At 70.3% G+C, this 55919-nt stretch carries 58 protein-coding genes (2 of these 58 cut by a window edge); 26 read left to right on the forward strand and 32 right to left on the reverse strand.

What is annotated here, in order from left to right:
- Positions 1-15: the start of a hypothetical protein gene (locus ALI22I_RS31955; protein ID WP_077009213.1), read on the reverse strand. Its footprint begins 198 nt before the window's first position; only the first 15 of its 213 coding nucleotides appear in the window; its start codon is at positions 13-15; its stop codon lies off the left edge, out of view.
- Positions 16-345: 330 nt separating this feature from the next.
- On the opposite strand from ALI22I_RS31955, the gene ALI22I_RS31960 reads away from it, so the two are divergent.
- The 3 genes from ALI22I_RS31960 to ALI22I_RS31970 all read left to right on the forward strand — a co-directional run bounded on the left by ALI22I_RS31960 (position 346) and on the right by ALI22I_RS31970 (position 2804).
- On the forward strand, positions 346-1092 hold the full coding sequence (locus ALI22I_RS31960; protein ID WP_077009214.1) for an SAM-dependent methyltransferase: 747 nt from the start codon (positions 346-348) through the stop codon (positions 1090-1092).
- Positions 1093-1139: 47 nt separating this feature from the next.
- Entirely contained in the window at positions 1140-1937 is a 798-nt protein-coding gene (locus ALI22I_RS31965) for a GrpB family protein (protein WP_083752168.1), read from the forward strand.
- 84 nt (positions 1938-2021) lie between these two features.
- Positions 2022-2804, forward strand: a complete 783-nt coding sequence (locus tag ALI22I_RS31970) for an ion transporter (protein WP_077009365.1) — start codon at positions 2022-2024, stop codon at positions 2802-2804.
- 26 nt (positions 2805-2830) lie between these two features.
- Here the strand turns inward: ALI22I_RS31970 and ALI22I_RS31975 are convergent, their stop codons facing one another.
- The 4 genes from ALI22I_RS31975 to ALI22I_RS31990 all read right to left on the reverse strand — a co-directional run bounded on the left by ALI22I_RS31975 (position 2831) and on the right by ALI22I_RS31990 (position 7284).
- Positions 2831-4123: an NlpC/P60 family protein gene (locus tag ALI22I_RS31975; protein WP_077009215.1), complete on the reverse strand. Its 1293-nt coding sequence runs from the start codon at positions 4121-4123 to the stop codon at positions 2831-2833.
- Between the two features lie 162 nt (positions 4124-4285).
- Positions 4286-5818 (reverse strand): AMP-binding protein, encoded by a 1533-nt coding sequence (locus ALI22I_RS31980; protein ID WP_077009216.1) that lies wholly within the window; start codon positions 5816-5818, stop codon positions 4286-4288.
- Positions 5819-5907: 89 nt separating this feature from the next.
- Complete coding sequence (locus ALI22I_RS31985) at positions 5908-6471, reverse strand: carbonic anhydrase family protein (protein ID WP_077009217.1); 564 nt, start codon at positions 6469-6471, stop codon at positions 5908-5910.
- A gap of 78 nt (positions 6472-6549) precedes the next feature.
- On the reverse strand, positions 6550-7284 hold the full coding sequence (locus ALI22I_RS31990) for an SIR2 family NAD-dependent protein deacylase (RefSeq protein ID WP_077009218.1): 735 nt from the start codon (positions 7282-7284) through the stop codon (positions 6550-6552).
- A 36-nt stretch (positions 7285-7320) separates the two neighbouring features.
- On the opposite strand from ALI22I_RS31990, the gene ALI22I_RS31995 reads away from it, so the two are divergent.
- Together ALI22I_RS31995 and ALI22I_RS51390 are read left to right on the forward strand one after the other, a co-directional pair.
- Positions 7321-7776, forward strand: a complete 456-nt coding sequence (locus tag ALI22I_RS31995) for a hypothetical protein (protein ID WP_077009219.1) — start codon at positions 7321-7323, stop codon at positions 7774-7776.
- Positions 7773-9344, forward strand: a complete 1572-nt coding sequence (locus ALI22I_RS51390) for a proline-rich domain-containing protein (protein WP_083752170.1) — start codon at positions 7773-7775, stop codon at positions 9342-9344. The genes ALI22I_RS31995 and ALI22I_RS51390 overlap by 4 nt, the downstream gene beginning before the upstream one ends.
- Before the next feature lie 41 nt (positions 9345-9385).
- On the opposite strand, the gene ALI22I_RS32005 is transcribed toward ALI22I_RS51390, so the two are convergent.
- Entirely contained in the window at positions 9386-10033 is a 648-nt protein-coding gene (locus ALI22I_RS32005) for a hypothetical protein (protein ID WP_077009220.1), read from the reverse strand.
- Complete coding sequence (locus ALI22I_RS32010) at positions 10030-10776, reverse strand: ABC transporter ATP-binding protein (protein ID WP_238598682.1); 747 nt, start codon at positions 10774-10776, stop codon at positions 10030-10032. The genes ALI22I_RS32005 and ALI22I_RS32010 overlap by 4 nt, the downstream gene beginning before the upstream one ends.
- 142 nt (positions 10777-10918) lie before the next feature.
- Between ALI22I_RS32010 and ALI22I_RS32015 the strand changes: the two genes are divergently transcribed.
- Positions 10919-13747, forward strand: a complete 2829-nt coding sequence (locus ALI22I_RS32015) for an aconitate hydratase (protein WP_179118435.1) — start codon at positions 10919-10921, stop codon at positions 13745-13747.
- A 50-nt stretch (positions 13748-13797) separates the two neighbouring features.
- Here the strand turns inward: ALI22I_RS32015 and ALI22I_RS32020 are convergent, their stop codons facing one another.
- A complete protein-coding gene (locus ALI22I_RS32020; protein ID WP_077009222.1) occupies positions 13798-13998 on the reverse strand; it encodes a hypothetical protein in 201 nt (66 codons plus the stop codon).
- A gap of 181 nt (positions 13999-14179) precedes the next feature.
- Between ALI22I_RS32020 and ALI22I_RS32025 the strand changes: the two genes are divergently transcribed.
- Positions 14180-15136, forward strand: a complete 957-nt coding sequence (locus tag ALI22I_RS32025) for a hypothetical protein (RefSeq protein WP_143532537.1) — start codon at positions 14180-14182, stop codon at positions 15134-15136.
- Here the strand turns inward: ALI22I_RS32025 and ALI22I_RS32030 are convergent.
- The gene (locus ALI22I_RS32030; RefSeq protein ID WP_077009224.1) at positions 15084-16706 is read right to left on the reverse strand and encodes an alpha/beta hydrolase; all 1623 of its coding nucleotides are present in this window, start codon (positions 16704-16706) and stop codon (positions 15084-15086) included. The two genes, ALI22I_RS32025 and ALI22I_RS32030, sit on opposite strands and share 53 nt — an antisense overlap.
- A gap of 110 nt (positions 16707-16816) precedes the next feature.
- On the opposite strand from ALI22I_RS32030, the gene ALI22I_RS32035 reads away from it, so the two are divergent.
- Positions 16817-17884, forward strand: coding sequence for a DUF4037 domain-containing protein (locus ALI22I_RS32035; RefSeq protein ID WP_077009225.1), 1068 nt, complete (start codon positions 16817-16819; stop codon positions 17882-17884).
- 42 nt (positions 17885-17926) lie between these two features.
- Here ALI22I_RS32035 and ALI22I_RS32040 read toward each other — a convergent pair whose 3' ends face one another.
- The 8 genes from ALI22I_RS32040 to ALI22I_RS32075 all read right to left on the reverse strand — a co-directional run bounded on the left by ALI22I_RS32040 (position 17927) and on the right by ALI22I_RS32075 (position 25325).
- Complete coding sequence (locus tag ALI22I_RS32040) at positions 17927-18238, reverse strand: hypothetical protein (RefSeq protein ID WP_202971110.1); 312 nt, start codon at positions 18236-18238, stop codon at positions 17927-17929.
- 12 nt (positions 18239-18250) lie between these two features.
- Complete coding sequence (locus ALI22I_RS32045) at positions 18251-18685, reverse strand: VOC family protein (RefSeq protein ID WP_077009226.1); 435 nt, start codon at positions 18683-18685, stop codon at positions 18251-18253.
- A 103-nt stretch (positions 18686-18788) separates the two neighbouring features.
- Positions 18789-19763: an L-histidine N(alpha)-methyltransferase gene (gene egtD / locus ALI22I_RS32050; RefSeq protein ID WP_077009227.1), complete on the reverse strand. Its 975-nt coding sequence runs from the start codon at positions 19761-19763 to the stop codon at positions 18789-18791.
- On the reverse strand, positions 19760-20509 hold the full coding sequence (gene egtC / locus ALI22I_RS32055) for an ergothioneine biosynthesis protein EgtC (protein WP_077009228.1): 750 nt from the start codon (positions 20507-20509) through the stop codon (positions 19760-19762). The genes egtD and egtC overlap by 4 nt, the downstream gene beginning before the upstream one ends.
- A 2-nt stretch (positions 20510-20511) precedes the next feature.
- Positions 20512-21825: an ergothioneine biosynthesis protein EgtB gene (egtB, locus tag ALI22I_RS32060; RefSeq protein ID WP_077009229.1), complete on the reverse strand. Its 1314-nt coding sequence runs from the start codon at positions 21823-21825 to the stop codon at positions 20512-20514.
- Positions 21822-23015, reverse strand: coding sequence for a glutamate-cysteine ligase family protein (locus ALI22I_RS32065; RefSeq protein ID WP_238598683.1), 1194 nt, complete (start codon positions 23013-23015; stop codon positions 21822-21824). Before ALI22I_RS32065 ends, egtB begins: the two co-directional genes overlap by 4 nt.
- Positions 23016-23281: 266 nt before the next feature.
- The gene (locus tag ALI22I_RS32070) at positions 23282-24685 is read right to left on the reverse strand and encodes a PQQ-dependent sugar dehydrogenase (RefSeq protein WP_238598684.1); all 1404 of its coding nucleotides are present in this window, start codon (positions 24683-24685) and stop codon (positions 23282-23284) included.
- A gap of 94 nt (positions 24686-24779) precedes the next feature.
- Entirely contained in the window at positions 24780-25325 is a 546-nt protein-coding gene (locus tag ALI22I_RS32075; RefSeq protein ID WP_077009232.1) for a Scr1 family TA system antitoxin-like transcriptional regulator, read from the reverse strand.
- Positions 25326-25452: 127 nt separating this feature from the next.
- Between ALI22I_RS32075 and ALI22I_RS32080 the strand changes: the two genes are divergently transcribed.
- From ALI22I_RS32080 to ALI22I_RS32090, 3 genes are read left to right on the forward strand one after another with little or no spacing between them, the layout of a single operon-like run.
- Complete coding sequence (locus ALI22I_RS32080) at positions 25453-26046, forward strand: TetR/AcrR family transcriptional regulator (RefSeq protein ID WP_077009233.1); 594 nt, start codon at positions 25453-25455, stop codon at positions 26044-26046.
- Positions 26046-27200, forward strand: a complete 1155-nt coding sequence (locus ALI22I_RS32085) for an MFS transporter (RefSeq protein ID WP_077009234.1) — start codon at positions 26046-26048, stop codon at positions 27198-27200. The genes ALI22I_RS32080 and ALI22I_RS32085 overlap by 1 nt, the downstream gene beginning before the upstream one ends.
- Before the next feature lie 10 nt (positions 27201-27210).
- Complete coding sequence (locus ALI22I_RS32090; protein ID WP_077009235.1) at positions 27211-27669, forward strand: acyl-CoA thioesterase; 459 nt, start codon at positions 27211-27213, stop codon at positions 27667-27669.
- On the opposite strand, the gene ALI22I_RS32095 is transcribed toward ALI22I_RS32090, so the two are convergent.
- The gene (locus ALI22I_RS32095) at positions 27641-28696 is read right to left on the reverse strand and encodes a TetR/AcrR family transcriptional regulator (protein ID WP_077009236.1); all 1056 of its coding nucleotides are present in this window, start codon (positions 28694-28696) and stop codon (positions 27641-27643) included. The two genes, ALI22I_RS32090 and ALI22I_RS32095, sit on opposite strands and share 29 nt — an antisense overlap.
- Before the next feature lie 98 nt (positions 28697-28794).
- Here ALI22I_RS32095 and ALI22I_RS32100 point away from each other — a divergent pair, with 98 nt between their 5' ends.
- Positions 28795-29979: a cytochrome P450 family protein gene (locus ALI22I_RS32100; RefSeq protein ID WP_077009237.1), complete on the forward strand. Its 1185-nt coding sequence runs from the start codon at positions 28795-28797 to the stop codon at positions 29977-29979.
- 104 nt (positions 29980-30083) lie between these two features.
- A complete protein-coding gene (locus ALI22I_RS32105) occupies positions 30084-31382 on the forward strand; it encodes a cytochrome P450 (RefSeq protein WP_077009238.1) in 1299 nt (432 codons plus the stop codon).
- Positions 31383-31518: 136 nt separating this feature from the next.
- Here the strand turns inward: ALI22I_RS32105 and ALI22I_RS32110 are convergent, their stop codons facing one another.
- Complete coding sequence (locus ALI22I_RS32110; RefSeq protein ID WP_077009239.1) at positions 31519-32994, reverse strand: peptide MFS transporter; 1476 nt, start codon at positions 32992-32994, stop codon at positions 31519-31521.
- A gap of 179 nt (positions 32995-33173) precedes the next feature.
- On the opposite strand from ALI22I_RS32110, the gene ALI22I_RS32115 reads away from it, so the two are divergent.
- A complete protein-coding gene (locus ALI22I_RS32115; RefSeq protein WP_179118436.1) occupies positions 33174-33707 on the forward strand; it encodes a TIGR03086 family metal-binding protein in 534 nt (177 codons plus the stop codon).
- A 275-nt stretch (positions 33708-33982) separates the two neighbouring features.
- Here the strand turns inward: ALI22I_RS32115 and ALI22I_RS32120 are convergent, their stop codons facing one another.
- The 6 genes from ALI22I_RS32120 to ALI22I_RS32140 all read right to left on the reverse strand — a co-directional run bounded on the left by ALI22I_RS32120 (position 33983) and on the right by ALI22I_RS32140 (position 38303).
- On the reverse strand, positions 33983-34498 hold the full coding sequence (locus ALI22I_RS32120) for a DUF4262 domain-containing protein (RefSeq protein WP_238598685.1): 516 nt from the start codon (positions 34496-34498) through the stop codon (positions 33983-33985).
- Positions 34499-34619: 121 nt separating this feature from the next.
- Positions 34620-35369 (reverse strand): YebC/PmpR family DNA-binding transcriptional regulator, encoded by a 750-nt coding sequence (locus tag ALI22I_RS32125; RefSeq protein ID WP_077009242.1) that lies wholly within the window; start codon positions 35367-35369, stop codon positions 34620-34622.
- Between the two features lie 18 nt (positions 35370-35387).
- The gene (pdxT, locus tag ALI22I_RS32130; protein ID WP_077009243.1) at positions 35388-35993 is read right to left on the reverse strand and encodes a pyridoxal 5'-phosphate synthase glutaminase subunit PdxT; all 606 of its coding nucleotides are present in this window, start codon (positions 35991-35993) and stop codon (positions 35388-35390) included.
- Between the two features lie 127 nt (positions 35994-36120).
- Positions 36121-36294 (reverse strand): hypothetical protein, encoded by a 174-nt coding sequence (locus ALI22I_RS51395; protein WP_179118437.1) that lies wholly within the window; start codon positions 36292-36294, stop codon positions 36121-36123.
- A 124-nt stretch (positions 36295-36418) separates the two neighbouring features.
- Positions 36419-36649 (reverse strand): PLP-dependent transferase, encoded by a 231-nt coding sequence (locus tag ALI22I_RS48040; RefSeq protein ID WP_238598686.1) that lies wholly within the window; start codon positions 36647-36649, stop codon positions 36419-36421.
- Between the two features lie 61 nt (positions 36650-36710).
- Complete coding sequence (locus ALI22I_RS32140) at positions 36711-38303, reverse strand: M28 family metallopeptidase (RefSeq protein ID WP_077009244.1); 1593 nt, start codon at positions 38301-38303, stop codon at positions 36711-36713.
- 249 nt (positions 38304-38552) lie between these two features.
- Between ALI22I_RS32140 and ALI22I_RS32150 the strand changes: the two genes are divergently transcribed.
- Entirely contained in the window at positions 38553-38747 is a 195-nt protein-coding gene (locus tag ALI22I_RS32150; protein ID WP_077009245.1) for a hypothetical protein, read from the forward strand.
- Positions 38748-38752: 5 nt separating this feature from the next.
- A complete protein-coding gene (locus ALI22I_RS32155) occupies positions 38753-39130 on the forward strand; it encodes a DUF6292 family protein (RefSeq protein ID WP_077009246.1) in 378 nt (125 codons plus the stop codon).
- A 4-nt stretch (positions 39131-39134) separates the two neighbouring features.
- Here ALI22I_RS32155 and ALI22I_RS32160 read toward each other — a convergent pair whose 3' ends face one another.
- On the reverse strand, positions 39135-39635 hold the full coding sequence (locus ALI22I_RS32160) for a hypothetical protein (RefSeq protein WP_077009247.1): 501 nt from the start codon (positions 39633-39635) through the stop codon (positions 39135-39137).
- 74 nt (positions 39636-39709) lie between these two features.
- Between ALI22I_RS32160 and ALI22I_RS32165 the strand changes: the two genes are divergently transcribed.
- Positions 39710-40348 (forward strand): DUF6338 family protein, encoded by a 639-nt coding sequence (locus ALI22I_RS32165; protein ID WP_077009248.1) that lies wholly within the window; start codon positions 39710-39712, stop codon positions 40346-40348.
- Here ALI22I_RS32165 and ALI22I_RS32170 read toward each other — a convergent pair.
- Both ALI22I_RS32170 and ALI22I_RS32175 read right to left on the reverse strand, forming a co-directional pair.
- The gene (locus ALI22I_RS32170; protein ID WP_077009249.1) at positions 40345-40653 is read right to left on the reverse strand and encodes an AzlD domain-containing protein; all 309 of its coding nucleotides are present in this window, start codon (positions 40651-40653) and stop codon (positions 40345-40347) included. The genes ALI22I_RS32165 and ALI22I_RS32170 overlap by 4 nt on opposite strands.
- Positions 40650-41327 (reverse strand): AzlC family ABC transporter permease, encoded by a 678-nt coding sequence (locus tag ALI22I_RS32175; RefSeq protein ID WP_077009250.1) that lies wholly within the window; start codon positions 41325-41327, stop codon positions 40650-40652. The genes ALI22I_RS32170 and ALI22I_RS32175 overlap by 4 nt, the downstream gene beginning before the upstream one ends.
- A 56-nt stretch (positions 41328-41383) precedes the next feature.
- Between ALI22I_RS32175 and ALI22I_RS32180 the strand changes: the two genes are divergently transcribed.
- The 3 genes from ALI22I_RS32180 to ALI22I_RS32190 all read left to right on the forward strand — a co-directional run bounded on the left by ALI22I_RS32180 (position 41384) and on the right by ALI22I_RS32190 (position 42633).
- Positions 41384-41941, forward strand: coding sequence for a helix-turn-helix domain-containing protein (locus tag ALI22I_RS32180; protein WP_077009251.1), 558 nt, complete (start codon positions 41384-41386; stop codon positions 41939-41941).
- 87 nt (positions 41942-42028) lie between these two features.
- Positions 42029-42244 (forward strand): hypothetical protein, encoded by a 216-nt coding sequence (locus ALI22I_RS32185; protein ID WP_077009252.1) that lies wholly within the window; start codon positions 42029-42031, stop codon positions 42242-42244.
- Positions 42244-42633 carry a type II toxin-antitoxin system VapC family toxin gene (locus ALI22I_RS32190; RefSeq protein WP_083752173.1) on the forward strand — a complete coding sequence of 130 codons (390 nt, stop codon included), beginning with the start codon at positions 42244-42246 and terminating at the stop codon, positions 42631-42633. Before ALI22I_RS32185 ends, ALI22I_RS32190 begins: the two co-directional genes overlap by 1 nt.
- A gap of 69 nt (positions 42634-42702) precedes the next feature.
- Here the strand turns inward: ALI22I_RS32190 and pdxS are convergent, their stop codons facing one another.
- On the reverse strand, positions 42703-43611 hold the full coding sequence (pdxS, locus tag ALI22I_RS32195) for a pyridoxal 5'-phosphate synthase lyase subunit PdxS (RefSeq protein WP_202971111.1): 909 nt from the start codon (positions 43609-43611) through the stop codon (positions 42703-42705).
- Between the two features lie 295 nt (positions 43612-43906).
- Here pdxS and ALI22I_RS32200 point away from each other — a divergent pair, with 295 nt between their 5' ends.
- On the forward strand, positions 43907-45976 hold the full coding sequence (locus ALI22I_RS32200; RefSeq protein ID WP_077009254.1) for an elongation factor G-like protein EF-G2: 2070 nt from the start codon (positions 43907-43909) through the stop codon (positions 45974-45976).
- A gap of 54 nt (positions 45977-46030) precedes the next feature.
- On the opposite strand, the gene ALI22I_RS32205 is transcribed toward ALI22I_RS32200, so the two are convergent.
- Together ALI22I_RS32205 and ALI22I_RS32210 are read right to left on the reverse strand one after the other, a co-directional pair.
- Positions 46031-47536: a CoA-acylating methylmalonate-semialdehyde dehydrogenase gene (locus tag ALI22I_RS32205; protein ID WP_143532538.1), complete on the reverse strand. Its 1506-nt coding sequence runs from the start codon at positions 47534-47536 to the stop codon at positions 46031-46033.
- A complete protein-coding gene (locus ALI22I_RS32210; RefSeq protein WP_077009255.1) occupies positions 47533-48807 on the reverse strand; it encodes an aspartate aminotransferase family protein in 1275 nt (424 codons plus the stop codon). The genes ALI22I_RS32205 and ALI22I_RS32210 overlap by 4 nt, the downstream gene beginning before the upstream one ends.
- Before the next feature lie 107 nt (positions 48808-48914).
- On the opposite strand from ALI22I_RS32210, the gene ALI22I_RS32215 reads away from it, so the two are divergent.
- Positions 48915-50564, forward strand: coding sequence for a PucR family transcriptional regulator (locus ALI22I_RS32215; RefSeq protein ID WP_077009256.1), 1650 nt, complete (start codon positions 48915-48917; stop codon positions 50562-50564).
- A 13-nt stretch (positions 50565-50577) separates the two neighbouring features.
- Here the strand turns inward: ALI22I_RS32215 and ALI22I_RS32220 are convergent, their stop codons facing one another.
- Positions 50578-51030: a hypothetical protein gene (locus ALI22I_RS32220; RefSeq protein WP_077009257.1), complete on the reverse strand. Its 453-nt coding sequence runs from the start codon at positions 51028-51030 to the stop codon at positions 50578-50580.
- A gap of 346 nt (positions 51031-51376) precedes the next feature.
- On the opposite strand from ALI22I_RS32220, the gene ALI22I_RS32225 reads away from it, so the two are divergent.
- The 4 genes in view from ALI22I_RS32225 to ALI22I_RS32240 are tightly spaced (at most 10 nt apart) and all read left to right on the forward strand, a layout consistent with a single transcriptional unit that may run on beyond the window.
- Positions 51377-52891: an NCS1 family nucleobase:cation symporter-1 gene (locus tag ALI22I_RS32225; RefSeq protein ID WP_077009258.1), complete on the forward strand. Its 1515-nt coding sequence runs from the start codon at positions 51377-51379 to the stop codon at positions 52889-52891.
- Positions 52888-53730 carry a nitrilase-related carbon-nitrogen hydrolase gene (locus ALI22I_RS32230; protein ID WP_077009259.1) on the forward strand — a complete coding sequence of 281 codons (843 nt, stop codon included), beginning with the start codon at positions 52888-52890 and terminating at the stop codon, positions 53728-53730. The genes ALI22I_RS32225 and ALI22I_RS32230 overlap by 4 nt, the downstream gene beginning before the upstream one ends.
- The gene (gene hydA / locus ALI22I_RS32235) at positions 53727-55112 is read left to right on the forward strand and encodes a dihydropyrimidinase (RefSeq protein ID WP_077009260.1); all 1386 of its coding nucleotides are present in this window, start codon (positions 53727-53729) and stop codon (positions 55110-55112) included. Before ALI22I_RS32230 ends, hydA begins: the two co-directional genes overlap by 4 nt.
- A 10-nt stretch (positions 55113-55122) precedes the next feature.
- Positions 55123-55919, forward strand: partial view of a TIGR03842 family LLM class F420-dependent oxidoreductase gene (locus ALI22I_RS32240; RefSeq protein WP_077009261.1) — the 5' portion only. Its footprint extends 196 nt past the window's final position; 797 of the gene's 993 nt are visible here — the first part of the coding sequence; the start codon lies at positions 55123-55125; its stop codon lies off the right edge, out of view.

Raw genomic sequence — 55919 nt, forward strand, 5'->3', positions numbered from 1 at the left:
GCGGCCGGCCGTCATGGTCCCCCCTGGACATTGACTTCCCCCGTCAGGTCTCCAACGCTACCGAATCCGCGCCGCGCATTCGGGTGATCACGACCAATACCCGCATTTCCGGGGTGCGAATTCGCCGGAACACACCCAATGGGGTTCATATCCACCCGCAGTCCACAATGGATACACCAATTGAGACGGACGGAAAATCGGTGGACGACGTGACAGGGCCGCCCTAGCCTCGCCCGCGATCCGTCCTCACCGTCTTCGAAGAGGTGCATTTGATGTCCGTCCGAGTCACGGCCGCCGAGCGGTCGTTCACGCAGACCTTTCCCTTGGACGTGAGGACAACCGGAAGTGGACATACCCCGTAGCTTCACCATCCGCGAGAGCGGCCACCGCATCCACAACCCGCTGGACGGCACCAAGGTGGCCCTCCTCGGCGAGGTGCTGCGCCTGACGCCCGGCTCGCACATGCTCGACCTGGCCTGCGGGTCGGGCGAGATGCTGTGTACGTGGGCCCGTGACCACGGGCTGACCGGCACGGGCGTCGACCTCAGCGCGACGTTCCTGGCCGGCGCGAAGGCCCGTGCCGCCGAACTGGGTGTGGCCGACCGGGTCGGGTTCGTGCACGGCGACGCGGCGGGTCACGTCGCGGACGAGCCGGTGGACATCGCGGCGTGCATCGGCGCGGCGTGGATCGGCGACGGCGTGCCCGGCACGGTCGACCTGCTGCGGCGCAACCTGCGCCCCGGCGGTCTGCTGCTGATCGGGCACCCGTTCTGGCGGCTCGACCCGCCGGACCAGGCCGCCGTCGAAGGCAGTCACGCGACCAGCCGGGACGAGTACCTGCCGCTGCCCGAGCTCGTCGAGCAGTTCGGCGGGCTGGGCTGCGACGTGGTGGAGATGGTGCTGGCCGATCAGGACAGCTGGGACCGCTACGCCGCGGCGCAGTGGCTCAACACCCGCCGCTGGCTGGACGAGAACCCGGACGACGAGTTGGCGCCCGCGATGCGCGCCGAGCTCGACACCGAACCGGCCCGGTACGTGCGCTACCAGCGCGAGTACCTGGGTTGGGGGGTGTTCGCCCTGATGGACCGCTGATGCGGTGCGCGGGTCCCGATCTCCGGGGCCCGCGCCATCATGGACCCATGGGTGATCATCGACTGCGCGTCGAAGTGGTGTCCGGGCCGGCCATCGCCGACCGGTTGCGCGAACTGGACGTGACCGGGCTGGTGACCGTGCTCGACCGGCCCGGACCCGCCGCGCTCGTCGTGGCGGGTGTCGAGAACGGGCACGCGGACGTCGTGCTGGACGACCTCCGTCAAGTGGACGCCCTGTGGTCGGATCGCATCGCGCCGTTCGCCCGTCGGTTCGCGGGCATCGACCCACCGCCGCGCACACCGCCGGTCCTGGAAGAACACGACCCGAGACTGCCCGTGGCCGCACGACGCCTGCTCGACCGGCTGCGCGTGTATCTCCACGAGCAGTCGTGGACCTACGACCACATCGGCTCGACCGCCGTGCCGGGGTTGCGCGCGAAGCGGTTCATCGACCTCCAACTCGGCGTGACCGCGTTGCCGAACCACGACTCAGCGTTCGACCGCACGGTGGCCGCACTGGGTTTCCGCGTCGCGAAAGGTGCCCGGCCGGACTCGCCCGGCGTGGACCGCGACTGGAACACCGACCCGGCGATCGCACCCGACCTCTACCGCAAACGGCTCTACGTCCGCCCCGACCCGGCCGAGCCCGCGATCCTGCACGTGCGGCGGCTCGGCAGCCCGTGGCCCGAGGCGACGGTCCGGTTCCGCGACCGGCTGCGCGCCGACCCGGCCGTGCGCAGCGCGTACGAGACCGCGAAAGCCCGTGCGGCCGAAGCACACGCCGACGACGACGATTACGACGACTACACCCGCGCGAAATCGGATTTCTTCCGCTCGACCAGGTGAATCGGCTCAAGCCGTACGGACCGCACGCCGATGGGGCGGTGCTCGATCGACCAAGATCCCCGACACGTGCGGAAGGAGTTCGGCATGGCTCTGCGCGACCGCGTCCGCGATGTCGTGGACGGCAAGCGCTGCCAGCGGATGATCATCGGGGTGATCGTGGTCAACGCGGTCGCCCTCGGTTGCGAGACGTCACCGGCGCTGGTCGCGTCCTACGGCGGCCTGTTCACCGTGCTGGACCACGCCGCCCTGGTGATCTTCGTCGCCGAGTTGGCCGCGCGGTTCTACGCGCACCGCCTCCGGTTCTTCCGCGACCCGTGGAACTGCTTCGACTTCGTCGTCGTCGGCATCTCCCTGCTGCCCGCCGCCGGGCCGCTGTCGGTGATCCGGTCCCTGCGCATCCTGCGCGCGCTGCGGCTGGTCGCGATGGTGCCGAGCATGCGCCGCGTGGTGACCGCGCTGGTGAAGTCGATCCCCGGCCTGCTGTCGCTGTCCGGCCTGCTCGTGCTGCTGCTGTACGTCGGCAGCGTGGTCGCGTTCAACCTGTTCCGCGCCAGCGGCGACGCCCGGTTCGACGACCTCGGCTCGACCATCCTGACGCTGTTCCAGATCACCACCGGCGACAGCTGGTCGGACGTGATGCGCGACCTGATGGCGACCCAGCCGCTGGCCTGGATCTTCTTCCTGGTCTACCTGCTGGTCGGCACGTTCACCATGCTGAACCTGTTCATCGCGGTGGTGTGCAGCGCGATGGAGTCCGAGACGCAGGCGCCGCCGAGCCCGCCGGACGACCGGCTGTTGGGCGAGATCAAGGCACTGCGCGAGGAAGTGCGTGCGTTGCGCCTGGACCCCGTGGGCGATCGCGGTTGACGCCCGCCTGAACCTCCGGCCGGCCGCTACAGCACGCGGGTGGCGTAAGGCATGATGCCGCCGTAGCGGACCGGGGCGATGCGGACGGACGAGCCCGAGAACGGGGCCTCGATCATCATCCCGCCGCCGAGGTACAGGGCCACGTGGGTGCCGCCGCCCGGACCCCAGAACAGCATGTCGCCGCGCTGTGCCAGGACGAGCGGCACCTTGCGGCCCACGTTGTACTGGTAGCCGCTGAAGTGCGGCAGGTACACGCCCGCGCCCGCGAACGCGTACATCATCAGCCCCGAGCAGTCGAAGCCGACGTTGTGGTAGTCGCCGTGCGCATCGCCGACGCCCCCGTCGCGGATGCCGACGGTCGGGCCGTTGTGGTCGCCGCCGCCCCACGAGTACCGGACGCCCAGCTGCCGCATCGCGCGGGCGATGGCGATCTCCACGCCGGCACCGCTCGGCGCCACCACTGACCGCGGGTTCGGCGCCGCCGCGGCGAGGGCGGCCTGGCGTGCGGCTTCCTCCTCCTCGCGACGCTTGTCGTCCAGCCACTGGTTGTACTGGACGCGTTGGCCTTCCAGACCTTCGACGGCGCTCAACGCCCGGGCGAGTTCGGCCTCCACGCGGGTCTTGTCGTCCTGGATGCTCTGCGCGGCGGCGGCCTGGCCCTGCTGGGCCTGCACGGCGGCGGCGCGCGCGGCGTCGGCGGACCTCATGGCCTGGTCGGCGGCGGCCTGCTTCTGGTTGGCCAGGTCGAGGGCCGCACGGGCCGCGGAGTCCTTGTTCGCCTTCTCCCCACGGCGGCGCTCGACGTCCTCCAGCGCGTCGAGGCCGGATTCGCCGACGGCCTCCAGCAGCTGCGCGCGGGCCAGCAGGTCCTGCGGGCTGGACGCGCCGAAGTAGGCCGCGACGGAGCCGATGAGGCTGCCCTGCTGGAAGCTGGCGGCGGCGAACTCGTCCAGCTGCGCGCGGGCGTCCTCGACGGCCCGCCCCGCGGCGTCGGCCTCGACCTTCGCCGCGTCCGCGTTCCGGCGCGCCTGGTCCGCTTCGCGCTGGGCGGCCTCCAGGTCGACGCGCGCCTTGTTGGCCAGCTCCATCTTGAGCGCGACGTCGTCGGTCAGCTCCTGCAAGCGCGCCTCGGCGGCGGTGAGCTGACCGGTCAGCTCACCGACGCGGGCGGCCTTGGCGTCGGCCTGCCGCCGACCGGCGCTGATCTCGTCGTCGCCGGGGTTGGGCAGCGGTGGCGCGGCGAGCGCCGTGCCGGTCAGACCGAGGACGGCGGTCAGCGTGACCAGGACCGAAATGACCCATCGACTCACTGCTCCCATCCTCCCCGCCCACTTGGCCGTTCCGCGTTACGCCGAATGGCGTCACACAGAGCGACTGTGCCACTACCGCTTCACCGGCTCCAGTCGATCAGGCGTGAACGTCAGCCACATGGGTCACGGCAGGCACGGGGGAACCACTCTCCGGTGGAGTGGCGGGAGGACTCAGTTGACCTTGCGCTCCAGGTCGGACCAATACGGCGCGCGGAGCTTGAACTTCTGCACCTTCCCGGTGGCGGTGCGCGGGATGGCGTCGCGGAACTCGACCGACGTCGGCGCCTTGTACCCGGCCAGCCGGGTCTTGCAGTGCGCGATCAACTCCGCCTCGGTCACCTCCGCACCCTCGGCGACCACGATCAGCGCCTTGATCGTTTCGCCCCACTTCTCGTGCGGCACCCCGATCACCGCCGCCTCGGCCACCGCGGGGTGGCTGAACAGGGCGTCCTCCACCTCGATGGACGACACGTTCTCCCCGCCGGTGATGATCACGTCCTTCTTGCGGTCGGAGATGGTGAGGTGGCCCTCGTCGTCCAGCACGCCGCCGTCACCGGTGTGGAACCAGCCGCCCTCCAGCGCGTCGGCGCTAGCCTCCGGGTTCTCCCAGTAGCCGGCCATGACGACGTTCCCGCGGGCCAGCACCTCGCCGCTCTCGGACACCTTCAGCCGCACGCCGAGCCCCGGCGCGCCCGCCCGCGACAGCTTGCGCGCCCGCTCGTCCGGCGACAGCGCGTCATCACCCGGCCGTGAACGGTTGAACGTGAGCAGCGGTGACGTCTCGGTCAGGCCGTAGAGCTGCAGGAATTCCCAGCCCAGCTCCTCGCCGACGCGGGCGATGGTGCGGCTGGGCGGCGGCGCGCCCGCGCAGATGATGCGGACCCGGTCACGGCCGGGGATCTCGCCGTCCCACTCCTGGGCGGCGTCGAGGACGGCGTTCCACACGGCCGGGGCGCCGCACATCAGCGTGACGCCGTGGTCGCGGACCCGGTTGAGGATCTCCGTGCCGTCCACCTTGCGCAGCACGACCTGCGGCACGCCCAGCCCGGCGAGGCCGAACGGCATGCCCCAGCCGTTGCAGTGGAACATCGGCAGGACGTGCATGTAGACGTCCCGCTCCCAGGCGCGGGCGTGCATGGCGAAGGTGACCGCGTTGATCCAGATGTTGCGGTGGGTCATCTGGACACCCTTGGGTCGGGCGGTGGTGCCGGAGGTGTAGTTGATGGTGGCGGTCGCGTCCTCGTCCGGCTCGCTCCACGGGCGGGGTTCGGTGTCGAAGCGCATCAGTTCCGACTCGGTCTGCTCGCCGAGCACGAAGCGGTGCCGGGCGGTGACCTCGTCCAGCTCCAGCTCGGGGTCCACCAGCAGGACGGACGCGCCGCTGTGCTCGACGATGTAGGACACCTCGTCGGGGCGCAGCCGGAAGTTGACCGGGACCGCGATGCGGCCGGTGGCGGGCACGGCGTGCAGCAGTTCGAGCAGCCGGGCCGAGTTGTGGCTGACCACGGCGACCCGTTCGCCCTCGGCGAGGCCGAGCGCGTCGAACCCGGCCTGCCAGGCCCGGACGCGGGTGGCGAACCCGCCGTAGGTCGTGGTCGGCACGGGCGCGGCGGGCTGTTCGGGTTCGTCGACGGTGGCCGTCGTGTCGGCGAAGACCTGCTCCGCCCGGTAGAGGAAATCGGCGACAGTCAGGGGTACGCGCATGCGAACTCACCTTATTGACGGGCCTCGGCTCCGGCCAGCGCCGGCTCGGCCCGTGGTCAGCCGGTCGTCAACCCGCGGTCGGCCGGTGGTCAGCCGGTGGTCAGCACGAACCGCCGGTTGACCGGCTGCACGGAACGGGCGTGGTCGGCGTGGGCGCGGATGAAGGCGCGCAGGGCCGGGTCCTCCACGTGGACCGGTTGCTTCATGACCACCCAGCTCACCACCTCGTCGAACGCCCCCGTGGTCAGCGAGCCCTCGTAGCGGTGGAAGCCGCCGTCCGGGAACAGGGCGGCCAGGTCGATGCCGCTCGGCGGCTTCCCGTCGGACCCGCCCGGCTCACCGAGGTCGACGAACACCGCGATCACGCACGCCCGCAGCGCGTCGTCCGCCCTCAGGTGCACGGCGTGCATCTCCGCACCCCGCGCCCGGCCGTCCACCCAGTGCTCGCTCGGCCGGTGGAAGTGGATGTTGTCCAGCCGGAACTCCCGGTCGGCCAGGCACACCAGGTGCTCGCCCTTCGGGCGGAAGCGCCAGCCGTCGCCCTCCTCACTCGCGCTGAACTGGTCGGCGCGCCAGCGCACCTGCAGTTCCTGCTCCAGCGACGGCACCACCACCGCGTCGCGGATGTTGATCGGTGACTGCTGCTCTCCCACGCCGTCGATGCTGCCACCGCGAGCCGATCACGAGAGGATGGTTGAGCTGCGCGAACGGGTGATCACCGGGTGCCGTGATCACCAGGTGCTGGGGTCGCCCCAGGTGCGGATCGGGCCGGTGGCCACCACGGGCACCGCCGCCAACTCCGGCAACGCCGCACCGGCCGGTTCCCGCACCACCGCGGCCGCCAGCGAGTCGTACGGCGTCGGCTCCAGGTTGCAGATCACCACCGTCGCGCCCGCCCGTGCCGCCAGCGGCACCAACTGCGCGGCGGGCTCGACCGTGAGCGACGTCCCGGCCACCAACATCACGTCGCAGTCCAACGCCGCCGTGCGCGCCGCGCGCAACACATCCGGTTGCAGGGGCTCACCGAACGCGACCGTGGACGGCCGGAGAATCCCGCCGCACACCAGGCACTCCGGCGGAGAATCCCCGCTACGCACCCGTTCCAAGGCCTCACTCATCGCACTGGTGGCACCGCACGACACGCACACCACGCGCGACATCGACCCGTGCAGCTCCACCACCGACGACCCGGCCTGCTGGTGCAACCCGTCCACGTTCTGCGTCAACAACGACCGCACCCGCCCCGCCCGCTGCAACCCCGCCAACGCGCGGTGCGCGGCGTTCGGCGCGGCCGTCCACAAGGGATCTTCCAGCCACGATCCCCACGCCGCCCGCCGAACCTCCACCGATGTCAGGAACGACGACGCGTCGAACCCGAACCGCACCACCCCCGACTCGACGGACACCCCGGCGCCGGTGAGCGCGGTGATCCGCCGCGCGACGGCCATCACGTCCCGTGCACTCATGCCCCCACCGTTTCACACGCCTGCGAGCATGTCCGAATGCGCAGGAAATGGACGGGCGCGGTGCTCGGAGTTATCGGTTTGATCACGGCGGTGGTCGGGACCTTCCTGCCCTGGCTGCGATCCGGCACCGTCACCAGGACCAGTTACGAGGTGCTCGCTCTGCGTGGTTTCGCCGGGTTGAACGGCGTGTCGGGCGAGATCGTCCGCGGCGTTTGGGTGGGACTCACCCCGTTGGCGGTGTGCTGCGTGCTCCTCTGGGCGGTGCGATTTCACCGGTTCGCCGCGTGCCTCGCCCTGCTTTTTGACACGATCGTGGGAACGGTGGCGGCACTTGCCGCCGTCCAAGGGGGCAACGAGGCGGCACTGGTCGGGATCAGCCTGATCGGACCGGTGGTCACCCTCGGTGGTGCTGTGCTGGGGATCGCAGGGGCGATCACCGTGCTCACCGCGAAAACCCGCACAGCGATCAGCACTCCAGGAGGAGCACCGTGACGTACCCAGGTGGCGGCGGAGGCGAATGGCCACCGCAGAACAACCCGTACGGCCAGCCGCAGCAAGGCCCGCAGCAGGGCGGTTACCCGCAGCAGGGCGGCTACCCGCAGACCGGCCCCCAGCCGCAGCAGGGTTACCCGCAGACCGGTCCGCAGCCGCAGCAGGGTTACCCGCAGACCGGTCCGCAGCAGCAGGGCGGCTACCCGCAGACGGGTCCGCAGCCGCAGCAGGGCTACCCGCAGACCGGTCCGCAGGGCTTCTCGCAGCCCCAGCAGCCGGGCTACCAGCAGGAGTTCGGCCAGCAGCCCTACGGCCAGGCGCCGTACGGCTTCGCGGGCGGTCAGCCGCCGAAGAAGAAGCGCACGGGCCTGATCGTCACCGCGATCGTCGCCGTCATCGCGCTGGCCGCGGGCACGGCCGCCACGGTGTGGGCGCTGCGCAGCTCCGACGACGTCGCCGCAGGCTCCGAGAGCCCGTCCAGCGCGGCGAACAACCTGCTCAGCGCGCTGGGCAGCGGTGACATCCTCGGCATCATGAACGGCCTGGCGCCCGCCGAGGCCAAGATCAGCAAGGACTACACCGAGGCCACCATCAGCGAGGCCAAGCGGCTGGAGATCCTCAAGCCCGACGCCGACCCGAACAAGGTCAGCGGGGTCCAGATCAAGAGCGAGGGCGTCAAGTTCGACGACGCCGCCGCGGAGAAGGTCAACGACCACCTGACGATCAACAAGGTGGTCGAGGGCAAGATCACGATCACCTCGGACGTCAAGGACGTCCCGTTGACCGACAAGCTGGTCGACGCGCTGGGCGCGGAGGCGAACAAGGGTCCCCAGACCGAGACCATCGACTTCGCCAAGGAGATGGCCGACCGCAAGGGCAAGCCGATCGGCATCGCCACCATCAAGGTCGGCGACGACTGGTACCCGAGCCTCTTCTACACCATCGCGAACGCCGCGCTGGAGGAAGAGGACCTGAAGTGGCCCGCCAAGGGCATCACGCCGGCCGGCGCGGGCTCGGCCAACGACGCCGCGAAGAACATGGTGGAAAAGGCGCTCGCCGGTGACATCGAGGGCGTCATCGCGCTGCTGCCCCCGGACGAGATGGGCGTTCTCCACGACGTCGGCCCGGTGATCCTGGAGCAGATCGGCCGGGTGCCCGCGACGGACGCCAAGCTGATCGAGCTGGAGACCGACTCCAAGGACGTCACCGGCGGCACGCTGCTGACCATCCGCAAGCTGGTGCTCGAAGTCGAGGGCGAGACCGGCGAGATCACCCGCGACGGCGACTGCTACACCGCCAAGGCCCAGGGTGAGACGCAGCGGCTGTGCGCGGACGAGATCACGCAGCTGGTCGAGCAGCAGGGCGGCCGCAACATCCCGTCCGCCGCGATCGACGTGATCGCCCGGGTCGGCGCGCAGGTCCTCAAGGACGGCGTCGGCGTGGTCGCCACCGAGGTCGACGGCAAGTGGTACGTCAGCCCGTTCCGCACCTACAGCGAGCTGGTCCTGACGCTGATGCGCGGCCTGCAGCCGTCCGACATCGACGAGCTGATCAAGGCCATCAAGTAGGTCAAGTCAGTCGTACACCCGGTCGGCCCCCGTCGCGCGCACTACCCTCGGCGGGGGCCGACCGCTGTGCCGAGCCAGGTCGCGCCGACCACGAACAGCACCGCGAGCACACCGGACAGTGTCAACGCGGACGTGACGCCGTCGTCGTGGGACAGCGACCAGAGCACGTTGCCCACGGGTGGAGTGCGGCCGAACAGGAACACCAGCACGACCAGTGCGGTCGCGGCGAGCACAGACCAGCCGACCTGCGTGATCACGGGACGGCTGCACAGCACGCCGACACCCACACCGACCAGCGCGCACACCGCCAGCGCCACGAACCCCTCCACCACCGTGGCGAGCGGGTACGGGCGGGCTTGCGTCACCACCGGCACCAGCGCGGCGACCAGTGCGAGCCCCAGCGCCGCGAGAGCGGACAGTGCGGCCACGGCCGCCTGGGCGCGTGCCCAACCGCCCGCCGTCACCACCGTGATCGTCCGGCGGACCGGGTCCTCGGCGGTCGCGACCACCACCGTCAGCCACACCGACACCGGGTAGACCAGCACGCACGTCCCCGCGTAGGCGGGCAGCGGCGGTCCGGCGTCGGAGGCGTAGAGCATCCCGAGCACGCCCACGTACAGCAGCAGCGGCGGCAGCCAGCGTTGCGTGCGCAGCACGTCCACCAGCAGGTACTTCACCAGCGCCGTCACGACCGCACGCTCCGCACCGAGCAGCCCAGCCGCAACACCTCGGCCAGCACGCCGTCGCTGAACCCGGCCCGCACCTCGACCCGGGCCCCGCCGCCGACCTCGCGTGCCGCGAACACCCCTTCCAACGAGCTGATCAGCGTGAACGCCTCTCCCACCCGGTCCAGTTCGATCACCACGCCACCCGACCGGACCGCACCGAGCGCCACCTCGCGCGCTCCCGGCACGTCGTGCCCGTGGTGGTCGGTCAGCACGACGGCCGCCTCCGAGGACGCCACCAACTCGCCCAGCACCCCGGCCGCGGCGGCGTCGAGCCCGGACCACGGCTCGTCCAGCACCAGCAGGTCGGTCGCGTGCAGCGCCTGCGCCAGCGCGATCTTCTGCGTGTTGCCCTTCGACAGGGTGGCCATCGGCGCGGACGGGTCGCCGACGAAACCGAGCGCCTCCACCAGCTCCCACCGCACCGGCACGCCCCGCACGGCGGCGAGGTGGCGCAGGTAGTCGCGCGCGGACAGCTTCACCCCGGTCGGGAACCGCTCCGGTACGTACCCGACCGACGACCCCCGGCTCACCCGGCCGCTCGACGCCGCCATCACCCCCGCGGCGATGCGCAGGAGCGTCGACTTGCCCGAGCCGTTGCCGCCGCGCAGCACGACCACTTCACCGGGCTCCACGGCGAGCGAGACGTCCCGCAGCACCCAGGGACCGCGGCCGTAGCGCTTACCGATTCGATCAAGACGCACCACGGGTGTGATGATGCCCGGATCAAGGTAGGACCGGGTTGAAGCGGAATACAGGACACGCGTACTGTTTGGGGTGAGAGGGCGCCGCACCACACGGTGCGGAAGACTCGGCAGTAGTTCCCCTACCGACTTTGCGCGTCACCAGATGGAGTTTCACGTGACTGCACCAGCGAGCAAGGACAGCTTCGGCGCCCGCGGCACGCTCACCGTCGGCGACGCCTCGTACGAGGTGTTCCGGCTGAGCGCGGTCGACGGCGCCGAGCGCCTGCCGTACAGCTTGAAGATCCTGTTGGAGAACCTGCTGCGGACCGAGGACGGCGCGAACATCACCGCCGACCACGTGCGCGCGCTGGGCAGCTGGGATCCTTCGGCCGATCCGAACACCGAGATCCAGTTCACGCCCGCCCGTGTGGTGATGCAGGACTTCACCGGCGTGCCGTGCGTGGTCGACCTGGCCACCATGCGCGAGGCCGTGACCCAGCTCGGCGGCGATCCGACGAAGGTCAACCCGCTGGCGCCCGCCGAGCTGGTCATCGACCACTCGGTGATCGCCGACATCTTCGGCCGGCCGGACGCGTTCGAGCTGAACGTGGACCTGGAGTACCAGCGCAACAAGGAGCGCTACCAGTTCCTGCGCTGGGGCCAGACCGCGTTCGACGAGTTCAAGGTCGTCCCGCCGGGCACCGGCATCGTGCACCAGGTCAACATCGAGCACCTGGCGCGCGTCGTCATGGTCCGCGGCGGCCAGGCGTACCCGGACACGCTGGTCGGCACCGACAGCCACACCACCATGGTCAACGGCATCGGCGTGCTGGGCTGGGGCGTCGGCGGCATCGAGGCCGAGGCCGCGATGCTCGGCCAGCCGGTGTCCATGTTGATCCCGCGCGTGGTGGGCTTCAAGCTGCACGGCGAGCTGCCCCCCGGCGCGACCGCGACCGACCTGGTGCTCACCATCACCGAGATGCTGCGCAAGCACGGCGTGGTCGGCAAGTTCGTCGAGTTCTACGGCTCGGGTGTCGGCGCGGTACCGCTGGCCAACCGCGCCACCATCGGCAACATGAGCCCCGAGTTCGGCTCCACCTGCGCGATCTTCCCGATCGACGGCGAGACCATCGACTACCTGAAGCTGACCGGCCGTTCGGCCGAGCAGCTGGCGCTGGTCGAGGCCTACGCCAAGGAACAGGGCATGTGGCACGACCCGGCGGCCGAGCCGGTGTACTCGGAGACGCTGGAGCTGGACCTGTCGACGATCGTGCCGTCGATCGCCGGCCCCAAGCGCCCGCAGGACCGCATCGAGCTGACCAACGCCAAGGAGGCGTTCCGCCAGGCGCTCGGCGCCTACGTCGCGCACACCGAGCCCACCAGCACCTCCCCGGTGGACGAGGCGTCCGACGAGTCGTTCCCGGCCAGTGACGCCCCGGCCTACGGCCACCCGGAGAACGGCGACGGCATGCCGCGCGTGTTCGCCTCCGCCGCCGAGGGCGCGGAGGGCCGGCCGTCCAACCCGGTCAAGGTCACCTTGGACGGCGCGGAGTTCGAGCTGGACCACGGCGCGGTCGCGATCGCCGCGATCACGTCGTGCACCAACACGTCCAACCCGTCGGTGATGCTCGGCGCGGCGCTGCTGGCGAAGAAGGCCGTGGAGAAGGGCCTGGAGCGCAAGCCGTGGGTCAAGACCACGCTCGCGCCGGGTTCCAAGGTCGTCATGGACTACTACGAGCGCGCCGGGCTGCTGCCGTACCTGGAGAAGCTGGGCTTCCACCTGGTCGGCTACGGCTGCACCACGTGCATCGGCAACTCGGGCCCGTTGCAGGACGAGATCTCGGCGGGCATCGGCCACGGCGACCTCGCCGCGGTGTCGGTGCTGTCGGGCAACCGGAACTTCGAGGGCCGGATCAACCCGGACATCAAGATGAACTACCTCGCGTCCCCGCCGCTGGTGGTGGCGTACGCGCTGGCCGGTTCGATGGACAAGGACATCACCACCGAGCCGCTGGGCGTGGACCAGGACGGCAAGCCGGTGTACCTGGCCGACATCTGGCCCTCGCCGCAGGAGATCTCCGAGGTCGTCGCGTCGGCGATTTCGCCGGAGGGCTTCACCAAGGGCTACGCCGACGTGTTCGCCGGTGACGAGCGGTGGCGGTCGCTGCCCACGCCGACCGGCAAGACGTTCGAGTGGGACCCGCAGTCCACCTACGTGCGCAAGCCCCCGTACTTCGAGGGCATGCAGATGGAGCCGGCTCCGGTGACGGAGATCAGCGGCGCGCGCGTGCTGGCGCTGCTGGGCGACTCGGTCACCACCGACCACATCTCGCCCGCCGGTTCGATCAAGGGCGACTCGCCCGCGGGCAAGTACCTGACCGAGCACGGCGTGGACCGCAAGGACTTCAACTCGTACGGCTCGCGCCGCGGCAACCACGAGGTGATGATCCGGGGCACGTTCGCCAACATCCGGCTGCGCAACCTGCTGCTGGACGACGTGCAGGGCGGGTTCACCCGGAACTTCCTGGAGGAGGGCGCGCCGCAGACCACCATCTACGACGCGTCGGAGGCGTACGCGGCGGCGGGCGTCCCGCTGGTCGTGCTGGCGGGCAAGGAGTACGGCTCCGGCTCGTCCCGCGACTGGGCCGCGAAGGGCACCTCGCTGCTCGGCGTGCGGGCCGTGATCGCCGAGTCGTTCGAGCGCATCCACCGCTCGAACCTGATCGGCATGGGCGTCCTCCCGCTCCAGTTCCCCGACGGCTCGTCCGCCGCGGACCAGGGCCTGGACGGCACGGAGACCTTCGACTTCACCGGCATCACCGCACTGAACGACGGCGACGTGCCGCGCACGGTGCACGTGGTGGCGACGAAGACGGACGGATCGAAGGTGGAGTTCGACGCGGTCGTCCGCATCGACACCCCCGGTGAGGCCGACTACTACCGCAACGGCGGCATCATGCAGTACGTGCTGCGCAAGATGGTCCGCAGCTAGTCATCGCGCGTGAAGGGCCGTCCACCTCCGGGTGGGCGGCCCTTTTGTCGTCATCGGACCAACGCGTCCAACGCGATGTCCACGGGGAACGGAACACCGGTCTTGAGCCGGTCGTGGAAGATGCCGGTCAACGCGTAAGTCGTGGTGGCGGGGTCGAGTTCGTACACGTAGACCACCGGCTGCCCATCGCTGTTCTCGACACGCCAGTAGTGCTTGATGCCGCCTTGCGCGTATCGCTTCGACTGGCGCATCACGCTCAACGGCGACGCCCTCGTCTACGGCGTGGACGCGTCGGGCAACCAGTCGACGCCGGTGACCTGCCTGGTCCCGCCGCCGCCGAAGTAGCACGACCGTGGACGTGAGGGGCGCCAACCCGGTGTCCCTCACGTCCGCACACCCCGGTGTCTCATAGGCCGCTAGGGTTTCGGCCCCATGGGGGCAGTTGCGTGGTCGTTACCGGTGTCGGTCGGGCTCGTCCTCCCGCTGTGGGAGAACGGTCCGCCGATCGAAGCCACCATCTCGCTGGTGATCGCGGGCTTGCTGGTGAAAGCGCGCGAGGTGCACGCCGGGAAGCCGGGCGTCTGGTTCCCGTTGCTGGTGACCGGATCCACCGCGTTCGCACTCGCGCTGTCCGGTGGGTTGGCCGACGGGTGGGAGCTCTCGATCGGGTCGTCCACGTTCGGTTTGTGGCGGTTCCTGATCGGGCTGGCGGTCGCGATCGGCCTCGGGTTCTGGGCTTGGCGGGCGCGCAGCTGGACCGTCGCGATCACGGCGTCGGGTTACCTGACCGCGGTCTGGTACCTCCAGCAGGTCGTCACCGGGCCCGACGGCGTGCACTCGTTGTCCGCCGAGGAGATCCGGGCGTTGGAACCGTCCTTCGACACCCAGCCGTACCCGGAGCTGGTGATCGTCGCCGGTGCCGTGCTGGCGTACGCCAGGCTGGATCGCGTGCGGCCCTGGCACGGGTTCGCGATCGCGGGGCTGGTCGGTTCGCTGTGGCACCACGGTGCGTTGACGCTGGTGGTCGTGGCCGTGGTGTTCGCGGCCTACGACCTGAACGCACGACGTCCCGGCGTCTGGTTCCCGTTGCTGCTGACCGGCATCGGCCTGGTGGCGTGGCCGGTTCTCGGCTGGTGGACCGCGCCGCAGTGGCCCGACGCGGGGCTTGAGGGTCTACCCGAGGACCACGACGGGGCCGTGAGGCTCTACGTGATGAGCGACGCCGCTGTTGCGACCTCGTACGTCCACTACGACGAGCTGTTCCCGGCGTTCGGGATCGGGCCGGTGGTCCTGGCGGGTGCGGCCGTCGCTTTCGCGGCGGCCGCACCCGGACCCACTAGAACGGTTGGGCGTTCGGCTGGAACACCTGACCGTTGGCCGGGGCCTTGAGGTTGACCAGGTAGTCGGTCACCGCGGTGTCCGCGCCGGCGCTGTCACCGAGGATGCAGTGCCCGAACGAGTCCACGCTGATCAGCCGCGCGTTGCCCAGCTGACGGGCCATCCGCTTGGAGAACTCGTACTGCGTCGCCGGGTCGTAGTAGTTGCCCACGACGACGACCGGGTTGGGCGTGCGCTTGTTCCACGGCCCGGCCCAGCGGTCCGGGTGGGGCACCGGCCACGTCGGGCACGTCATCAGGTCGGACGCGGCCTGCGCACGGCCGAACGTGGGCGACTCCCGCTCCCACTTGGCGGCCAGCACCGGGAACAGCTGCGGAATCCGCAGGAACGGCTTGTCGGTGCAGTTCACGCCGTAGTACGAATCGTCGTACAGGTACTCGGTGTCGCCCGGGAGCCCGGCCCGCACGTCCGCCAGGCCGCGCTTGTTCGCCAACGGCGGCAGCAACTCGACCTGCTCCTGCACCGCGACCCCGGCCGTGCTCGGGTGCAGCACCGCGTAGATGCTCTGCAACCACGCGGCCAGCGCCTTGAGCCGGGGCGCCGAGTACAGGTCGCCGCCGACCTGGCCGATGTAATCGTCGTAGGTCACGACCTTGCCGGACGGCAACGTGATCGACTGGGTGCGCAGGTGGTCGCGCACCTCGTCGAACTTCGCCCGCGGGTCACCGTCGCTGTACGCGCACTTGTCGCCCTCGGCGTCGCAGCGCTTCAGGAACGCGTCCAGGGCCAGTTCGAAGCCCTGCGCGCGCTGCCGGTCGTACTCCGCGCCGTTCGACGTGCGCAGCGCCGGGTCGACGTTGCCGTCCAGCACCAGGGCGCGGGACTTCGACGGGAAGATGTTGGCGTAGGTCGCGCCGAGCAGCGTGCCGTAGGAGAAGCCGACGTAGGTGAGCTGCTTGTCGCCGACGCCCTGCCGGAACAGGTCCAGGTCACGCGCCACGGCCTCGGTGGACATGTGGTCCAGCAGCGGGCCCGCGTTGCGCGCGCACGCGTCCGTGTAGTCCACGGTCGCGTCCATGGTGTCGCGGATCTCGGTGCGGGTGATCGGGATGGCCGACATGCGGCCGAAGATCTCGTTGGCCTCTTCGAGGGTCTTGAAGCAGCGCAACGGCGAGCTGCGGCCGACGCCGCGCGGGTCGAACCCGATCAGGTCGAACCGGTTCATGATCTCGGGCTGGAAGAACGAGCCCCCGTACGCGGAGTAGATCAGGCCGGGGCCGCCGGGGCCGCCGGGGTTGATGAACAGCGAGCCGATCTTGTTGGCCTGGTCCGCGGCCGGGCGCTTCATCAGCGCGACGGTGATCTTGGCGCCGTTCGGCTTGCTGTGGTCCAGCGGCACCGGGTGGTTGGCGCAGCTGACCTTGTCGCGCTCTGCGGCCGGGATCTCGGCGAGCACGTCCGCCGCGCAGGTCGACCACGCGATCGGGGTGGCGCCCTGAGCTTGCTGTCCCCCCTGTGCGTCCTGGGCCTCCTGGGCTGCGGCCGGGCCGGTTCCGACGAGGCCGGACACCGCTGTGCCCACGGCCAGCGCTATAACCAGCGCTCTGTTGCGGAGTTGCATGTGATTGCGCTCCCTCGGTTCACTCGACGTCGCCCCTCAGTGACTTTGCGACGTCATCGCGCGAGGCTTTCACTCGATCGTGTTGAGCAACACCCGCATTAGGAGGATTCGTGTCTGACAAAAGGTTCGTGCCGGGCCTGGTGTTGGCCGAACGCTTCTACCGGGACGCGGTCGAGCCGCTGGTCAGGGCGTACTTCGGCGAGGTGCCGCACAGCGCGGCCCGGATCGGGGCCGGTTCCGAGGTGCTGGGCTACGACACCGAGCGTTCCGCCGATCACGAATGGGGACCTCGGCTGCAACTGTTCCTCGACCCGGACGACACCCGGGCCGACGACATCCGGACGGCGCTCGCCGAGCACCTGCCCAAGACGTTCCTGGGGTACCCCACGCACTTCGTCGGCACGGAGGACGGCGATGTCCGGCGCATGGCGCACACCGACGGACCGGTGCACCACCGGGTGGACGTCACCGATGCGGGCACCTGGTTCGACCGGCACCTGGGGTTCGACCCGCGTGCCGGCGTGACCGTGCGGGACTGGTTGAGCGCACCGACGCAGCGGTTGGCGGAGACGACGGCGGGCGCGGTGTTCCACGACGGGCTCGGCGTGCTGGCGACGGCGCGTGCGGCGTTGAGCTGGTACCCGGACGACGTGTGGCGGTACGTGCTGGCCTGCCAGTGGCTGCGGATCTCGCAGGAGGAGGCGTTCGTCGGGCGTTGCGGTGAGGTCGGGGACGAGCTCGGGTCGGCCGTCGTGGCGGCCCGGTTGAGCCGTGACCTGATGCGGCTGCGGCTGCTGCTGGACCGCCGTTACCCGCCGTACGGGAAGTGGCTGGGGACCGCGTTCGCCCGGTACACCGATCTGGTGCCGGTGCTGCGGGTCGTGCTGGCGGCGACGGACTGGCACGAGCGGGAGGACCACCTGGCCAAGGCGTACGAACTGGTCGCGGCCGAGTGCAACGCGCTGGGCCTGGCCGCACCGGTGGACCCGACCACCCGCCCGTACCACGACCGACCGTTCCGGGTACTGCGCGCGGACCGCTTCACCGCCGCCCTGCGTGCCGCGATCACCGATCCGGAGGTGGCCGCCCTGCCGCCGTTCGGTGCGGTCGACCAGTACATCGACAGCACCGACGTCCTGGAGCACCCGGCCCGGATCAGAGGGCTGACGAGCTGGTGAGATAGAGGGAGTTGAAGCCGTCGCGGACTGAAGGCGGCGGTATCAGGCGAGGTGCCGGGAGAAGAACCTCAGCGTGCTGTCCAGCTCGAAGGCCGGGGTCTCCCCGTGCTTGCCGGGGTTGGCGTGCAACGTCTTCTCGGCTGAGGCCAAGGCGTCGAACAGCGCCAAGCTCTGGTCACGCGGCACTCGCTCATCGTCCCACTGCATCAGGAACTCCACCGGGACGGTGATCCGCGCGGCGTCCTCGGCCGAGGCCAGGGCCCCGCACAGGCCCAACACCGCCGCGCGGACCCGGGGTTCGGCTGCGGCGCGCCGGATTCGGTGAGACGCAGACCACCGCCGGAACGAGGACACGTTCGCGGACCCTCAGTCGAGACAGAACTCGTTGCCCTCGACGTCCTGCATCGCGATGCAGGACTCGTTGTCCTCATCGGCAGACAGTAGTTGCACGCGTACCGCGCCGAGCGCGACCAGTCGTGCGCACTCGGCCTCCAGTGTGGCGAGGCGCTCTTCACCCACGAGCCCGGTGCCGACCCGCACGTCGAGGTGCACCCGATTCTTGACGACCTTCCCTTCGGGAACGCGCTGGAAGTACAGTCGCGGGCCCACACCTGAGGGATCAATGCAGACGAACGCCGAACCCTGACGCTCGGGCGGCAGCGAGCGATCGAAATCGCCCCAAGTGGCAAACCCCTCCGGTGGCGGCGGTACGACGTACCCCAACACCTCGCACCAGAAACGAGCGACGCGCTCAGGTTCAGCGCAATCGAAGGTGACTTGGAACTGCTTGACCGACGCCATAGGTCCACAATAGTGGCGCGTGCTCACGACGACGGCCCCCGCGCTCGGTGGTGCGGGGGCCGTCGTCCGACACGGCTAATCGGACACAGCTAATCCGACACGGCTAACCCACGGCGCGGGCCAGGGACAACGCGAACCGGCCCGCCGAGTCGGTCCACCAGCGGTGCAGTTCGAAACCGGCGGCGGTCAGCTCGCGGGTCACGCCCTCACGGCGGAATTTCGCGGACACCTCGGTGCGCAGTTCCTCGCCCTCGGCGAACGCCACGGTCAGGTCGAGGGCGGCGACGTGCGCCTTCACCGGACGCAGGGCGCGCAGCCGCATCTCGATCCACTCCTCCTCCGCGTTCCACAAGGCGACGTGCTCGAAATCGTCCGGGTCGAAGTCGGCGTCCAACGTCCGGTTGATCACGCGCAGCACGTTCCGGTTGAACTCGGCGGTCACGCCCTGCGCGTCGTCGTACGCGCGCACCAGCACATCGGGGTCCTTCACCAGATCCGTGCCGAGCAGCAACCACTCCCCCGCGTCCAGCACCTCACGCACCGAAGCGAAGAACTTGTCGCGCTCCTCCGGGATGAGATTGCCGATCGTGCCGCCGAGGAACGCCACCACCCGCGGCGGCACGCCGGGCAACAGACCGAGGTGTTCGGTGAAGTCGCCGACCACCCCGTGCACCCGCAGGCCCGGGTAGTCGGCCATGATCGCCTTCGCCGCGTCGGTCAACGCCGACGGCGATACGTCCAACGGCACGAACTCGTTCAACGTGCCGTGCTCCCGCAATGCGCTCAACAGCAGCCGGGTCTTCTCCGACGAGCCGGAACCCAGCTCCACCAACGCGTGTGCGTTCGTGAGAGCGGCGATCTCCGGCGCCCGCGACACCAGGATCTCCCGCTCCGCGCGGGTCGGGTAGTACTCGGGCAGCCGGGTGATCTCCTCGAACAGGTCGCTGCCGACCGCGTCGTAGAACCACTTCGGCGACACCCACTTCGGCCGCGCGGTCAGCCCCGCCCTCGCCTCGGCGCGCAGCGCGATCGCCGCGTCCTCGGGGGTCAGGTGCACGTCCAGCACTGGCTCGGTCATCGTCGTCCAATCCGTTGAACGTCCACAGCGGACACATCAGCCGTGACGACGTGCCCGTCGGGCACTTCCCTCCAGCGCGGGTCGTCGTCGAGCGGCTCAGAGGCCAACGTCACCGCGCCGTCACCGAAACGCACCCACAGCGCGTGGGTCCACGTGGTGCCGACGAGCACGGTTCCGTTGGTGAGCAACAGGTTCAGCCGCGATCCGGGCGCGGCGGCAGATACTTCGGACACCACGTCGGCGAGCGCGGCGGTCGGTGCCGCACCCGCCGCGAGACGCGACCGCACCAACGCCCACAGCAGGGCCGCGTCGGTCGGCGCCTCCAGCGTCAGCAAAGTCGACACCGGCAGCGTCTTGGCGATGTCCACCACGGACTCCGGCCAGTCCGCGATACGCCCGTTGTGGCTGAACAACCACTGCCCGTCGGTGAACGGCGCGCACGCCGTGTCCACCACGGGCATGCCGACCGTCGCCGACCGCACCGCGGCCAACACCGCGCCGGACAGCGTGACCCGGCTCAGCGCGAGCAGGTTCTCGTCCGACCAGATCGTGCCCGCCCGGCGGTAGCGCAGCGCCGGACCGCCCGGCGCGGGGTACCAGCCCACGCCGTAGCCGTCCACGTTGACCGTGCCGCCGCCGCGCATGTCGCCAGGCGCGTACGACTGCCGGACCAGTGAGTTCGGCGGGTCGTGCACCAGCGCGGCGACGGACACGGCGGGGCCCAGGTAACCCAGGTGGCGGCACACCGTCAGGCCGATTCGTCCCGCGAGGCGTCCCGCGCGCAGCGGAAGCCGGCGAAGATCTGCCGCCGGATCGGGTAGTCCCAGTTCCGGAACGTCGAGCGCACCGCCGACTGGTCGCTGCCGAACGACCCGCCGCGCAGCACCTTGTAGTCCGGACCGAAGAACACCTGCGAGTACTCCGCGTACGGGAACACCTCGAACCCGGTGTAGCCGTGGAAGTCGGAACTGGTCCACTCCCACACGTCACCGATCAGCTGGTGCACGCCCAGCGGCGACGCGCCCGCCGGGTACGCGCCGACCGGCGCGGGCGCCAGGTGCCGCTGGTCGAGGTTCGCGTGCCGCTCGGTCGGCTCCTCGTCGCCCCACGGGTAGCGGCGCGAACGGCCGGTCGCCGGGTCGAACCGGGCCGCCTTCTCCCACTCCACCTCGGTGGGCAGCCGCTTGCCCGCCCACTTCGCGTACGCCTCGGCCTCGTAGTAGCAGACGTGCACCACCGGCTGGTCCGGGTCGAGCGGCGCGGTGCGACCGAACGCGGTGCGGTGCCACTGGTCTCCGACGCGCTCCCAGAACCGCGGCGCGACCAGCGAAGCCTTCCGCACGTGCGCCCACCCGGCCTCGCTCCACCAGCGCGGGTCGGTGTAGCCGCCGTCGGCGATGAACGCCGCGTACGCGCCGTTGGTCACCGGGGTGGTGTCGATGAAGAACGGGTCGGTGAGCACCTGGTGCGCGGGCCGTTCGTTGTCCAGCGCCCACGCCTCGGTGGAGGTGCCCATGGTGAACGGCCCGCCGGGGACCAGCACCTCGGCCGGACCCACCGGGCCACCGCGCGGCGGCGGTGGCGCGTCCAGCACCGGCTCGCCGACGCGCAGCTGGTGGGTGGCCAGCATGGTCTCGTCGTGCTGCTGCTCGTGCTGCACGATCATGCCGAACGCGAACCCGCCGTCGATCAGCCGGTGACCTTCCAGCGGGGTGCGCTCCAGCACGTCGAACACCTTGTCGCGGACCTCGCCGACGTACCGGCGGGCCTCGGCGGGGCCGAGCAGCGGCAGTTCCGGCCGGACCGACCGGGCGTGCTTGAACGCGTCGTACAGCTCGTCGATGTCCGACCGGACCGGCTCACGGCCGCCCACGTCGCGCACCAGCCACAGCTCTTCCTGGTTGCCGATGTGCGCGAGGTCCCACACCAGCGGTGACATCAGCTTGGAGTGCTGGCGGACGAGGTCGTGGTCGTCCACCGCGTCGGTGAGCAGCCTGCTGCGGTCGCGGGCCCTGGTGAGCTGGGCGGCGACCTTGTCTCGAAGGTTCTCGGTGCTGGTCATGAACGGCCCCCTCCGGTCTTCTCAGCGAGCGTGCGGTGCAGTTCTTCGGCGATCGCGTCGGTCTGGCCGATCGACAGGTCGGTGCCGGACAGCGCGGCACAGCCCACCTCGACCACGTCGCGCGCCGCACGGGCGAGCACCGGGTCGTGCAGGCCGTAACGCGCGGCGGCCAACCAGCGGTTCGCGGCGGTCTCGGTGGCCGCGAGCACGCCGTCCACCGTTTCCGGGGTGCTGAACAACGCGGCCATCAGCACGACCGGCGGCAGCCACCGGCCGTCCGGCGGCGTGTCGAGGTAGCGGACCTCCAGGTACCCGCGCGGGCGGACCGGCGGGAACTGGAGGGTGAGGTGGTAGTCGAGGTCGTCCGCGGTGGCCGGCTGGTCCAGGGCGCCCGCGATCCAGTCGGCGAACGTCAGCGGGCGCGGCGGCAGCCAGTTCGGTCCCGGTCTGCGCACCGCGATGACCGGAGAGTCGAGCACGCGCTTGGCCCAGGCGGCGGCCGGATCGGCGCACACCGCCGCCGGCCGGGTGCGCACCGGATCGGTGCCGTAGAGGGCACGCATCCGGGCGCTGGCCCAGTCGGTTCGGCGGCCGTTGACGCCGGGCGAGTTGGCGAACAGGGCGTTGAGCACCGGGCCGAGGGCGTGCACCGCGGCCCACCGCTTCGGCAGGTCACCGGCCAGCCCGGAATCGAGGCAGACCTGGAGGCCGGCGGTGCTGCACATCATCGTGATGCCTTCGGGCCCTAACGGGGCGAAAGCGTGTTCCATGGCCGCGTAACGGGGAACCCGGAGCATCCGGAGCGGCGGGCGGAACGGGTCCGCGCCGTGCTGACCGAGCCGGAGACCGGCCGGTTCGAGCAGGTTGCGCAAGTGGTCGATGTCCGCCGCGACGGTCTTGAGCAGATCGGTCAACGATTCGCGCGGCGGAGTGGAGATCTCGACCTGGCCACCCGGTTCCACGGTCAGCGGGGTGCCGGAGGGCAGTGGCCGCTGAGGGCTGTCGGGGACGAGGGTCGGTGGGGCGTGCTTGCCGAGCGCGGACGCGAGGGTCTTCGCGTCGAGCGGTCGGGTGGGATCTTCGACGTGGTGGACGGTCCATTCGAGTTCGACTCCGAGCAGCCTCGGAGGCCCGTGCTTGAAGCAGACCGAGGCCACGTAGGCCTCGGCCTCCGCTCGATCCCGGAACACCGCCGGGGTTGGCCCCGGAGCCGGGGCATTACGGACAGCAGTCACTTGGCGCACTCCCCGTGATCATTCTGGTCGGTTCGACGCTACACGGGGGTACCGACACTCGCAGCCGTGCGAAACCCTTGCGGATCAACGACATGGCGCCGATCGGCACCAGCGGTGACGGCCGAACGGACGGTGCCGGACGCCGGCTGCCCGGCGTCCGGCCGCCACCCCGTTGCTCCGAGTGGACGCTTCAGCTTGCCTGGGTGGGTGACTTGGAATCTCTAGGTGAACAACTGACGGCCTGCCGGGTACACGATGTCGACGTGCAGGAGGCGGTCGTTGCCGGCCGTGCCGTCCTTGTCCGTCGAGGTCGTCAGCCAGATGTCACCGTCGTGGTCCACCTCGACCGTGCGCAGCCGCCCGTACGAGCCCTGGAAGTAGATCTGCTGCTCGACCAGGTTGGAGTTGCCGTCGATGCGCAGCCGGTAGATCCGCTGCCCGGCCGTGGTCGCCACGAACACGTGGTCGTTGATGACGGTCAACCCGCTGGGTGACGCGGACGACGTCGACCACGTCTTCTTCGGGGCCACGGTGCCGCCGCACGACCCCGACGTCCCCTCGCACGCGGGCCAGCCGAAGTTGCCGCCGCGCTGGATCAGGTTGACCTCGTCTTGCGAGCTGTTGCCGAACTCCGACGCCCACAGCCTGCCCTTCGAGTCGAAGTCCAGGCCCTGCACGTTGCGGTGCCCGTAGCTCCAGATCGCCTTGCCCGGGAACGGGTTGTCCGACGGGATGGACCCGTCGGGGTTGATGCGCAGGATCTTGCCCGCGTTGTTGTTCATGTTCTGCGCGTTGTTGCCGTTCTGCGCGTCACCGGTGGAGATGAACAGGTGCTTGCCGTCCGGGCTGAACCGCAGCCGGCCGCCGTTGTGGTACCGGTTCTTGGGGACGCCGCCGAGCAGCGTGGTCCAACCGGACAGGGCGTTACCGGACAGCTTGGCCCGCACGAGCTGGTTGCCACCGGAAGCTGTGTGGTAGATGAACACGTACCCGTCGGTGGCGAACGTGGGCGACACCTCGACTCCCAGCACACCACCCTCGCCGTTGGTGCCCTGCGCGCCCGGCACCTTGCCGACGTTGGTCCGCTTCCCGTCCGGGGAGAGCCGGTAGAGGGTGAACTTCTCCCGTTCGGACACCAGCGCCGAGCCGTCGGGCAGGAACGCCACGCCCCACGGCACGTCCGTGCCGGTCTGCAACGTCGTCACCGCACCGGGGTTCGGCACGCCCACCGGTCCCGTGCCGCCGGGGGTGGCAGTGATCTCGTTGCTGACCGGCGAGAGGTTGCCCGCCGTGGCGCCGTCGACCGTCACGGAGAGCGGGCGGTCGATCGTGGTTCCGTTGGCGTAGCGGAAGACCAGCGTGTGCGGGCCCGCCTGGGCCGCGCTGACGGCGTACTCGATGTAGCCGCCGGTGACGTTGTCGTAGTTGACGAATCCGGAGCCGGTGAACCCGGCGTGGTTGGACTCGACCACGCCGCGCGAGATCGTCGCGGCCTCGGACTGGACGTCCGCGAGAGCGTGCGCGGTGCCGGGGGCGGCGAGCAGGGAAAGAGCCGTCGCGACGGTCACCGCGCCGACCGCGAGCCGCCGTCGTGGGATGCCTGGTGCCAGTCCGCTTGATCTCATCGGGTGCCTCCTGCGCAGGGGTAAGAAGGCGGCGGTATTAAAAAGGAAAGTTTCCATACTTTCTCGGGTATCCCGCGCGGCTGTCAAGGCTCGCCTAGCGGTCCCGGTAGCGCCCGGCCCAACGGCGGAACTCGGCCCGCGAGGACGGCACGTCGAGCGCGATCCGGTCCAGCACCTCGGACTGGCGCCGCCCCGCGGGCAGGGCGAACGACGACCGCAGCACGCCGACGTGGCCCGCCGAGAACGGCACGAGCCGGACCGGCGCGTCACCCCCGGCCGCGAGGACGTCCAGCTGGTCGGCCATGACCGCTCCGTCGCCGACGCGCGCGTGCAACGCGGCCTCGTGCACGAAGAACCGCGCGGCGTCCGGAACCACCGCCGAACCGTCGCCCGCCTCGTCACCGAGCGCCAAGGCGTACGCGGGCGTGCGCAACGGCTCCGGGACGCACAACGTCTCGAAGATCACCATCTCGCACCCGGTCGGGCTGTCCGCGCCATCGCCGGGTCGGCGACCGACGAGCCTGATCAGATCGATCAAGTCCGGTCCGCGCCGATCGCGGTCCACGGTGGACGGTCCACTCGACCAGCCCAATTCCGGCACCAGCCTCAACGGCGGCCGGATGTCCTCACCTGCGGTCACGGTGCGCCACCGTAGTGATGGCGACCTGGGGTTTCGAGCCGAGACCGGCAAGATCACCCCAACGGGGACGTGACCAAGCCGTACGTACTGATTGGATTTCCCCAGGCGGCCCTGGCAACATCGACAGGTGCCCAGGGTGAGCCAGGACCACCTCGATGCCCGCCGCCGCCAGATCCTTGACGGTGCGCGTGCGTGTTTCGCGCGTTTCGGCTACGAAGGCGCGACCGTGCGTCGCCTGGAAGAGGCTACCGGCCTGTCCAGGGGCGCGATCTTCCACCACTTCCGGGACAAGGAGTCGCTGTTCCTGGCCCTCGCCGAGGACGACGCGCTGCGGATGGCGGAGGTCGTCGCCGAGCAGGGTCTGGTCCAGGTCATGCGTGACCTGCTGTCCGCGCCCACCGACAACGACGTCGAGCACCCCGCGGACTGGCTCGGCACCCGGCTGGAGGTGTCGCGCAGGCTGCGCACCGACCCGGAGTTCCGGGCGCGGTGGGCGGAGCGGTCGCGGCAGCTCACCGACGCGACCCGGCAGCGGTTGGAGCGCCAGCGCGAAGCCGGGAACCTGCGCGACGACGTGGACGTGACCGTGCTGACGTCGTTCCTGGAGCTGGTGCTGGAGGGCCTGGTGTCGCACCTGGCCATGGGCCTGCCCGCGGACGACCTCGAACCCGTGCTCGACCTGGTCGAGGAGAGCGTGCGCCGACACCGCCGCACGGGGTGATGGGGCGGTACCTCTGGTCCGCCGGCCTCGCCCGTCTCGCGGACGAGATGATCGTCGTGGCCGTGGTGCTGTTGACGCTGTCGCGCACCGACTCGGCCCTGCTGTCCGGCGCGGTGATCGCCGCGTACACCGTGCCGTCGATCCTGTCCGGGCCGCTGCTCGGCGCGTGGCTCGACCGCACCCGGCGGCCGGTGTACGCGTTGGCCGCCAACCAGTTCACGCTGTCCGCGATGGCGTTGGCCATGGTGTTCGCGACGGGGCCGTGGCTGGTGGTTGCGGCGTTCGTCGCGGGCATCACGCTGCCGATGACCAGCGGCGGGTTCACCAGCCTGGTTCCGCGGCTGGCCACCGACCTGCCCCGGGCCACGTCGCAGGACGCGTTGCTGTTCAACGTGGCCGCGATCGGCGGTCCGGCGCTGGCGGGGGTGCTGAGCACGGTCGCGTCACCGACCGTCGCGGTGGCCGTGGTCGCCGCGCTGTCGCTGGCGGGCGGGCTGTGCACGACCACGTTGCGCGTGCCGGCGCACCCGCCCGCCGAGCACTCGTCGTTGCGCGCTGCGATGAGGCGGGGTGTGCGACACCTGATCACCACTCCCCCGTTGCGCGGCGCGACCGTCGCATCCACGGTCGGGTACGGGTCGGTCGGCATGCTCGCCACGGCGCTGCCGCTGCACCTCGGCACGCTCGGCGTGGACGAGAACCAGGCCGGGATCGTGTGGGCGGCCGTCGAAGTGGGCTGCGTGGCGAGCATCCTGACGGTCCGCCGGTGGCTGCCCCGGTGGCGTCCCGAGCGGGTGGTGTTCACGACGGTCGCGCTGTACGGGGTGACGCTCGCGCTGTGGCCGGTGACCGCGCACTTCCCGGTGCTGCTGGGCTTGGCGCTCGTCAGCGGCGTGGCGCTGGGGCCGACGCTGACCGCCACGATCACCGCCCGGCAGCGGTACACGCCCGAAGGCCTGCTGGGGCAGGTGTCGACCACCGGGGCGAGCCTGAAGCTCGCCACGTTCGCGGTGGGCGCGGCGGCCGGCGGTGCGTTGCTCACCGCGTGGCCGCCGTCGTCGGTGATCTTGCTGGTCGCGGGCGGCCAACTGGTGGCGGCGTCACTCGGAGCAGTCACCGCTAGGCCGAAGCGCACCGTCCGGGTGACCCCATAGGATCGCCGACATGGCTGACCCGCGACCTGCCCACGTACACCGGGTGCGGGTGCGCCCGGTCGACTGCGACCAACAGGGAATCGTGCACGCCTCGCGCTACCCGGTCTTCTTCGAGGCCGCGATGGTGGAGACGTTGCGGTCGCTGCTGGGCTCCTACAAGGAGCTGGAGAAGCACGGCATCGACTTCGTGATGGCCGAGACGTCCATCCGGTACCTGAACCCGGCCCGGTTCGACGACCTGGTGCGGATCTCGGTGCGGGTGCGGACGCTCGGCACCACGACGTTGACCATGGGTTTCGACGCCGATGTGGACGGCACGCCGGTCGCCACCGGCTGGAACCGCTACACCTCGTTCGGCACGCCGGAGCTGCGCAGCACCCCCATCCCGGCCGACTTCCGCAAGGTCTTCGAACGCCGTCCGGTCACCACCAGGTCCGCGCCTAGGTCCGCACCCTCGCCCCGGAGCTGACCGCGTGACCCGCGCCTGAGCCCTCGGCGCGCGCCACGATCCGGCCGCGTTCGACGCGGATCGCGGTCTCGGTCTCGTCGCTCACGGCCGGCACGCCCGCCGCGCCCGCCAGCGCGCCCGTCTCGTCGCACACCACCCGAACTCGTGGCCACGCCTCGGTCGGGAACGCCTGCCGCAGGCTCATGCACAACTGCGCCAACACCAGCCGTGCCAACGGTGCCAGCTCCTGGGGCGTGCCGGTGACCATCGCGAGGGTGACCCGCGCGCCGGTCCGCACCGCCTCCTCCACCGCGGCCAGGCGGTTGAGCCCCAGCACGACGATCACGCCGTCCCCGTCCGGCGTGATCGGCTCACCGCGCACGAGGTCGACCACGGTCGGCGGCGTCCACGGGCTGTCGTCCTGCTGCACCGCGGCCCCGCGCGGCGGCGGCCACCAGTCGCCCAGCTCCAGACCGGCGAGCTGTTCGCACGCGCTGACCACGTCGAACGGCTCCAGGAAACCGGGCGCGGCGGTGGCCAGTTGGCTCGCGCCGTGCAGGGTGGTCAGCACGATCTCGGCCTTCCGCACCATCCGCATCGGCGGTGCTCCGGGCGGCGGCACGACCGGGTCGAGGGCTTCCATCGCGAGGCTGAGCAGCAACGCGTCCAGCTTCAGCAACTGCGTGAACGGTCGCCGCGTCACCTCCTCGGCGACCACCTCGGGCATGAGGTCGCGGGCCAACGGGTCGTGGCCGAGCGAGGTGACCCACGCGCGGGCCAGCGCGCCGAGGGCGGTCCGGAGATCGGGACCGCGTTGCGGGTTCGCCGGTGTGGCCGTGCGCTCCGCCAGGTCGGCCAGCACCGCGAAGTAGAGGGCGCGTTTGCCGGGGAAGTTCGAGTACACCGCGCCCCGGGTGAGCTCGGCGCGCTGGGCGATCGTGTCGATCTTGGCGTCCCGGAAGCCGCGCTCGGCGAACTCCGCGCGGGCGGCGTCCAGCACCCGCGCCCGGTTGCGCTCCTGCGTCTCCGCCCTGCTCAGCCGCACCATCACACTCCCCGTTTGCCAGGTGTCGCGCGGTCAAGATACCGTGACCATTCAGATGACGAGAACATCTGATCTGAACATCTAAAGCTTGGAGACACGCGTTGAGCGTCACCCGGATCGACCCCGCCAACCCCGAAGTGCTGCTCGACCCGTTCACCGCCTACGGCGAGGCCCGCGAGAAGTCACCGGTCGCGCGGATGTCCCTGCCGGGCATGGGGGACCTGTGGATCCTGACCCGGTACGACGACGCCAAGGCGATGCTCGCCGACCCGCGCTTCGAGCTGAACGCGAACAGCTTCATGACCATGCCCGGCTTCCCCGACGACTGCCTGCCTTACCTGCGCAGCACGATGTCCGAGATGAACGGCGCCGAGCACGCCCGGCTGCGCAAGCTGGTCGCGCCGGCGTTCACCGCGCGCCGGGCGGCGGAGTTCCGGTCGCGCATCGAGGTGATCGTGGCCCGGCTGCTCGACGCCCTGCCGGACGGCGAGACGGTGGACCTGCTGGCGCACTTCGCCCGCCCGCTGCCGATGGACGTGATCTGCGAACTGGTCGGCATCCCCGACGAGAACCGACCGCGCTGGCGTGAGTACGGCGTGGCGGTGGCGGCCGGCTACGGCCCGGCGTTCGTCGCGGCGATCCCGGAGATCATCGCGGACGCGAAGGCGACCGTGGAGCTGCGTCGGACGTCACCGGCGGACGACCTGATCTCCCATCTCCTGAGCGCGCAGGACGAGGACGGCGACCGGCTCAGTGACATCGAACTGGTCACGCTGGTCTGGCAGCTGGTGACGGCCGGGCAGACGCCGACCAACCTCATCGTCAACGGCCTGGAAACGTTGCTCACCCACCCCGACCAGCTCGCGGCGCTGCGCGCGGACCCCGGCCTGATGCCGCGTGCGGTGGAGGAGTTGACCCGGTGGGTGGGCCCGCAGTTGCTCACCGTGCCCCGGTACGCGCGGGAGGAGGTCTCCTTCGGCGACTTCGTGATCGGCAAGGGCGAGGCGGTGATGGCGGCGATCGTGTCGGCCAACCGCGACCCGCGCAAGTTCACCTCGCCGGACGAACTCGACGTCACGCGCACGCCCTCAGTCGGGCACCTCGGTTACTCGCACGGCGCGCACTTCTGCCTCGGCGCGGCGTTCGCCCGGGCGCAGACCGAGGTGGCGCTTTCGGCCGTGCTGCAACGGTTCCCGGACCTCGCGCCGGCGGAAACCCCGCAGCGGACGCCGGACGGCGGCACGTGGCGGTTGGCGTCGCTGGTGGTCAAGCCCCAAAAAGGTTAGTGCCGAAAAGGTGCTGAAGGCCCAGGGGGTGGTGCGGCATGTTCCGGTGCGGCGATCGGGTTTCCGGTCTTGAACCTTTCTCGCGTTCACGTCACCGTGGTGATATGCCGTCCACGGTCAAGAACGCGACGCTGCTGTTCGTGGGACGCACCGTCGTCCGGGCGCACGCGCTCCTCGGTGATCCCGCCGCCCGGTTGTTCGGGATGAGCCCGGCCCGCGACCCGTACCCGGTGTACGAGTTGTTGCGGCGGCAGGGCGTGTTGGTGAAGAGCAAGATGGGGCTGTACCTCACCGCGTCGCACGAACTGTGCTCATCGCTGCTGCGCGACCCCGGTTTCGGCACGCTGCCGCCGGGCGCGCTGTCCCCGGTGGACTCCTCCGTCCGGATCGACGGGCGGCGGCTGGTGAACCCGGTCGAGGAGTCGTTCCTGGTGCGCAACCCGCCCGACCACACCCGGCTGCGGCGGCTGGTCGCGCCGTGGTTCACGCCGCGCGGGCTGCGGGCGCGGGCGGCGACGGTGGAGCGGGTGGTCGAGGAGTACCTGGACGAGGTGGCGCAGCGGCGGACGTTCGACCTGGTCGGCGATTTCGCGGCACGGGTGCCGATCCAGGTGATCGCGGACCTGCTCGGTGTGCCAGGCGCGGACCCCAAGTCGTTCGCCCGGTGGGGCAGCGCGTTGGTCAACGCGCTCGACGGCGTGCGGGACATGGGCGAACTGCGGGCGTTGCAGGCGGGGTTGCGGGAGTTCGAGGACTTCCTGGACGACCTGATCGCGCACCGGCGGCGGCACCCGGGCGGTGACGACATCGTGTCCGCGTTGGTGGCGCACGAGGACCTCAGCCGGGAAGACCTGATCGCCACCACGGAACTGTTGCTGGTGGCCGGGTTCGAGACCACGGTCAACCTGATCGGCAACTCCGTGCTGGCCGTGCTGGGCGATCCCGACATCCGCGCACGGCTGCTGGCCGACCCCGGTCACGCCGAGGCCGTCGTGGAGGAAACCCTGCGCCACGACCCTCCGGTGCAGTACACGGTGCGGGTACCGTTCGAGTCGACCAGGGTCGCGGGCACGTGGGTTCCCAAAGGCACGCCGATCATGCTGATGCTGGCCGGCGCCAACCGCGATCCGGCGGTGTTCGCCGATCCCCACCGGTTCGACCCGGGCCGCGCGGACGTCCGCGAGCACTTGGCGTTCTCGTCGGGCATCCACTACTGCCTGGGCGCGGGTCTGGCCCGGATGGAGGGTGCGGCGGCCCTGCGCGGCCTGTTCCGCCGCTTCCCCGATCTGAAGGCGGCGGGCCGGGTCCGTCGCCGACCGTCCCGCGTGATCCGGGGCGCGGCCCGGCTTCCCGTCACCACGGGCGTGACAAAAACACACCCGATCGTGGAAACCATCAGCTAAGCGTCAGCAATGTGGTGCATGCTTGTACCGCGCGCGACCCGCCGCACCGCCGCCGCGGCGGGTCGTTGCGTTTATCCGCACCAATGCGGAAACCACGTCCGGGAATCCCCGCACATTCGCGCGCCGCGGCGGAACGTCAGTCCACGCCCTGCATCAACCGGTGGATGGTCTTCGTGGCCGCGACCAGGGCGACACCCAGGCCGATCGCCACGGCGCCCAGCACGCCGAAGTACGCCACCGCGTTCTCGTCGCTGTAGAACCGGACCACGATCGCGCCGACACCGGAACCGGCCGCCGTGGCCAGGAACCACAGGCCCATGGTCTGCGAGGCGAACGCGCGCGGTGCGAGCTTGGTCGTCACGGACAGGCCCACGGGTGACAGGAGCAGTTCGCCGCACGTCATGACCAGGTACATCACGACCAGCCACAGGAAGCTGACCCGCACCGACGGGTCACCCTGACTGGCGACCATCATCAGCAGGAACGACAACCCGACCAGCAGCAGCGCGTAGCCGAACTTGCGCGGCGTCGCGGGCTGGCGCTGGGCCAGCTTCACCCAGAGCAGGGCGAACAGCGGCGCCACCGCGATGATCATCACCGGGTTGATCGACTGGATGAACGACGGCGGGAACTCCAGGCCCAGCAACGTGTTGTCGACCCGGGTGTCCGCGAACGCCGCGATCACCGTGGCGCTCTGCTCGAACAGCAGCCAGAACATCGCCGCCGCGATGAACAGCGGGATGTAGGCGATCACCCGCGACCGCTCCACCGGCGTGGTGCGCGGGCTGCGGATCATCACCGCGAAGTAGCCGACCGGCAGCAGCACCGACAGCAGGCTGATCAGGTTGATCACGCCCTCCGCCCCCAGCACCCCGAGCCCGACCAGCAACGCCACCACGGCCACCGCACCCACCGTGACGCCCACGATCCGCCCCAGCACCCGACCGCGTTCCTCGGCGGGCAGCGGGTACGGCGGCACGGCGGCCGAGTCGCCGAGGCCACGCCGACCGAGCCGGTAGACGACCAGGCCCAACGCCATGCCGACCGCCGCCGCGCCGAAGCCCAGGTGCCAGTCGTAGGTCTCGCCGAGGAACCCGCACACCAGCGGCGCGAGGAAACCGCCGAGGTTGATCCCCATGTAGAAGATCGTGAAGCCCGAGTCGCGCCGCGGGTCCTGCCGGTCGTACAGGCCGCCGACGACGGTGGAGATGTTCGGCTTCAACAGGCCGGTGCCCAGCACGATCAGGATCAGGCCGGAGTAGACGCCCGCCACGTCGATCGGCAACGCCAGCGCGATGTGCCCGAACATGATCAGCACACCGCCGTAGAACACGGCCCGCTGCCCGCCGAGCACCCGATCGGCCAACCAGCCGCCCGCCACGCCGGACATGTAGACCGACGCACCGTAGATGGCGACCAACGACAACGCGAAGCTCTTGTCGAGCCCGAGCGCACCTTCGGCGGTGGAGCGGTACAGGTAGTAGGCGAGGATCGCCTTCATCCCGTAATACGAGAAGCGTTCCCACAATTCGGTGAAGAACAGCGTGGACAGTCCTCGGGGTTGACCGAAGAAGCCCTGCTGCGGGGCGGAGACGGCGCTCGTGGCGCTCACTGACGTCCTCCTCTATGTCAACGTTGTCACCCTCGACGCCGGATCACGTTACGCCGTACGGGTGTACCGGAAAAAATCAACGAGCGTCCGAGTGGCCCAGCGCACAGCCTCGGGGTGCGCTTCGCTTCAACGTTTGGTGCACTCGTGTGGTGGATCTGATCGAGGCTCACGGACGCGCGATGACGGAGTTCGACTCGCGGGTGCGCCAAGTGCGCCCCGAGCAGTGGGACTGGGACACACCCTGCAAGGAGTGGTCGGTCCACGACCTGGTCAACCACCTGGTCAGAGAGCAGCTGTGGGCGCCGGAACTGCTGGCCGGCTGCACGATCGAGCAGGTCGGCGACCGGTTCGACGGCGACCAGCTCGGCGACGACCCGCTGCACTCGTGGGTGCTGGCGGCGGCCGCGGCGCGCGAGGCGTGGATCGCACCAAAGGCCCTCCAGAAAACGGTGCACCTGAGCTACGGCAAGGCGGCGGCGGCCGAGTACGGCTGGCAGATGACGACGGACCTGGCCGTGCACGCCTGGGACCTGGCCCGCGCCATCGGTGCGGACGAGCGGATCGATCCGGACCTGGCCGAGGCGGTGCTCGACTACATCGCGCCGAACGCCGAGGCGTGGGCAGCGAGCGGACTGTTCGACCCGCCGGTGCCGGTGCCCGACGACGTGGACACCCAGACCAGGCTGATCGCCCTGCTCGGTCGAACCCCGTAACCACCGTACGCCCGCCGGGTGTTCACCGTGGGGAGAGCCCATCCGAGGCTCCCCCCACGGGCCATTCCTCGGCCCGGGCGGGGCCCCGGTGACCAAGTCTCGTGCGTCCCGTCCCGCGCAGCTCCCGACTACGCGGGACAGGACGCACCTCCCCCTCACACCGTGCGGAGTCCCCGACGTCTCGACGCACAGGACAGTGATATCCCGGCGGGCGTTGTCAGCGGTCGGTCACCGGACAGCTGACAACGTTTTCCGGACAACGACGCACGGACCGGTCAGGGACCGTTGACGCCCGGCTCCCAGCTCTCCGGCCGACCGGTCTCGGTCAGCAGCAGCTGCCAGTCGCCGAAGCCCATCGGCGCGTCGTGGTGCCACGGGAAGCGGCCCTCCGCGGTGGGCAGGATGATCTGGACGGCGGCGAAGTCGCCCTTGCCGTAGAGCAGGAACGCGCTGCCGAAGAACTCCGGGTAGAAGCCCTTGAAGACGCGTTCGAACGTGACCGGCAAGCCCTCGAAGAAGTCGTAGTAGAGCCTGCCCGGCACGAACCGCTCGCCCTTCCGGGCCCGGTCGACGTAGGCGCGGATGAGCACCTGGGCGTGCTCGGGCGGCAGCCCGAGCACCACCGCTTCGGCCACGCCGAACCGGCGCCAGGCACCCACGGAGAACGCGTATCCGGCGCCTTCCTCGTCCTCGGGCACGGTGACCACTGCATGGCCGTGCTGCTCGGCCTGCGACAGCAGCCAGTTGCGCAGGTTCAGGTCCTGGGGAGTGGGTGCAGCGGGATTCGACACCACGCCATTGTGCCCGTTCCTCCTGGCGTCCCCGGACGCGCACGGCCGCAGAGGGTGCTCCGGACAGACGACAGCCCCGCGCCGGCACGACCGACGCGGGGCTGCGGAACCACAGGAGAGGTCAGTCGACCTCCGCCATCACCTCGTCGGTTACGTCGAAGTTGGCGTAGACGTTCTGCACGTCGTCGCAGTCTTCGAGCGCGTCGATCAGCTTGAAGATCTTCCGCGCGCCCTCGGCCTCCAGCTGCACCGACACCGACGGCAGGAAGTTCGCCTCCGCCGACTCGTAGTCGTACCCGGCGTCCTGCAGCGCCTTGCGGACCGCGACCAGGTCGCCGGCCTCGGACACGACCTCGTAGCTCTCGCCCAGGTCGTTGACCTCCTCGGCGCCGGCGTCGAGCACCGCCATCAGCACGTCGTCCTCGGCCAGGTCGCCCTTCGGCACGATCACCACGCCCTTGCGGGTGAACATGTAGGCCACCGAACCCGGGTCGGCCATCGAGCCGCCGTTGCGGCTCATCGCGGTGCGGACCTCGGACGCGGCCCGGTTGCGGTTGTCGGTCAGGCACTCGACCAGCACCGCCACGCCGTTGGGGCCGTAGCCCTCGTACATGATGGTCTGCCAGTCCGCGCCGCCCGCCTCCTCGCCACCGCCGCGCTTGCGGGCGCGCTCGATGTTGTCCAGCGGCACGGAGTTCTTCCGCGCCTTCTGGATGGCGTCGTACAGCGTCGGGTTGCCGTCCGGGTCGCTACCGCCGGTGCGAGCCGCCACCTCGATGTTCTTGATCAGGCGCGCGAAGAGCTTGCCGCGTTTGGCATCGATTGCGGCCTTCTTGTGCTTGGTGGTCGCCCACTTTGAGTGGCCGCTCATTTGTCCTCCGTCAAATACTCAGCCCGCGGCACGGACCATGTCCACGAAAAGGCGGTGCACTCGCCCGTCGCCGGTCAGTTCCGGGTGGAACGAGGTGGCGAGCACGTGCCCCTGCCGAACCGCGACGATCCTACCGGCGGCCTCTCCCGAGTCCTCGGATTCGGGCACCCGGGCGAGTACTTCCACTTCGGAACCCGCCGATTCGACCCACGGGGCGCGGATGAACACCGCGTGCACTTCGCCCACGTCGGTGAAGTCGAGGTCGGCTTCGAAGGAATCCACCTGCCTGCCGAAGGCGTTGCGCCGCACCACGATGTCGAGCCCGCCGAGTTGGTGCTGGTCGGGCCGCCCGTCGAGAACGCGGTCGGCGAGCAGGATCATCCCCGCGCACGAACCGTAGGTGGGCATGCCTTCCTTGATGCGCGCGCGCAGCGGCTCCAGCATCTCGAACGTGGCGAGCAGCCTGCTGATGGTCGTCGATTCGCCGCCGGGCAGCACCACACCGTCGACCTCGGCCAACTCCTCGGGCCGGCGGATCGGACGGGCCAGCACGTCGGCTTCGGCCAACGCGACCAGGTGCTCACGGACATCGCCTTGCAAGGCGAGGACTCCGACGACGGACACGGCTGTGGGTTCCTCTGTCTGGTTGTCGGCTCCGCCGACGGTCTCGTTGAACTCCCACCAGCCTAGGTGACCGGGTCGGACGGGTGCTCGTGGCACCCGTCCGACCCGGTCGGTCTTCCCCGGCGCGCTAGTCGCGCACCGCGACCCGTTCGGCGGCCTGGTGGGCCGTCGAACGACGGACAAGGCCCGCTCGCCGGCCGATGGACAGCGCCGGGGCGAGCACGGGAATGGAGCGGAAGGCGACCGGACCGGCAACGGACTTCGGTTCGCCGAAGAGCTTCACCGAGAGCAGGTCAACCACGGCCGGGAATCCGGGCGTGGTGCGCGCGGCACCCCGTTGTGGCAGGTCCGGGAGCCGTACCGGGCTTTGGTGTAGCCGCCGGCATCCGGTTCCGCACCCCCTGCTCATTCATCGAGACCAAACATTAGTGGCTGACGGCGGGCTCACGGAAATCGCTTGAGGAAGACTTGATGTAATGCTGTTCACAATGCCCGGAAAGGGCCTGGTCGAGATCGACCCAAATGTCTTCGACGTCCTCCAGGCCAACACTGAGGCGCAGCAGGTTCACGGGCACACCGGAGGCCTCGCGGTCGGCGGCGGGCACCAGTCGGTGAGTCGACGCGGCCGGGTGCTCGCGGGTGGTGAACGCGAGCACCGCGGTCGTGAGCCGGATCGGGCGGGTCGGGTCATCGCGCGCGGCCCCGACCCGCGTCCGGTCAGACGGTGATCCGGACCGACGACGTTCCCGCGCCGTGTGACCTGCCCGGCGAGCGGACGTCGTTCACGGTCGAGGTGTCGAAGGCGAACGTGATCACCGCCGTGGCGACGGCGTCGGCGTTGACGTCCAGTGCCTCCGCGTTGACGTTGCCGCGCAGGTCGTACGCCGCGTCCAACTGCGCGTACAGCGCGGCGTCGGCACCGTCGGCGACGGGCGTGAAGCTGTCGCACGGCTGGTGGTAGCACGGGTCGTACGCCGCGCCCGCGACGCCGCCGTACAGGGCCTGCTGTGCCGCGGTCTTCACGCCCTCCGCCCCGGTGAACAGGCCACCGGCCGGGATGCCCACGGCGATGAACGGGCCGTAGTCGGACCGGCCGGAGAACTCCGTGTCCTCCGAGGGCAGGCCGCGGTCGGCGTAGAACTTCTCGAACACGTCCTCGATCTGCGCCGAGCCGGGAGGGATGAAGTCGGGCGGGGCGGTGCCGCTGGAGTTGTCACCGTCGTAGATGCCGTAGAGGTAGTTCGGCGAGCCGACCATGTCGAAGTTCAGGTACAGCGCGATCCGGTCGCGCTCGGCCTGCGGCAGGGTGGCGATGTAGTGCTCCGAGCCGAGCAGCCCCTCCTCCTCGGCGCCCCACCACGCGAACCGGACCAGGTTGTTCGTCTTGACCTTGGCCATCCGGACCGCGATCTCCAGCAGCGCGGCGGAGCCGGTGCCGTTGTCGTTGATCCCGGCGCCATCCTGCACGCCGTCCAGGTGCGCGCCGGCCATCACGGTGTTGTCGGCCAGACCGTCACGCGACTCCGCGAACACGTTCCACGAGGTGCGGGTCTCCGATGTGAAGTCGACCTTCACCCGGACCACGCGCTGAGGGTCGACGGGTGCCAGTTCCGCGCCCACCTGGAAGGTGGCGAAGACGACCGGGATGGTCAGGCCGGGCGTGTCGCCGACCGGCCTGGACAGACCGGTGCGACCCGGCTGGCCCTCGTTGAACAGGATCACGCCGGACGCGCTCGCCGCCTGGGCGTTGAGCACCTTCTGGGTGAACCCGCACGTACCGCGTTGGATCAACGCGATCTGCCCCGCCGGGAAGCCGGCGAAGTCGGCGGCCTCGCAGCCGCTGGTGTTGGAGTTCGGCTCGGGTCCGGGCGGGAGGACGACGTCCACCGGGTAGAGCGGGGCGGTGACGTCGCCGAGAGCGGTCGGGGTGAAGCCGTTGCGGGTGAAGTCGCGGTCCCGGGCGTAGGTCGTCGGCGTGGGCGAGATCTGCCGCAGCTCGGACCTGTCCTCGACGTACGGGAACTCGAACTCCTGCACCGAGGGCGCGTACCCGGCGGCGGTCAGGGTGCGGACGACGTAGTCCACCGACGCCCGGTAGCCGGGCCTGCCCGCGGCGCGGTCGCCGTGGATGTCGGCGAAGGCCTGGAACGCGGCCATGTGCCGCAGCACCCCGTGGAGCGTGACGGCTTTGGTGAGCTTGGCCGGTGTGTTGTTGTTGGGATCGGCGGCGGCCGGGCCGACCACGAGCAGTGGTGCGGTCAGGACGAGCGCGGCGACGGCGAGCCGCCTGCGACGGGGACGTGCGGACATGACTTGCCTCCATGTGTGACAGATGCCACTCATGTGGTCGCCCGAACGCCGCCCTACCGTTACACCGATCGGCCCAGCACGCCACGCGTGGCGTTACCCCTGCCAGGGACGCACGTTGCCCCAGTCCCAGGTCGGCATGGGTTCGGCGGGGTTCGGCCGGGCGCCGGGGCTGGAGAAGATGACCGCCATCCGGGTGCCCCACTCCAGGTAGCCGACGAACGTCGGGTCGCTCGGGCATGGGGATCACCGTTGGCGGAGCCGACAATCGCCGAGTACGGCGGCCGGGACGACGTCGGCGGCTCGGTGGTGGCGTTCGACGTGTTCAACGCCGCGCAGGACCACGTGCTGCACGCCGCGCGGGCGCACGTGGACCCTAGTGGACGCGTTCGGCATCCCGGAGACGTGGCTCACCGCACCGATCGTTGCCTGAAAGGTCCAGAATAGGACGCATGGACAACAGCGCGCTGATCAGCATCGGCCTGGCCCGGTATGTGAAGGCGGTGGCCGAGGAGATCGGTGTGCCGCCCGAGGGCACCGAGTTCGAGGTCAGCGACACCGCCACCGCCTACCTGGGCCTGGAGGGGCCTGGCCCCGACCTGATGCTGTTGTGGAACGAGAAGCGCGGCTGGTCGATCGCGGTGGAGACCGACCCGACGGAGGCGCCGCTCGTCATCGCGCACCTGGGCATGCCACTGGTGCCGCCGCCGGACGCGGTGGCGCGGTTCGTGGACGACGTGTTGGCGGGCAAGCCGGGCAGCCCGGAGCCGGAGTTCGGTGTGACGCACGACCGCAATCGGCTGGCGACCCGGCTGAGCGACTACCTGTAGGCCGTCACCCGCGGCCGGTGATCTTCCCCCAGAGCGAACGCTTCCGCGGCTCGGGCTCGGGCTCGGGTTCGGGCTGCGGCTTCGGCCTCGGGGGTTGTGGGATCGGCGACGGCAGCGACTCGGTCGCGCCGATCACCGGGGGCGCTGCACTCCACAGACCCGCGTCCTCGTCGGCGTCGAGCAGGTACCGACTGCCCCCGCCGGCGCCTTCGAGATCCATCTTCCTGGCCAGTCCCGGTTCGACGGCGCGCGAGTGCAGGAACTGACCGCCGGGTTGCCGGTAGGAACTCCCTAGTGACACCTCGGACGGGTCCGGCTCGCCGTAGGCCTGGGCGGGCGGCGGAGGCACGGCTTGCGGGTGGACGAACTGGCCCCCCAGCCGGCCGTCCCCCTGGTCATATCCCGGCTGCGGTTCGGTCGGGCGCCAACCGGCCCCGGAGACCTGACCGCCTACCGGAATGCCCTGCGGTGGAGTGCGGTCAGGATCGTCGTCGTACGTGGACACCGCACGTACCTCCCATACGAGTGTGCCGTCACGGTTACGCTACGCGAACCTGTAGCGCCCGTGGGAGGAGAACAGTGCCGACCAGTTTGTTGGGGCTGGTGCTGTTCCTGGTCCTGCTCGCGCCGGGCTTCGCGTTCACAGCGCGTCGGGAGCGGGTGCGGTCGGGTCGGACGCTGTCGGCGTTCCGGGAGACCACCACCGTCGCGCTGGTGAGCGTGGCGGCCGACGGTGCCGTGCTCGGGTTGTTCGCGGTGCTGCGCATCGTGTTCCCGTCGTGGACGCCGGACGTCGGCGCGCTCGTGCGGGCACCCCAGCGGTACGCCGTCGAGCACTACGCGCAGCTGCTGAGCTGGGGCATCGGGCTGTTGGCGGTGGCCACGCTGGTGGCGTTCGCGGCCGGTGGCCGGCGGGGGAAGGAGCACGAGTCGGGTGTCTCGGCGTGGACGCTGCTGTTCACCGCGCACCCGGACGCGGCGGTCTTCGTCGGCTGCCTGCTGGACGACGGGTCGTACGTGGCCGGTCGGCTGCTGTCGTTCAGCCGGGCCGCCGAGGACGTGGCCGATCGCGAGCTCACGTTGACCGGCCCGATCACCTACCGGGCCCCGGAGAAGACGGAGACGTCGCTGCTGCCCGACGTCGGCGCGACCGCGATCAGCGCCCGGCGGATCGTGCTGCTGAACGTGTCGTACGTGCCGGAAGACGCACCGGCCTAAGACAGGCCGACGAACCGCAGGGCGGCGGTCGTCACGGCGGCCAGCACGACCACCACCACGAACGGCGCCTTCCGCCACGCCGCCACCCCGCCGACCAGCACACCGATCGGCAGAGCCAGGCCCGCGAACCCCTGGCCCTTGGTGAGCGTGGCCGTCGCGACCAGGGCGAACAGCAGGACCGTCGCCGACGTCGACATCAGCAGCTTGATCCGGTCGGACAGCTCCAACCGGTCGCGCAGCAGCGGTCCGGCCAGGCGGAACGCGTAGGTGCCGGCGGCCAGGACCAGGACGGCGGTCAGCGTCACGCCTGCACCTTCTGTCGTGCGGTGATCAGCAGGCCGCCCAGCGCGAACAGCACCGGGACGCCCGCGGGCAGGAACGGCGTGGCGGCCAGCGCGATGGCCGCGCCGAGCAGGGCGGCGTGCCGGGTGGTCTTGTCCTTGAGGACGGGCAGCAGGAGGGCGAGGAGCGCGGCGGGGAACGCCGCGTCCAGGCCGAAGGCGTTCGGGTCGCCGATGTTCTGGCCGATCAGCGCGCCGGCGACGACCGCGACGTTCCAGGAGATGAACACCACGATGCCGCACGACCAGTAGGCCGCCTTGGCCTTGCGCGGGTCGCTCTGGGCCAGCGCGAACGCGGTGGACTCGTCGATCAGCAGGTGGCTGCCGACGAGCCGTTGGAGCAGGCCCTTGCCCAGCACGTCGCCGACCGCGAGGCCGAACGGCAGGTGGCGGACGTTGAGCAGGAGTCCGGCCAACACCGCCGCGGCCGGGCTGCCCCCGGCGGTGATCACGCCGACCGCCATGAACTGCGAGCCACCCGCGAAGACCAGCAACGACATCACCACGGGCAACCACCACGCCAGACCCGCGCCGGTGGAGATCGCCCCGAACGAGGCACCGCTGACCGCAGCGCCGGCGGCCACCGCGGAGACGTCACGCAGCAGCTCAGGGTCCCAGGTTCGCCATATCGAACGCATCGCCTTCTAGAATGAACAGTGGATAGGCGTTCGTCAACCCGAACGATAGGACCGCTATGTCGAACACAGGCGCGCCGCTCCAGGTCATCGCCGCGTCATTGCGCCGAGAGCGTGAACGCGTGGGGCTGTCGTTGAGCGAGTTGGCCAAGCGCGCGGGGATCGCGAAGTCCACGCTGTCCCAGCTGGAGTCCGCGAGCGGAAACCCCAGCGTGGAGACCCTGTGGGCACTCGGCGTGGCGTTGGGCGTGCCGTTCTCGCACTTGGTCGATCCGCCGACCCCACGGGTCCGACTGATCCGCGCGGGCGAGGGCCCGGCGATCTACTCGGAACGCGCCAACTACACCGCGACACTGCTGGCATCCTGCCCCCCGGGCGCCCGACGCGACATCTACCAACTCCACCTGGAACCGGGCACACCCCGCGAGTCCGAACCGCACATGGCCGGGACCGTGGAACACCTGATCGTCAGCACCGGCCGCATGCTCGCCGGTCCGCAGCACGAAGAGATCGAACTGGGACCAGGCGACTACCTGCTGTACCCCGGCGACATCCCGCACACCGCCCAAGCACTGGAGCCCGGCACGACCGCCCTGCTGGTCTCAGAGCACGTCTAGAACACACGTTCGAGCGATCCAGTCGATGCGCACCACCGCCGATGGATCACGCATGTCACACACGACCACCCCATTAGCCTGGGCGACGTGAACTACGGACCAACCTGCGGCGACGACCCCTTCGGCCTGCACGCGCAGTTCGAACGCCAGTGGGCCGAGTTCGCCGACGGACCGACGATGGCCGACCTGCTGACCGACCTCGACGACTTCCGCAACGAAGCGGCGGGACCTGACGTCGTCTCAGCCCTGCACGAGAGCCGCGCCGAGCGCGACGCAGATTCGGCCGAGCCGTGGCGCCGGTAGTGATCGATGCGTCCGCGCTGCTGGAGATCATGATCGGCGCGGACCCGGCCCAGGAACTGCGACACAAAGTCATGACCAGAGAGCTCGTCGCTCCGGAGCTGGCCCTGACCGAGGTACTCGACGTGCTCCGCCGCCGAGCGCGCCTCGGCCACACAGGGCAACGGCAGGCCGACCGCGCCGCCCGGTGGTTGCCCCAAGCGCCGGTAGTGACGGCGGGCCACCGGGCGTACCTCGACCGCGCGTGGGCCCTGCGCGGCAGTGTCACCACCTACGACGCCCTCTACATCGCACTCGCCGGGCGGCTCGACGTACCGTTGATCACCTGCGACAAGAAGCTCGCCGGCTCGAACGGGCACCAGGTCGACATCGAGGTCTACCCGCTCCCCTGACCGAAACGACTGCGGCCCGCCGGAGGTCCGGCGGGCCGCAGTCGTCGCAAAGCGGGGAAAGTCTGAGCCTTACCAGCCGCGTTCGGCCAGGCGGTGGGGTTCGGGGATCTCGTCCACGTTGATGCCGACCATCGCCTCACCGAGGCCGCGCGACACCTTCGCGATCACGTCGGGGTCGTCGTAGAAGGTCGTCGCCTTCACGATCGCCTCCGCGCGCTGCGCCGGGTTGCCGGACTTGAAGATGCCCGAACCGACGAACACGCCCTCCGCACCGAGCTGCATCATCATCGCGGCGTCGGCGGGGGTGGCGATGCCGCCCGCGGTGAACAGCACGACGGGCAGCTTGCCGGCCTCCGCGACCTCGCGGACCAGCTCGTACGGGGCCTGGAGTTCCTTCGCCGCGACGTACAGCTCGTCGGCGGGCAGGTTCTGCAGCCGCAGGATCTCGGCGCGGATCTTGCGCATGTGGGTGGTGGCGTTGGAGACGTCACCGGTGCCGGCCTCACCCTTGGAGCGGATCATCGCCGCGCCCTCGGTGAGTCGGCGCAGCGCCTCGCCCAGGTTGGTCGCGCCGCACACGAACGGCACGGTGAACTGCCACTTGTCGATGTGGTTGGCGTAGTCCGCGGGGGTCAGCACCTCGGACTCGTCGATGTAGTCCACGCCGAGCGACTGGAGCACCTGCGCCTCGACGAAGTGGCCGATGCGAGCCTTGGCCATCACCGGGATGGACACCGCGTTGATGATGCCGTCGATCATGTCCGGGTCGCTCATCCTGGACACGCCGCCCTGCGCGCGGATGTCGGCGGGGACCCGCTCCAGCGCCATGACGGCCACCGCGCCCGCGTCCTCGGCGATCTTGGCCTGTTCGGCGTTGACCACGTCCATGATCACGCCGCCCTTGAGCATCTCCGCCATGCCCCGCTTGACGCGGGAAGTGCCGGTGACCTGGGTGCCGGCGTCGGGTGAAGTGGTCACGACCAACCTTTCTCGAAACGGTGGACCAACACCACCATGGTACGTCCGACGTGGACCGCCGAAGCATGCCAATCACGCCCGTTCTCAGCAGTCCACTTCCGCTCCCTTCGCAGGTAGTGGCCTACGCCACCCGCTGGAACAACCGTGTCGCCACCAGCGAGCCGACCCGGTGCCGCGGGCCCCGTCCACGACTCCGTCCGGGTTCCTCCTGCCGGTCGGTTGTGCCTGCTTGGGGTTGTCCCGCACGGCCCACGGGTGTGAGATCGAACACTAAACACTTGTGGAGGTTGATCCCATGGGTAGCAAACACTCGGACAACGGCCACTCGGCAGGCGCGGTCGCTGTGGACGACCCGGCCAAGGTCCGCAACGTCGTGCTGGTCGGCCCGTCCGGCTCCGGCAAGACGACGCTCGCCGAGGCCCTGCTCGCCAGCACCGGCGTGCTGACCCGAGCCGGATCGGTCACCGAAGGCAACACCGTGTGCGACCACGACCCTGCCGCGGTGCGCCAGCAACGGTCGGTCGGCCTGTCGGTGGCCCCGATCCGACACGGTGACATCAAGATCAACCTGATCGACACCCCCGGTTACGCGGACTTCGTCGGCGAGTTGCGGGCCGGGCTGCGCGCGGCCGACGCGGCGCTGTTCGTGGTGAGCGCGGCGGAGGGGGTGGACGCCACCACGGTCGCGCTGTGGGAGGAGTGCGCGACGGTCGGCATGCCGCGCGCGGTCGTCGTCGCCCGCACCGACCACCACCGCGCCGACGTGCTCACCGAGATCGCGTCCTGCCAGGCGGCGTTCGGCGCGGGTGTGGTGCCGCTGTACCTGCCTTCTCCGGACCGACCCGGCGACGAGCTGGTCAACCTGCTCACCACCGACGACCCCCGCTACGAGGAGCAGCGCAACGCGCTGATCGAGGGGATCATCGCGGAGAGCGAGGACGAGACTCTGATGGACCGCTACCTCGGTGGCGAGGACATCGACCAGGCCACGCTCATCGCGGACCTGGAGACCGCGGTCGCGCGCGGCTCGTTCCACCCGGTGATGCCGGTGTGCGCGATGACCGGGCTCGGCCTGCCCGAGTTGCTCGACGGCATCGCCCGCGCGTTCCCCTCTCCCCTGGAACACCCGCTGCCCGCCGTGACCGGCGTGGACGGCATCCCGCACCCGCGCATCGAGGCCGACCCGGACGGCCCGCTGGTGGCCGAGGTCGTGCGGACGGCCGTCGACTCGTACGTGGGCCGGGTGTCGCTGGTGCGCGTGTTCTCCGGGACGCTGCGCCCGGAACGGCCGGTGCACGTGTCCGGTCACGGCATGGCCGACCGCGGTCACGAGGACCACGACGTGGACGAGCGGGTGGCGCACATCTACTCGCCGCTGGGCGCGAACCTGCGCGAGGTGCCGTACTGCGTGGCGGGCGACCTGTGCGCGTTGACCAAGCTCGGCTCCGCCGAGACCGGCGACACGGTGTCCGCACCGGAGAAACCGCTGCTGATGGCGCCGTGGGAGATGCCCGAACCGCTGCTGCCGGTCGCGGTCGTGCCGCGCAGCCGCAGCGACGAGGACAACCTGGCCCGCAACCTGGGCAAGCTGGTGGCGGGCGACCCGACGCTGCGGCTGGAGCGCAACGCCGAGACCCATCAGCTGGTGCTGTGGTGCATGGGCGAGGCGCACGCGGACGTCGTGCTGGCCCGGCTGCGCGCGGGTGGCGCGGAGGTCGACACGGAGCCGGTGCGGGTGGCGTTGCGCGAGACGTTCGCCGGTCAGGCCAAGGGCCACGGGCGGCACGTGAAGCAGTCCGGCGGGCACGGCCAGTACGCGGTGTGCGACATCGTGGTCGAGCCCGTGCCGCGCGGGGACGGCTTCGAGTTCGTGGACAAGATCGTCGGCGGCGCGATCCCCAACCAGTTCATCTCCAGCATCGAGAAGGGCGTGCGGGCGCAGCTCGAACGCGGCCTCCACGGCGGGCACCCCGTGGTGGACATCCGGGTAACGCTCGTCGACGGCAAGGCGCACTCGGTCGACTCGTCGGACGCGGCGTTCCAGACGGCCGGTGCGCTGGCGTTGAAGGACGCCGCCGCCAACGGCAGGACCGTGTTGCTGGAACCGGTGGACGAGGTGATCGTGCGGCTGCCGGACGAGCACCTGGGCACCGTCCTCGGCGACCTGTCCAGCCGACGCGGCCGGGTGCTCGGCACCGAGGCGGACACCGCCGGCTACACGGTGATCCGCTCCGAGGTGCCCGCCACGGAACTGCTCCGCTACGCGGTCGAACTCCGCTCGCTGACCTCGGGCACCGGTACCTACACGCGCCGGTTCACCAGGTACGACCCACTACCCCACGCGTTGGCCGCCCAGGTGAAGTAGTCGCCGCGGGGACGAGCCGGGCCGGACACCGAACCGGCCCGGCCCCCGGCCTGCTCAGGTGTTCTGCGGGAAGCCGAGGTTCACCCCGCCGTGTGACGGGTCCAGCCACCGGCCGGTGATGACCTTGGTGCGGGTGAAGAAGTGCACGCCTTCCGGGCCGTACGCGTGCGAGTCGCCGAACAGGGAGTCCTTCCACCCGCCGAACGAGTAGTACGCCACCGGCACCGGGATGGGCACGTTCACGCCCACCATGCCGACCTCGACCTCGTTCTGGAACCGCCGCGCCGCGCCGCCGTCGTTGGTGAAGATCGCGGTGCCGTTGCCGTACTGGTTGGCGTTGACCACGTCCAGCGCGTCGTCGTACGTCGGCACCCGCAGCACCGACAGCACCGGACCGAAGATCTCGTCCCGGTAGATCGACATGTCCGTGCCGACGTGGTCGAAGAGTGTCGGTCCGAGCCAGAACCCGTCCGCGGCGCCGTCGATCAGGTGCCCCCGCCCGTCCACCACCAGCGACGCGCCTTCCGCCTCACCGGCGTCCACATAGGACGCCACGCGATCGCGGTGCGCGCCGGTCACCAGCGGGCCCATCTCGCAGCCCGGACGGCGGCCGTCGCCGACGTGCAGTTTCCGGATGCGATCCACGACCTTCGACACCAGCTCGTCGCCGACCGGGTCCACCGCGACCACGACCGAGATGGCCATGCACCGCTCCCCCGCCGACCCGAACCCGGCCGACACCGCCGCGTCCGCCGCCAGGTCCAGGTCCGCGTCCGGCAGCACCACCATGTGGTTCTTCGCGCCGCCCAGCGCCTGCACGCGCTTGCCGTGCCGCGTGCCGGTCTCGTAGACGTACCGCGCGATGGGTGTGGACCCGACGAACGACACCGCCTTCACGTCCGGGTGTTCGAGAATCCGGTCGACCGCCACCTTGTCGCCGTGCACGACGTTCAGCACGCCGTCCGGCAACCCGGCCTCGGCGAACAGCTCGGCGATGAAGTTCGATGCCGACGGGTCCTTCTCCGACGGCTTGAGCACCACCGCGTTGCCGCACGCGATCGCGTTGGGCACGAACCACAGCGGCACCATGGCCGGGAAGTTGAACGGCGAGATCACGCCGACCACACCCAGCGGCTGCTGGATCGAGTACACATCGACCTTGGTGGACGCGTTCTCGCTGAACCCGCCCTTGAGCAGGTGCGGGATGCCGCACGCGAACTCCACGGCCTCCAGCGCGCGCTGCACCTCCCCCGCCGCGTCGGACAGCACCTTGCCGTGTTCGGCGGTGACGATCGCGGTCAGCTCACCCTTGCGGGCGTTGAGGAGCTCGCGGAACGCGAACATCACGGTGGACCGCTGCGCCAGCGACGCGTTGCGCCAGGACGCGGCCGCCGACCGTGCCGCCGTCACCGCCTCGTCCACAGTGGACACGTCGGCGAAGTCGACCCGCGTCGCCACCTGCCCCGTCGCCGGGTCGTACACGTCGCCGGAACGCGCGCTCTCGCCGTGCCACGGCTTGCCGTTGATCCAGTGTGTGATCCGTCCGGGCGAGATGCTCACAGCACGTCCTCCAAGATGCCCAACGCCTCTTCGACCTCGTCCTCGGTCAACGTCATCGGGGGGGCGAGGCGGATGACGTTGCCGTACAGGCCGCCCTTGCCCACCAGCAGCCCGCGTTCCCGCGCGCCCTCCAGCACCGCGACCGCCTTCGCCGCGTCCGGCGCGCCGTCCGGGCCGACCAGCTCGACGCCGATCATCAGGCCCTTGCCGCGCACGTCCCCGACCGCCGGCCGGTCCGCCGCCATGTTGCGCAACCCGTCGATGAGCCGCGCGCCGAGCTTGGCGGCGTTGGCCTGCAGGTCGTGGTCGAGCAGGTAGTTCAGCGTGGCCAGGGCGCCGGTCGTGGAGATCGGGTTGCCGCCGAACGTGGACAGCGAGTGCGCCGTCAGGCAGTCCATGAGGTCACCGCGCGCGACCACGCCGCCGATCGCGAGACCGTTGCCCAGTCCCTTGGCGAACGTCATCGCGTCGGGCGTGACGCCGTGTGCCTGGATGCCCCAGAAGTGTTCCCCCGTACGGCCCCAGCCGGTCTGCACCTCGTCGGAGATGAACAGGATGCCGTACTCGTCCAGCACTTCCTTGAACGCGGCGAACAACCCGTCCGGCGGCGAGGAGAACCCGCCGACGCCCTGGATCGGCTCGGCGATCATGCACGCCACGTCGCCCGCGGTCGTCGTCTCGATCACCTCGCGCAGGTCCGCCACGCACGCCTTGACGTAGTCGGCGTCGGAGAGGTCCTTGAACGGGCTGCGGAACCGGTAGCCGCCGTGCACCCAGCTGACCTTCACCGGGCTGAGCGAGGACGCCGACCACGCGCGGTTGCCGGTGATGGCGACGGTGGCGAACGCGCGGCCGTGGTAGGAGTTGCGCAGCGCGAGGACCTGGTCGCTGCGGCGGAACTGGGTGGCCAGCATGAGCGCCGTCTCGTTGGCCTCGGTGCCGGAGTTGGTGAAGAACACCTTGGCGTCCGGGATGCCGGACAGCTCGGCGATCTTCTCCGCCAGCTCCACCTGCGAGCGGATCAGGTAGAGCGTGGAACTGTGCAGCACGCCGGTCGCCAGCTGGGACCGGATCGCGTCGGAGATCTCGGCCACGTCGTAGCCGATGGCGTTGGTCAGGATGCCGGCGAAGAAGTCCAGGTAGGTGCGGCCTTCGCGGTCGGTGACGCGGCGTCCGCTCGCGCTCGCCAGCTCGATCGGCCGGTCGTAGTAGAGGGCCATCCAGTCGGGCATCACGGCGCGGTGCCGGGCCAGCAACTCCTCGTGTCCCATCGCGTCCTCCGGTCGTAGTCCCTGACTACAGGAGTGTGGTCGGCGGTGCGGTAGGCCGCCATGGACAACCTGTACCGCTTTCGGGCCTGGCGCATTACGTTGTGTCCATGTACCCCACGGTCGCCGAAGCGCTCGCCCTGTCGGTGGTCCGGCGCGGGCAGCCCGCCGTGGTCGCCGGCACGGCCGGGATGGGCCGGCGGGTGCGGTGGGTGCACGTCGCCGAGGTGGCCGACATCGCGCATTTGCTGCGCGGCGGCGAGCTGGTGCTGACCACCGGGATCGTGCTGCCCGACGACCCGGCGGGGCTGCGCGAGTACGTCGCCGACCTGGCGTCCGTCGGGGCGTCCGGGCTGGTCGTGGAGCTGGGGCGGCGGTGGAGCGACGAGGTGCCGGGCGCGCTGGTGACCGCCGCCGAGCACCACGGGCTGCCGCTGGTCACGCTGGCGCGGGAGACCCGGTTCGTGTCGGTGACCGAGGCCGTGGTGGCGCTGATCGTGGACGCGCAACTGGCCGAGCTGCGGGCGGCCGAGCAGGTGCACGAGGCGTTCACCGCGTTGACCGTGGCCGGGGCCGAGCCCGCCGAGGTGCTGCGCGAGGTGGCCCGGACCGCCGGGCTGCCGGTGGTGCTGGAGACGTTGGGGCACGAGGTGCTGGCCTACGACGCGGCCGGGCAGGACCCGACCGCGCTGCTCGCCGATTGGGGGCAGCGGTCACGGGCGGTGGCCGTGTCCGAGCGGACCGCCTACCACGAGCAGACCGGGTGGCTGGTGACGGTGGTCGGCGCGCGGGGCGCGGACTGGGGGCGGCTGGTGCTGCTCAGCCCGGAGGCGCCGCCGCACCGGCACGTCGTGGTGGCCGAACGCGCGGCGTCGGCGTTGGCCGTGCACCGGTTGGTGGCGCGGGACCGCGAGTCGTTGGAACGGCAGACCCACCGCACGCTGCTCACCCAGCTGCTCGGCCAGCCGCCACATGACCTGCCGACACGGGCGGCGGCGCTCGGCGTACCGCTGGAACGGCGGCAGCTCATCGGGGTGGCGATCCGGCCGGGCACGGCCACCGCGCCCGCGCAGGCGTTGGCCTCGCAGGAGGTGCTGCGGGACCTCGCCGAGGCGACGGCGCTGGCGGCTCGGCGGGTGATGGTGCCCGCGCTGGTCGGCGTCGTCGACGACACGAGCGTGCGGGCGTTGCTGTCGTTGCCGCCGCAGGCCGGTCTGGACGGTGTGCTGCGGCGGCTGGCGCGGGAGGTGCACGGGAGGGCGGCGGCGACACCGCACGCGCTGCCCGTGGTGGTGGCCGTCGGCACGACCGTGACCACGCTGTCGGAGGTGCGGCGGTCGTTGGGCGAGGCGGCGCACGTCGCGGGCGCGGCACTGCGGTCGCCGGGAACCCGGCTCTACCACCGGCTGGACGATGTGCGGCTGCGCGGGCTGCTGCACCTGCTGCGCGAGGACGAACGGGTGCTGGCGTTCGCGGACCGCGAGCTGGGGTCGCTGCTGTCGCGGGACGGTGCCCAGGGCAGTCGGCTGCTGGAACTGCTGCGCTGCTTCTGCGAGCACGGCGGCAACAAATCCGCCGCTGCGGCCGCCGCCCACCTCTCCCGGACCGCGTACTACCAGCAGTTGAGCCGGATCGAGCAGGTGCTCGGGGTGTCCTTGGAGGACCCGGAGTCGGTGCTCTCGCTGTACGTGGCGTTGCTGGTGCAGGAGATGGGCGAGCGGGACCCTCAGGCGCCCCGCCCGCCCACGTCCACGACGTAGTCCGACGTTGCGGCTAGCCCAGCGTCGGCGCCTGCGCCGGCAGCGCGCCCAGGTCGGGGAGGGCGGGCGCCTCCGGGCCCACGGCCGGCGGCTGCACGCCCGGCAGCGCCGGGGCCGCGGGCAGGGTACGGGCCTGCGGCGCGAGCGCGTCGCCCACCGCCGGCAGGCTCGGCGCGGCCGGGGCCTCGATCGCGGCCGGGGCCGCCACCTGCGGCGCCCGGATGTCCGGCGCGCTGCCGGGCAGTGGTGCGGGCAGCGGTGCGGGCAGCTTCACGGCCTGACCGCTGAGCAGGTCGGTGGCGGGCTTGGTGGCGTCCAATCCGATCTCGGGGGCATTGCCGAATTTGCCGTCCACGATGTCGGTGGGGGCCTCGGCTGCGGACGCGGCGGACGCGAGCAGCGGAGAGGTACCGACGGCGAGCAGGGCGGCGGCACGCAGGAGTCCGCGCGTGCGGTTTCCAGACACGGTTTTCCTAACCTGGTTGGGGACCTGCAAGTTGACCTTTATGGCATCGACCGAAACCGCGCACTTCCGTAGCCGCTCGATCAGGTGATCTGTCGATCACGATCCGTGAGTGCTCCTCGGACGTCCGGGGCAGGCGGGAACGGCCGTTCGAGAGCCGGTCGAGGGCCGCGCGGACCGCATTGACCAGGGCCTGGGGTGGCAATGGGCACAGTGTGCGCTGATCATGGGAAGCGTGGACACTTTGCCACTCCCGACGCACGCGGGCCGACCGGAGGATGCCGGGATGGAAATCGCGCCGAATCGCCCGTACAAAGGGTGTTTCACGAGCGTAACAGGGAAGTGACTGATGGTCCTTGACCCCGCCGCAGCCCAGGCAACCCAGGTCACAGCCGATCCCGACGGCCGCGTCGAGCTTCGTGATCACTCCGCCATCGCGGACAGCCCGCACTACAACCCGGAACTGGCCCCGGTGCCGCTGGAGCAGCGCACCTGGTCGACGTACAACTTCTTCGCGCTGTGGATGGGCATGGCGCACAACATCCCCAGCTACACGCTCGCCGCGTCCCTGGTGGCGCTGGGGATGGACTGGGTGCAGGCGTTCCTGACCATCACCCTGGGCAACCTCATCGTGCTGGTCCCGATGCTGCTCAACAGCCACGCGGGCACGAAGTACGGCATCCCGTTCCCGGTGTTCGCCCGGGCGTTCTACGGGATCCGCGGCGCGAACCTGGTGGCGTTGCTGCGCGCGTTCATCGCGTGCGCGTGGTTCGGCATCCAGACGTGGGTCGGCGGCCTGGCGCTGCACGTGATCGTCGGCCGGCTGGCCGGTGACGGGTGGGTCAACGCCCCGGTCGTGCTGGGCCAGGTGTGGACGCTGTGGCTGTGCTTCCTGGGCTTCTGGGTGGTGCAGATGCTGATCATCTGGCGCGGTATGGACGCCATCCGGCGGTTCGAGAACTGGACCGCGCCGCTGGTCAGCGTCGGTTTCCTGATCCTGCTCGGGTACGTGGCGATCAAGGCGGGCGGGTTCGGCCCGATCCTGTCCGAGCCGTCCAAGCTCGGCTGGGGCGCGGACTTCTGGAAGGTGTTCTTCCCGTCGCTGATGGGCATGATCGCGTTCTGGTCGACGCTGTCGCTGAACATGCCGGACTTCACCCGGTTCGGCGGCAGCCAGCGCAAGCAGGTCGTCGGCCAGATCCTGGGCCTGCCCACCACGATGTCGTTCATCGCCATCGTGGCGATCCTGACCACGTCCGGCGCGATGGCGCTGTACGGCGAGGCGATCTGGGACCCGGCCGCGTTGGCCAGCCGGTTCGACAGCACCGCCGTGGTGCTGGTGGCCCTGGTGGCGCTGGTGTTGGCGACGGTGTCGGCGAACCTGGCGGCGAACGTGGTGAGCCCGTCGTACGACTTCTCCAACGCGTTCCCGAAGAAGATCACGTTCGCGGTGGGCGGCCTGATCACCGGCGTGATCGGCGTCGCGATCCAGCCGTGGCGGCTGATCTCGGACCCGGGCATCTACATCTTCTCCTGGCTCGGTTTCTACGGCGGCCTGCTCGGGTCCGTGGCCGGCGTGTTCATCGCCGGGTACTGGATCCTCGGCCGGACCAAGCTGGAACTGCCGGACCTGTACCTGTCCGGACGGGGCGCGTACTGGTTCAAGGCAGGCTGGAACTGGCGGGCGGTGGTGGCCACGCTGGTGGGCGCCGTGCTCTCCGTCGGCGGCGCGTACGGCGGGCCGTTCCCGGCCGACGGGCTGATCCCGTTCCTCAAACCGCTCTACGACTACAACTGGGTCGTCGGCATGGTCGGCGGCATGCTCGTCTACCTGGCGTTGACGCCACGGAGGGAGAACGCGTGAGCAACATCGTCCGAGCAGGTCTGGTGCAGCAGAAGTGGACCGGCGACAAGGAGTCGATGATCGCGAACGCGGTCGAGGCGGTCCGCTCCGCCGCGTCGCAGGGCGCGCAGGTCGTGTGCCTCCAGGAGTTGTTCTACGGGCCGTACTTCTGCCAGGTGCAGGACGCGGACTACTACTCCTACACCGAGGGCATCCCCGACGGTCCGACCACCGAGCTGATGTGCGAGCTGGCCGAGCAGCTGGGTGTCGTGCTGGTCGTGCCGATGTACGAGGAGGAGCAGCCGGGGGTGTACTACAACACCGCCGCGGTGATCGACGCGGACGGCACGTACCTCGGCAAGCACCGCAAGAACCACATCCCGCAGGTGAAGGGGTTCTGGGAGAAGTTCTACTTCAAGCCCGGCAACCTCGGCTACCCGGTGTTCGACACCGCCGTGGGCAAGGTGGGCGTCTACATCTGCTACGAGCGGCACTTCCCGGAGGGGTGGCGCGCGCTCGGGCTCAACGGCGCGCAGATCGTGTTCAACCCGTCGGCGACCAGCCGTGGTCTGTCGGAGTACCTGTGGCGGCTGGAGCAGCCCGCGGCGGCCGTGGCGAACGAGTACTACGTCGGCACGATCAACCGCGTCGGCGTGGAGCCGTTGGGCGACAACGAGTTCTACGGGCAGACGTACTTCGCCGACCCGCGCGGTCAGCTGGTGGGTGAGGCGGCCTCCGACACGGAGGAGGAGATCGTGGTCCGCGACCTGGACATGGACCTGCTGGCCGAGGTCCGCGACCTGTGGGCGTTCTACCGCGACCGCCGCCCCGACACGTACGAATCGCTGGTGAAGCCATGACCATCCTGATCAAGGGCGGCACGGTCGTGAACGCGACCGGCGCCGTCGCGGCCGACGTGCTGGTGGACGGCGAGAAGATCGCCGCCCTGCTGACGCCGGGTTTCCCGCTGGACGCCGACGAGGTCATCGACGCGACCGGCAAGTACGTCATCCCCGGTGGCATCGACGCGCACACCCACATGGAGATGCCGTTCGGCGGCACGTTCTCCGCCGACAGCTTCGAGACCGGCACGATCGCGGCGGCGTGGGGCGGTACCACCACGATCATTGACTTCGCCGTGCAGGTGAAGGGCACTTCGCTGCTGTCCACACTGGACAAGTGGCACTCCAAGGCCGACGGCAACTGCGCGATCGACTACGGGTTCCACATGATCGTCTCCGACGTCAACGACACGTCGTTGAAGGAGATGGAGTCCTGCATCGACGCGGGCGTGAACACGTTCAAGATGTTCATGGCCTACCCCGGTGTCTTCTACGCCACCGACGGCGAGATCCTGCGCGCCATGCAGAAGGCCCGGGAGACCGGCGCGACGATCATGATGCACGCGGAGAACGGCATCGCGATCGACCAGCTGGTGGCGCAGGCGTTGGCGCAGGGCCGCACGGACCCGGTCGAACACGGTCTGACCAGGCCCGCCGAGCTGGAGGGCGAGGCCACGTCCCGCGCGATCACGCTGGCCAAGGTCACCGGGTCGCCGCTGTACATCGTGCACCTGTCCGCCGCGCAGGCGTTGGACGCGGTGACGAAGGCGCGCGACACGGGGCAGAACGTGTTCGCCGAGACGTGCCCGCAGTACCTGTACCTGTCGCTGGAGGACCTGGCGAAGCCGGACTTCGAGGGTTCGAAGTACGTCGCCTCTCCCCCGCTGCGGCCCAAGGAGCACCAGTCGGAGCTGTGGCGCGGCCTGCGCACCAACGACCTGTCGGTGGTGTCGACCGACCACTGCCCGTTCTGCTTCAAGGACCAGAAGGAGATGGGTCGCGGGGACTTCTCCAAGATCCCCAACGGGATGCCGGGCGTCGAGCACCGGATGGACCTGCTGCACCAGGGTGTGGTGAAGGGCGAGATCACCCTTGAGCGGTGGGTGGAGATCTGCTCCACCACGCCCGCGCGGATGTTCGGCCTGCACCCCCGCAAGGGGATCATCGCGCCCGGCGCGGACGCGGATGTCGTGGTGTACGACCCCGCCGCGCAGCAGGTCATCTCGGCGGCCACTCACCACATGAACGTCGACTACTCGGCGTACGAGGGCATGGAGATCACCGGCAAGGTCGACACGGTGCTCTCGCGTGGCCGGGTGGTCGTGGACTCCGGTGGTTTCCGCGGTGCGACCGGGCACGGGAAGTTCCTGTCCCGCGAGCTGAACCAGTACCTGGTGTAGGAGGCGGAAAGTGGACTTCGGTGTAGTGCTCCAGACCGACCCGCCCGCGCGGGACGTGGTCGCGGGGATGAAGGCGGCGGAGGACAACGGTTTCCGGAACGGCTGGACGTTCGACTCGGTAGTGCTCTGGCAGGAGCCGTTCGTCATCTACTCGCAGGTGCTGGCGGCGACCAAAGAACTGACCATCGGCCCGATGGTGACCAACCCGAGCACCCGGGACTGGTCGGTGACCGCGTCGCTGTTCGCGACGTTGAACGACATGTTCGGCAACCGCACGGTGTGCGGTATCGGGCGTGGCGACTCGGCGCGACGGGTGATCGGGCAGAAACCGGCGTCGTTGGCGACCCTGGGTCAGGCCATGACGGTGATCAAGGAGTTGGCCGAGGGTCGCGAGGTCGAGCACCACGGCACACCGGTGCGCATCCCGTGGGTGCGCGACGGCAAGCTGGAGATGTGGATGGCCGCGTACGGGCCCAAGGCGTTGAAGATGGTCGGCGAGCAGGCGGACGGGTTCATCCTGCAGACCGCCGACCCGGACATCGCCCGGTGGACGATCGGGTCGGTGCGGGAAGCGGCGGTGGCCGCGGGCCGTGACCCGTCGGCCATCACGATGTGCGTGGCCGCGCCCGCGTACGTGGGCACGGACCTGCCGCACCAGCGGGACCAGCTGCGCTGGTTCGGCGGGATGGTCGGCAACCACGTGGCCGACCTGGTCGCGCGCTACGGCGACTCGGGTGCGGTGCCGGCGGCTCTGACGGAGTACATCAAGGGCCGCGAGGGCTACGACTACTCCCACCACGGCAAGGC

It is taken from the genome of Saccharothrix sp. ALI-22-I, from assembly GCF_001984175.1.
In the GTDB taxonomy this organism is placed as follows: Bacteria; Actinomycetota; Actinomycetes; order Mycobacteriales; family Pseudonocardiaceae; genus Actinosynnema.

Excerpts from the sequence above, each read along its gene's own strand:
- ALI22I_RS31965 (WP_083752168.1), top strand. The coding sequence starts at position 1,140 with ATGGGTGATCATCGACTGCGCGTCGAAGTGGTGTCCGGGCCGGCCATC.
- ALI22I_RS31970 (WP_077009365.1), top strand. The coding sequence starts at position 2,022 with ATGGCTCTGCGCGACCGCGTCCGCGATGTCGTGGACGGCAAGCGCTGC.
- ALI22I_RS31975 (WP_077009215.1), bottom strand. The coding sequence starts at position 4,123 with ATGGGAGCAGTGAGTCGATGGGTCATTTCGGTCCTGGTCACGCTGACC.
- ALI22I_RS31980 (WP_077009216.1), bottom strand. The coding sequence starts at position 5,818 with ATGCGCGTACCCCTGACTGTCGCCGATTTCCTCTACCGGGCGGAGCAG.
- ALI22I_RS31990 (WP_077009218.1), bottom strand. The coding sequence starts at position 7,284 with ATGAGTGCACGGGACGTGATGGCCGTCGCGCGGCGGATCACCGCGCTC.
- ALI22I_RS31995 (WP_077009219.1), top strand. The coding sequence starts at position 7,321 with ATGCGCAGGAAATGGACGGGCGCGGTGCTCGGAGTTATCGGTTTGATC.
- ALI22I_RS32015 (WP_179118435.1), top strand. The coding sequence starts at position 10,919 with ATGGAGTTTCACGTGACTGCACCAGCGAGCAAGGACAGCTTCGGCGCC.
- ALI22I_RS32020 (WP_077009222.1), bottom strand. The coding sequence starts at position 13,998 with ATGCGCCAGTCGAAGCGATACGCGCAAGGCGGCATCAAGCACTACTGG.
- ALI22I_RS32025 (WP_143532537.1), top strand. The coding sequence starts at position 14,180 with ATGGGGGCAGTTGCGTGGTCGTTACCGGTGTCGGTCGGGCTCGTCCTC.
- ALI22I_RS32030 (WP_077009224.1), bottom strand. The coding sequence starts at position 16,706 with ATGCAACTCCGCAACAGAGCGCTGGTTATAGCGCTGGCCGTGGGCACA.
- ALI22I_RS32045 (WP_077009226.1), bottom strand. The coding sequence starts at position 18,685 with ATGGCGTCGGTCAAGCAGTTCCAAGTCACCTTCGATTGCGCTGAACCT.
- egtD (WP_077009227.1), bottom strand. The coding sequence starts at position 19,763 with ATGACCGAGCCAGTGCTGGACGTGCACCTGACCCCCGAGGACGCGGCG.
- egtB (WP_077009229.1), bottom strand. The coding sequence starts at position 21,825 with ATGACCAGCACCGAGAACCTTCGAGACAAGGTCGCCGCCCAGCTCACC.
- ALI22I_RS32070 (WP_238598684.1), bottom strand. The coding sequence starts at position 24,685 with ATGAGATCAAGCGGACTGGCACCAGGCATCCCACGACGGCGGCTCGCG.
- ALI22I_RS32085 (WP_077009234.1), top strand. The coding sequence starts at position 26,046 with ATGGGGCGGTACCTCTGGTCCGCCGGCCTCGCCCGTCTCGCGGACGAG.
- ALI22I_RS32090 (WP_077009235.1), top strand. The coding sequence starts at position 27,211 with ATGGCTGACCCGCGACCTGCCCACGTACACCGGGTGCGGGTGCGCCCG.
- ALI22I_RS32095 (WP_077009236.1), bottom strand. The coding sequence starts at position 28,696 with ATGGTGCGGCTGAGCAGGGCGGAGACGCAGGAGCGCAACCGGGCGCGG.
- ALI22I_RS32105 (WP_077009238.1), top strand. The coding sequence starts at position 30,084 with ATGCCGTCCACGGTCAAGAACGCGACGCTGCTGTTCGTGGGACGCACC.
- ALI22I_RS32115 (WP_179118436.1), top strand. The coding sequence starts at position 33,174 with ATGACGGAGTTCGACTCGCGGGTGCGCCAAGTGCGCCCCGAGCAGTGG.
- ALI22I_RS32125 (WP_077009242.1), bottom strand. The coding sequence starts at position 35,369 with ATGAGCGGCCACTCAAAGTGGGCGACCACCAAGCACAAGAAGGCCGCA.
- ALI22I_RS32140 (WP_077009244.1), bottom strand. The coding sequence starts at position 38,303 with ATGTCCGCACGTCCCCGTCGCAGGCGGCTCGCCGTCGCCGCGCTCGTC.
- ALI22I_RS32155 (WP_077009246.1), top strand. The coding sequence starts at position 38,753 with ATGGACAACAGCGCGCTGATCAGCATCGGCCTGGCCCGGTATGTGAAG.
- ALI22I_RS32175 (WP_077009250.1), bottom strand. The coding sequence starts at position 41,327 with ATGCGTTCGATATGGCGAACCTGGGACCCTGAGCTGCTGCGTGACGTC.
- ALI22I_RS32180 (WP_077009251.1), top strand. The coding sequence starts at position 41,384 with ATGTCGAACACAGGCGCGCCGCTCCAGGTCATCGCCGCGTCATTGCGC.
- ALI22I_RS32200 (WP_077009254.1), top strand. The coding sequence starts at position 43,907 with ATGGGTAGCAAACACTCGGACAACGGCCACTCGGCAGGCGCGGTCGCT.
- ALI22I_RS32210 (WP_077009255.1), bottom strand. The coding sequence starts at position 48,807 with ATGGGACACGAGGAGTTGCTGGCCCGGCACCGCGCCGTGATGCCCGAC.
- ALI22I_RS32215 (WP_077009256.1), top strand. The coding sequence starts at position 48,915 with ATGTACCCCACGGTCGCCGAAGCGCTCGCCCTGTCGGTGGTCCGGCGC.
- ALI22I_RS32225 (WP_077009258.1), top strand. The coding sequence starts at position 51,377 with ATGGTCCTTGACCCCGCCGCAGCCCAGGCAACCCAGGTCACAGCCGAT.
- hydA (WP_077009260.1), top strand. The coding sequence starts at position 53,727 with ATGACCATCCTGATCAAGGGCGGCACGGTCGTGAACGCGACCGGCGCC.